The sequence below is a fragment of the Alcanivorax xiamenensis genome (assembly GCF_009846745.1).
Lineage (GTDB): Bacteria > Pseudomonadota > Gammaproteobacteria > Pseudomonadales > Alcanivoracaceae > Alloalcanivorax > Alloalcanivorax xiamenensis.
Genome location: NZ_AQPF01000020.1, coordinates 1 through 57671 on the forward strand (window position 1 = coordinate 1; position 57671 = coordinate 57671).

At 60.8% G+C, this 57671-nt stretch carries 44 protein-coding genes and 1 pseudogene (1 of these 45 running past the window's edge); 16 read left to right on the plus strand and 29 right to left on the minus strand.

Features of this window, described 5'->3' with window-relative positions; all coding sequences use genetic code 11:
- The 13 genes and pseudogenes from A6D6_RS12655 to A6D6_RS12715 form a co-directional block, all read right to left on the minus strand.
- A pseudogene (locus tag A6D6_RS12655) lies at window positions 1-229 on the minus strand (DUF6708 domain-containing protein); the annotation flags it as partial.
- A gap of 355 nt (window positions 230-584) precedes the next feature.
- Window positions 585-3422, minus strand: coding sequence for a T6SS effector BTH_I2691 family protein (locus tag A6D6_RS12660; RefSeq protein WP_159660927.1), 2838 nt, complete (start codon window positions 3420-3422; stop codon window positions 585-587).
- Entirely contained in the window at window positions 3419-4306 is an 888-nt protein-coding gene (locus A6D6_RS12665; protein WP_159660928.1) for a DUF4123 domain-containing protein, read from the minus strand. The genes A6D6_RS12660 and A6D6_RS12665 overlap by 4 nt, the downstream gene beginning before the upstream one ends.
- Window positions 4307-4394: 88 nt before the next feature.
- The gene (locus tag A6D6_RS12670; protein WP_159660929.1) at window positions 4395-7427 is read right to left on the minus strand and encodes a type VI secretion system Vgr family protein; all 3033 of its coding nucleotides are present in this window, start codon (window positions 7425-7427) and stop codon (window positions 4395-4397) included.
- A gap of 65 nt (window positions 7428-7492) precedes the next feature.
- A complete protein-coding gene (locus A6D6_RS12675) occupies window positions 7493-7843 on the minus strand; it encodes a hypothetical protein (RefSeq protein WP_133490780.1) in 351 nt (116 codons plus the stop codon).
- Complete coding sequence (gene tssH, locus A6D6_RS12680) at window positions 7840-10545, minus strand: type VI secretion system ATPase TssH (RefSeq protein ID WP_159660930.1); 2706 nt, start codon at window positions 10543-10545, stop codon at window positions 7840-7842. Before tssH ends, A6D6_RS12675 begins: the two co-directional genes overlap by 4 nt.
- Before the next feature lie 39 nt (window positions 10546-10584).
- Complete coding sequence (tssG, locus tag A6D6_RS12685) at window positions 10585-11679, minus strand: type VI secretion system baseplate subunit TssG (protein WP_133490778.1); 1095 nt, start codon at window positions 11677-11679, stop codon at window positions 10585-10587.
- Window positions 11643-13478, minus strand: a complete 1836-nt coding sequence (tssF, locus tag A6D6_RS12690) for a type VI secretion system baseplate subunit TssF (RefSeq protein ID WP_133490777.1) — start codon at window positions 13476-13478, stop codon at window positions 11643-11645. The genes tssG and tssF overlap by 37 nt, the downstream gene beginning before the upstream one ends.
- 2 nt (window positions 13479-13480) lie before the next feature.
- A complete protein-coding gene (gene tssE, locus A6D6_RS12695; RefSeq protein WP_133490776.1) occupies window positions 13481-13990 on the minus strand; it encodes a type VI secretion system baseplate subunit TssE in 510 nt (169 codons plus the stop codon).
- 117 nt (window positions 13991-14107) lie between these two features.
- Window positions 14108-14599 (minus strand): Hcp family type VI secretion system effector, encoded by a 492-nt coding sequence (locus A6D6_RS12700; protein ID WP_133490775.1) that lies wholly within the window; start codon window positions 14597-14599, stop codon window positions 14108-14110.
- A 123-nt stretch (window positions 14600-14722) separates the two neighbouring features.
- Window positions 14723-16213 carry a type VI secretion system contractile sheath large subunit gene (gene tssC / locus A6D6_RS12705; protein ID WP_133490774.1) on the minus strand — a complete coding sequence of 497 codons (1491 nt, stop codon included), beginning with the start codon at window positions 16211-16213 and terminating at the stop codon, window positions 14723-14725.
- Between the two features lie 5 nt (window positions 16214-16218).
- The gene (gene tssB / locus A6D6_RS12710) at window positions 16219-16734 is read right to left on the minus strand and encodes a type VI secretion system contractile sheath small subunit (RefSeq protein ID WP_133490773.1); all 516 of its coding nucleotides are present in this window, start codon (window positions 16732-16734) and stop codon (window positions 16219-16221) included.
- Between the two features lie 35 nt (window positions 16735-16769).
- Window positions 16770-17306, minus strand: coding sequence for a tetratricopeptide repeat protein (locus A6D6_RS12715; protein ID WP_159660931.1), 537 nt, complete (start codon window positions 17304-17306; stop codon window positions 16770-16772).
- Between A6D6_RS12715 and A6D6_RS12720 the strand changes: the two genes are divergently transcribed.
- The 5 genes from A6D6_RS12720 to tssA all read left to right on the plus strand — a co-directional run bounded on the left by A6D6_RS12720 (window position 17305) and on the right by tssA (window position 21820).
- A complete protein-coding gene (locus A6D6_RS12720) occupies window positions 17305-17730 on the plus strand; it encodes a hypothetical protein (RefSeq protein WP_159660932.1) in 426 nt (141 codons plus the stop codon). The two genes, A6D6_RS12715 and A6D6_RS12720, sit on opposite strands and share 2 nt — an antisense overlap.
- 153 nt (window positions 17731-17883) lie before the next feature.
- A complete protein-coding gene (gene tssJ / locus A6D6_RS12725; RefSeq protein WP_236564100.1) occupies window positions 17884-18477 on the plus strand; it encodes a type VI secretion system lipoprotein TssJ in 594 nt (197 codons plus the stop codon).
- A 151-nt stretch (window positions 18478-18628) separates the two neighbouring features.
- Complete coding sequence (gene tssK / locus A6D6_RS12730) at window positions 18629-19957, plus strand: type VI secretion system baseplate subunit TssK (RefSeq protein ID WP_133490771.1); 1329 nt, start codon at window positions 18629-18631, stop codon at window positions 19955-19957.
- The gene (icmH, locus tag A6D6_RS12735; protein ID WP_159660933.1) at window positions 19954-20745 is read left to right on the plus strand and encodes a type IVB secretion system protein IcmH/DotU; all 792 of its coding nucleotides are present in this window, start codon (window positions 19954-19956) and stop codon (window positions 20743-20745) included. The genes tssK and icmH overlap by 4 nt, the downstream gene beginning before the upstream one ends.
- 31 nt (window positions 20746-20776) lie before the next feature.
- Window positions 20777-21820 carry a type VI secretion system protein TssA gene (gene tssA / locus A6D6_RS12740; RefSeq protein ID WP_133490769.1) on the plus strand — a complete coding sequence of 348 codons (1044 nt, stop codon included), beginning with the start codon at window positions 20777-20779 and terminating at the stop codon, window positions 21818-21820.
- Window positions 21821-21839: 19 nt separating this feature from the next.
- Here tssA and A6D6_RS12745 read toward each other — a convergent pair whose 3' ends face one another.
- The 7 genes from A6D6_RS12745 to A6D6_RS12775 form a co-directional block, all read right to left on the minus strand.
- Window positions 21840-22625 (minus strand): OmpA family protein, encoded by a 786-nt coding sequence (locus A6D6_RS12745; RefSeq protein ID WP_133490768.1) that lies wholly within the window; start codon window positions 22623-22625, stop codon window positions 21840-21842.
- On the minus strand, window positions 22622-23620 hold the full coding sequence (gene tagF, locus A6D6_RS12750) for a type VI secretion system-associated protein TagF (RefSeq protein ID WP_133490767.1): 999 nt from the start codon (window positions 23618-23620) through the stop codon (window positions 22622-22624). Before tagF ends, A6D6_RS12745 begins: the two co-directional genes overlap by 4 nt.
- Entirely contained in the window at window positions 23613-27365 is a 3753-nt protein-coding gene (tssM, locus tag A6D6_RS12755; RefSeq protein ID WP_159660934.1) for a type VI secretion system membrane subunit TssM, read from the minus strand. Before tssM ends, tagF begins: the two co-directional genes overlap by 8 nt.
- 8 nt (window positions 27366-27373) lie before the next feature.
- Window positions 27374-28819 (minus strand): hypothetical protein, encoded by a 1446-nt coding sequence (locus A6D6_RS12760; RefSeq protein ID WP_133490765.1) that lies wholly within the window; start codon window positions 28817-28819, stop codon window positions 27374-27376.
- A 6-nt stretch (window positions 28820-28825) separates the two neighbouring features.
- Window positions 28826-29320 (minus strand): hypothetical protein, encoded by a 495-nt coding sequence (locus A6D6_RS12765; protein ID WP_133490764.1) that lies wholly within the window; start codon window positions 29318-29320, stop codon window positions 28826-28828.
- On the minus strand, window positions 29317-30609 hold the full coding sequence (locus A6D6_RS12770; RefSeq protein ID WP_159660935.1) for a PAAR domain-containing protein: 1293 nt from the start codon (window positions 30607-30609) through the stop codon (window positions 29317-29319). The genes A6D6_RS12765 and A6D6_RS12770 overlap by 4 nt, the downstream gene beginning before the upstream one ends.
- 159 nt (window positions 30610-30768) lie before the next feature.
- A complete protein-coding gene (locus A6D6_RS12775; RefSeq protein WP_133490762.1) occupies window positions 30769-31560 on the minus strand; it encodes a M15 family metallopeptidase in 792 nt (263 codons plus the stop codon).
- 177 nt (window positions 31561-31737) lie between these two features.
- Between A6D6_RS12775 and A6D6_RS12780 the strand changes: the two genes are divergently transcribed.
- The 3 genes from A6D6_RS12780 (at window position 31738) to A6D6_RS12790 (ending at window position 35050) form a co-directional block, all read left to right on the plus strand.
- Window positions 31738-32574, plus strand: coding sequence for a hypothetical protein (locus A6D6_RS12780; RefSeq protein ID WP_159660936.1), 837 nt, complete (start codon window positions 31738-31740; stop codon window positions 32572-32574).
- Window positions 32575-32646: 72 nt separating this feature from the next.
- Window positions 32647-33594 (plus strand): pirin family protein, encoded by a 948-nt coding sequence (locus A6D6_RS12785; protein WP_133490760.1) that lies wholly within the window; start codon window positions 32647-32649, stop codon window positions 33592-33594.
- 196 nt (window positions 33595-33790) lie between these two features.
- Complete coding sequence (locus A6D6_RS12790) at window positions 33791-35050, plus strand: MFS transporter (RefSeq protein WP_133490759.1); 1260 nt, start codon at window positions 33791-33793, stop codon at window positions 35048-35050.
- 38 nt (window positions 35051-35088) lie between these two features.
- Here A6D6_RS12790 and A6D6_RS12795 read toward each other — a convergent pair whose 3' ends face one another.
- The 4 genes from A6D6_RS12795 to A6D6_RS12810 all read right to left on the minus strand — a co-directional run bounded on the left by A6D6_RS12795 (window position 35089) and on the right by A6D6_RS12810 (window position 38772).
- Window positions 35089-36489 (minus strand): amidase, encoded by a 1401-nt coding sequence (locus tag A6D6_RS12795; protein WP_133490758.1) that lies wholly within the window; start codon window positions 36487-36489, stop codon window positions 35089-35091.
- A 103-nt stretch (window positions 36490-36592) separates the two neighbouring features.
- Window positions 36593-37528, minus strand: coding sequence for an AraC family transcriptional regulator (locus A6D6_RS12800; RefSeq protein WP_159660937.1), 936 nt, complete (start codon window positions 37526-37528; stop codon window positions 36593-36595).
- Between the two features lie 72 nt (window positions 37529-37600).
- Complete coding sequence (locus A6D6_RS12805) at window positions 37601-37891, minus strand: DUF1330 domain-containing protein (protein ID WP_159660938.1); 291 nt, start codon at window positions 37889-37891, stop codon at window positions 37601-37603.
- Window positions 37892-37983: 92 nt separating this feature from the next.
- The gene (locus A6D6_RS12810) at window positions 37984-38772 is read right to left on the minus strand and encodes an AraC family transcriptional regulator (RefSeq protein ID WP_159660939.1); all 789 of its coding nucleotides are present in this window, start codon (window positions 38770-38772) and stop codon (window positions 37984-37986) included.
- Between the two features lie 122 nt (window positions 38773-38894).
- On the opposite strand from A6D6_RS12810, the gene A6D6_RS12815 reads away from it, so the two are divergent.
- Complete coding sequence (locus A6D6_RS12815) at window positions 38895-40082, plus strand: MFS transporter (RefSeq protein WP_133490754.1); 1188 nt, start codon at window positions 38895-38897, stop codon at window positions 40080-40082.
- A 130-nt stretch (window positions 40083-40212) separates the two neighbouring features.
- Window positions 40213-41769 (plus strand): long-chain-fatty-acid--CoA ligase, encoded by a 1557-nt coding sequence (locus A6D6_RS12820; protein WP_159660940.1) that lies wholly within the window; start codon window positions 40213-40215, stop codon window positions 41767-41769.
- Window positions 41770-41779: 10 nt separating this feature from the next.
- Here the strand turns inward: A6D6_RS12820 and A6D6_RS12825 are convergent, their stop codons facing one another.
- Complete coding sequence (locus tag A6D6_RS12825; protein ID WP_159660941.1) at window positions 41780-42514, minus strand: hypothetical protein; 735 nt, start codon at window positions 42512-42514, stop codon at window positions 41780-41782.
- Window positions 42515-42593: 79 nt separating this feature from the next.
- A complete protein-coding gene (locus tag A6D6_RS12830; protein WP_159660942.1) occupies window positions 42594-43430 on the minus strand; it encodes a TauD/TfdA dioxygenase family protein in 837 nt (278 codons plus the stop codon).
- Between the two features lie 164 nt (window positions 43431-43594).
- On the opposite strand from A6D6_RS12830, the gene A6D6_RS12835 reads away from it, so the two are divergent.
- Window positions 43595-44602 (plus strand): helix-turn-helix transcriptional regulator, encoded by a 1008-nt coding sequence (locus tag A6D6_RS12835; protein WP_159660943.1) that lies wholly within the window; start codon window positions 43595-43597, stop codon window positions 44600-44602.
- A gap of 113 nt (window positions 44603-44715) precedes the next feature.
- Here the strand turns inward: A6D6_RS12835 and A6D6_RS12840 are convergent, their stop codons facing one another.
- The 3 genes from A6D6_RS12840 to A6D6_RS12850 form a co-directional block, all read right to left on the minus strand.
- Window positions 44716-45270: a TetR/AcrR family transcriptional regulator gene (locus A6D6_RS12840; protein WP_201303781.1), complete on the minus strand. Its 555-nt coding sequence runs from the start codon at window positions 45268-45270 to the stop codon at window positions 44716-44718.
- A gap of 95 nt (window positions 45271-45365) precedes the next feature.
- Window positions 45366-47084, minus strand: coding sequence for a class I adenylate-forming enzyme family protein (locus tag A6D6_RS12845; RefSeq protein ID WP_159660944.1), 1719 nt, complete (start codon window positions 47082-47084; stop codon window positions 45366-45368).
- A 52-nt stretch (window positions 47085-47136) separates the two neighbouring features.
- Entirely contained in the window at window positions 47137-50388 is a 3252-nt protein-coding gene (locus A6D6_RS12850) for a carboxyl transferase domain-containing protein (protein ID WP_159660945.1), read from the minus strand.
- A gap of 556 nt (window positions 50389-50944) precedes the next feature.
- Here A6D6_RS12850 and A6D6_RS12855 point away from each other — a divergent pair.
- From A6D6_RS12855 to boxB, 5 genes are all read left to right on the plus strand, one after another.
- Window positions 50945-51925, plus strand: coding sequence for an NADPH:quinone oxidoreductase family protein (locus A6D6_RS12855; protein WP_159660946.1), 981 nt, complete (start codon window positions 50945-50947; stop codon window positions 51923-51925).
- A gap of 218 nt (window positions 51926-52143) precedes the next feature.
- Complete coding sequence (locus A6D6_RS12860; RefSeq protein ID WP_201303782.1) at window positions 52144-53739, plus strand: benzoate-CoA ligase family protein; 1596 nt, start codon at window positions 52144-52146, stop codon at window positions 53737-53739.
- Window positions 53736-54530: an alpha/beta fold hydrolase gene (locus A6D6_RS12865; protein ID WP_133490746.1), complete on the plus strand. Its 795-nt coding sequence runs from the start codon at window positions 53736-53738 to the stop codon at window positions 54528-54530. The genes A6D6_RS12860 and A6D6_RS12865 overlap by 4 nt, the downstream gene beginning before the upstream one ends.
- A 163-nt stretch (window positions 54531-54693) precedes the next feature.
- A complete protein-coding gene (gene boxC / locus A6D6_RS12870; RefSeq protein WP_159660947.1) occupies window positions 54694-56337 on the plus strand; it encodes a 2,3-epoxybenzoyl-CoA dihydrolase in 1644 nt (547 codons plus the stop codon).
- Between the two features lie 3 nt (window positions 56338-56340).
- Window positions 56341-57671, plus strand: the 5' portion of a protein-coding gene (gene boxB / locus A6D6_RS12875) for a benzoyl-CoA 2,3-epoxidase subunit BoxB (protein WP_159660948.1). 121 nt of this gene lie beyond the right edge of the window; only the first 1331 of its 1452 coding nucleotides appear in the window; the start codon lies at window positions 56341-56343; its stop codon lies beyond the right edge, outside the window.

The window sequence follows — 57671 nt, forward strand, 5'->3', positions numbered from 1 at the left end:
ACGCCAGAGTAAAGGTGTCTTTTACCGTGACGCCATCGTCATCAAGCACATGGGCGCGGATATCGTAGGTGGTGCCCACCGTCGGTACGGTCCCTTCCCCGATATGCAGAAACAGGTCATCCCAGGGCGCGCGAATCACCGTACCGTCAGTGCGGAAGGCGTACACCATTCGGTTCTTTCTGTTCAGACGTATCGGGTAATGGGTGTAGGCAAAGATCTCCATTCTCATGCCTTTCCAAATGGCCCAGGCCAAGCCTAAGAAAAGAAGAGAAAAGAAGATATCGAAGGCCCACCGACCTAGCCCTCTACCACTTCCTTGAGGAAAGAACAGTAACGCAACTGAAAACCCAACGAGCATAAGAAATGCCGTTAGGGTGAAGACTTGAATCTGCCCTTTTTGCCAATACCAGCGATCCACCATCTCCAAGTAGGTGCTGTTGATTTTGATCAGTAATGCTTCATCGTTGGGAGGTTCATCCGTCCAGCGTCGGTCTCTTGACAGCCGACTCGTTTTCTCTTCCTGCTCGAGAGGGCGATTCACTTTATAGGCATTTCTGCCCAGCCCCGTATAATCAGATAGCATTCTAGGCCTCGACTTCCAACAATGAATTCAAAGCAGTGATTTCTTCCTCCAAGGTATTCATGCGAGCATCGTCTTCAGGCTTGCCGCCTCGTCCCAAGCCACCGAAGTAGCATCGCTCCAACCAGTCCTGGAGGTCATCATTCTGGAAAATCAGTATTAGCACCGCAGCCACCAAGACTACGCCTGCCAGAATTATCCCTACTGTAGTGGCACTTAACCCCACAATCGTTGCTCCGAAAACACCATTAAATGCCATAAACGAGCCTATTGTTGCCCCCGAGGAAAAAAAGTATAGGGCGGCCATCCCCATATTTTCCTTACCTAGTTCGTTCCACCCCTTTATGAAATCCCACACACCAGAAACAAGTGCCGCGGCCAACCCAAATGCCTTAGTAATCCCAAAGAGCACTTTTTTCACAGCACTGCCCACGAATCTAGCTGTCCAGGCGCCGGCTATTTCAGCACCGGCCAGCATCCTATGAACCGTTCCGGCCACAGCCTCGGTCACCCCCGCTACCGCCGCGCCGAATCGCCACGTGGACTCTACCTGTTGATCCTCGTAGACCGCTTTATCCATGGCCTCCCCCTGCTGTTTCATGGACCAGAATCCAAGCAGGACACCGACAATCCCGGTTCGCACGTCCCCGCTGGTCAGGGTTTGCCATCTGGACATGGGGCTTTTGTTCCAATCGTCGATATCCACAACCGCATCGGCGGCCGCATTGGCCCGCATGCGTTCGGACAGATCACCTTCCACCGCCGCCAGTTGCAGGCGATCCGCCGCGATCTGAACACGTTGCTCAAGTACTCGCCCACCGGGTGCGCGGTCGTGTGTGATACGTCTGCTTCCTCTGGATTTCACCTCGATCCGGTCTTTCAGTAGCTGTTGATCCATATCAGCAAAGGCCGGGTTCAGCTGGTGAAGTTGTCGGACGAAGTCATCCAACGCTTCCGCCAAGGTGCCCGAGACGCGGCTGTAAACCACCGGGGTTTTGCCAACCAGCCCCAAGGAAATCAAGAGCGGCCCCACGCCCTTGTCCATGACGATGTCCAGGACTTTAATCACCGGCCCCATCAGCGCGGCGACCACCCGCGCCGCAGCGCTCTGCCCGGCATCGGAAAGTTCTTCCATAGCCTTTTCATAGGCCGTGATCAATTTATCCCAGGGCAGTTTCTTCAGATCGGACACAGACAAGCCCCGGTTTGCTTCCTGGTTTACCTGTTCCAGAATGGCCGTCTGGTTGAACACCATGGCTCTGAGCAGAAGATTCTCTCGCTGTATGGATTCCGCTGACAGCCAACGCTCGTAGAGTGCCTGGCAAGCATCGTATTGCTGCGTGTCCTGCAAGCACAGTAACAGGGTGTCCGCAAAGGCCTGGCCATCCTCCATACGCTCAGCGTCGTAGCGGTCGTCGAAGTAGCCCAATAACTTACTGCTCTCCATCCAGGTCGCGTGGGCCTGGGCCAGGGGCGCCAGCTGGTTCTGGTCAAACGTCTCAAGAGCGGGCTTATAAGTCTGTTCCAGCCATTCATCAGGTTGCCCTTCTTTAAGCATCTCCCCATACTTCCCCCAGGCGTTGCGTCTGGCCTGGTCAAGATCAGCGGCGGTGAGTTCGGCAATGGCCTCCGACTCCGCTACTCGAACTTTCTCTTCCCATTCAATGCGATAGGCTCGATCCTGCTCTAGTTTGCGCTCGTGCCATTTGCGCATGACTTCTTCCTGGTTGGATTGCTCTATAACGGCTTCTGTATTGTTTGTCGCCATAATGGGCAAGTCATACCAGGGCGAGATGCTTTCGACCGCAACCGCTTTTGCCCCCTGGATCCGGTTAAGCTCAGCCTGATTCTCCAATGCTTCCTGTAATCCGTTTAGCGTCGACGCTATGGTAATCGGTCGCTTAATATCCTCTCTCTCTAGAAACGATTTGAATTTGGCCCGTAATAGCCCGGCCAGATCGGTGGTGATGCCAACCGGGTCCTCCAGAGCGACGATGGCCGGGGACATACCTGACGACTCGGCCTGCTCCCGCGCCCATTGCGTTAAGCCCGCTACTTGTTCGCGCAGACCGTGAACCTCTTGTATGGAATGCTCAAGAGCACTACACGGAAAAACGCGCATGGTATCCATCGTCGCGATTCTTTCACCGGAAGCCGATTTGGCGACCGGCTTAGGTGAACTGGGCGGCTGCCAGGGATAATGTGACTCGGCAGTCTGGCTTACAAGTCCCTCCAGGATTTCCTGCATATGCGGTTGGCTACCGCCCTTCCAGCCAGCCAAGGAAATTCGCCGCATACGACTGCGCCGCCCGTCCACATCATTGGCATAGGCATGCCAGGTTCGCTTCGTCCAGGCAACGTCGGAGAAAACCATGTAGATGGCATCTGCCTGATCAGCGTTGGGAATCATTATGCAACGAGCCAGATGTGCATGGCTGGGTTCCCGAGTACAGGAAAACTCTTTCTCTTCGGTTGGCGGGATCAAATGCACATCGATGCCTTCCGGGGATTCGGGATCCATACTTTGAAGGGAGCTGTGTATCAATTCAGTAACGAAAGGAAATAGGTATCCGTTCTCGGTCACCTGATATCCGTTCCAGCTCCCTCTCACCTCATTAAAGACGTATAGATACCCTGGTCTGAGCAAGCGCAAGGTGTAATGTTGCCCTTCAGGGAGAGGAACGCTCTGTACATCGGCACCAAAGGGGCCCGAAACCTCAGGGACGGCTGGATCATAAGGACCGCTTTCATGATCGTCACGAGCCACCGCGTAACGCAAGGGTAGTATCGGCAGTCCTTGTTTCTTGCAAAATGGGCACTTTCCATCCTGTGCTGATGTCATAGAACCTTCCTTTTCCCTTCAACCGCGTAGTGAGCCAGCATCTCATCGCTAAGATCAGAGCAGGCCTCAACATAAGAGATAGTGCTTGATGTCGCCTTGATACAGCACGCTTCCATGTCGGGATGCTTATGAATGTCCGGACCGAATTGGAACGCCTGAGTCACATACAACCGACAGTCCCGGTCATCCACGATTCCCTTTTCTTTCGCCTCTGCCAGAAGTTGATCCACGCTTCGAAAGAAGGCGGCATTTTGATCGAAATCAGGCATGGAAGCAGACAGCGCTTCTGATACTTGATTTATCAAAGGGAGTCGTGACAGTGTCACTTTCTGTTTTTGGCTAAAATTCAATCGGGTGGCGGTTGGCTTGAATAAAGCGAACCTTTCGTCATTCTTATGATATTGCCAGCCCCCGCCCCCATCCGGCCAGGCCCATACATTGATCGGCCCCATTACGGACATCATTTGGCGGCGATCCAGTATCCAGGGGAGGTGCAAGAAGACTCTTGGGTCATAAAATCGGCGCAAAGCAACAGTCCCATCTTCAGAGGCAGGCGCAAAAAACAGATCTTGGAGATGGCGTGTAACGGCATCAACGCTAGCCGTTGTATCCACTAATGCGGAAAGCAACGTCACTCCTTTGTGCCTCCAATATTCGATGCGTTTTGGCAACGTCCCGCGCAGCAGATCTGGAATATCATCGAACCATACCAGTTGCGGCAGTCGCTGCGCCTGCAAAGACAATGACCGAGGAGCCAAGGGCATCGGCTTTAATCCCTTCAAGGCTTCAGCAGGAACCTGAATCGGGTTAATAACTGCGCCGACCAGCTCGTCGAGTCGCATTTCATCCATCTGGCGCCGAATCACGACCTGATTGCCATTCATAATTTAAACCGTTTCGGCCTTTCCATTATCGATCCCGGCAGGGCTAGAGCCCAAGATTGATCCATGGCTTGACCCGTTATTAAATTACTCAAGCCTCGAGATCTTCAATTTCAATGATCAGTTCTTCCGGCACGTCTGTATTTACGACATGGGTCATTCCCTGTTCATTGGTCGTCCCCTCTTCAGCCGTGCCATCTGCCCTGACGATACGGTAATGCACCTTCACCAGAGGTTCGCCTGTTTGCTGGTCAGTTAACTGAAACGCCTCGTCGTAGGCTCCCACCTTCTGTTCTGCTCCAGCGCCCATTGCACCAAGTGCGACAGTCCAGCTTCCACTCCTGTCCGCGTCTTCCAGGTTGACATCACAGATGTCAAGATCACCACCACTCAACATCGGCGCCTGAGCGCTCCCCGAACCGGGCCCGACAAACTGTTTCATCGCCGCCTGCAGATGCACGCCGCCAGGCGCCCCCAGCTCGATGTTGCCGCCATCGAGTTTGAGGTAGGCGCCGCCGGAGGCGAGCAGGAGGGGTTGGTTGGGGGCGGCCAGGATGGCCTGGCTGTTGGTGCTGGCCAGGGCGACGTCCTGGGCGGCGGCGAGGGTGAAGGGCTGCTTCGGGGCCCGGGCGCTGACTTTGCCTTGGGCGGCGTGCAGTTGAATGCCGCTTTCCTGGTTGGGTTTGCCGCTGGCTGGCGAGGCACCGTTGTTGTAGAGGCTCAGTCCGCCGCTCACGGTCATGACCGTGCTGTTCTTGCTCATCCAGTTGATGTCCGCGCCGCTGACCAGCGTGGTGGTGGTGCCCGCCACCCAGGTTTGTCCCTGCTGGGTGACGCTGGCCAGCCCGTCCGGGCTGGTGGCGACGATCAGCGGGCGGGGCCAGCCTGGTGGGGAGCCGGCACCGCCCTGCTCTCCGCCGGAGCCAGACTGGGTGCCTTTCAGCGTCTTCAGTACCCCGCTCAATGAGCGCTGGGAAGGCAATTCATCGGCTTCGTCCGCCTGCCCTGCATTCTGGTTGCGCGCGGCGTCGTTGAGTGTTTTCAGCAGATCCGCATTGCCTTGCAGCCGCGCCTGAGCGCCATCGGTACTCATTTGCCATTGCCCCGCCTCCGTGCTGAGCAGGACGCCTTGTCCGGCCCGAAGCGCGGCGCTGGAAGCCGTATTCAGGTCGGCGCCAAAGCCTCTTTCTCCTTGCCGCCGGTTGTCATTGCCCGCTTTCAGGTGACCCAGGCTCAGTCGGCTTTGGTGTTGGGTGCTGCCGGCTTCCGTACGCGCCTGCCCCTCTGTGCTATCCATCAACAGCCACTGGTGGCCGCTGTTGCCTTGCTGACTGGCGGATAGCGCCTGGCTCTTCAGGCCGGTGTAGACCGCCTTGTGATCGTTTCCGCTGAACCAGGGCGCGGCGTTGCCGGTGGCGTGGGCATGGCCGCCGCCAACCTGATTATGCTGCGCCTCGTCGTTGCCCTGGCCGTTGTATACGGTGCCGATGGCGATTGGCCTTTCCGGCTGGCCTTCCAGGAACAGGGTAAGGCTTTCCTGTCCGGTCCGGGGCACGGCGACGCCGCCCCAATCCTCGCCGGCCCAGGGGGTCAGGGTGCGCACCCAGGTCCAGGAGCCGCCGGTGGCGGGAGCGTTATCCGTGCCACTGTCGAGGGTACTTTCCGGGTGTGGTTCCCCGCTGCTGGAGCTCTCGCCCCGTTGCCAGGGGTATTGCATCTTGATGCGGTGGTCGCGGTCGGTATGCACCGAAGTGTTGTCCGCGGTCACCACGGCACTGTGCAGGCCCCGGCCGCGAACCCGGCCCTGGCTATGCCGTGATGCGCTATCCAGGGGACGAAAAGGCGTATCCACTTGCAAAGCGACGAAACCATTGCGGTAGAAATCAGTCTCTGGTGCGCTATCCAGAGACGGTAACGGGCCGTCGCCGAGATGCTCGGGCGCGGCGGGAAAGCAAGGCGATGGCGTCTCGAACCGCTGATTGGCCTGCGCCATTAGGTTCGAGCTCAAATTATTGCGGGCATCGTGGGTCACCGCCAGGCAGAGAAAAGAAGCCTCCTCTTCATATCCGGGATGCTGATGAAGCTGGAATTGCCCACCGGGACGCAGGCGCCGCCAGGTTCCATTCCCCTCCACCCGCTTGCCAGCGGCTTCCAGAACTTCGATGTAACGGCGGCCGCGCCATTCGGTTTCCGCCTGATTGTGCCAGGCATAGGCCGTGGGGCTGTCATCATCCTCCGCTCCCGACCACGCCATGTCGGCGCTGTTCTGCTGCGAGGACAATGTTTTCAGCGACCGGTAATCCCAGGTGGCCCGGCGGATACCGGCGGCGTGGGCGCTGCGTCCCGGGCGCCATTGCTGGATAGCGTCTTCCTGTTCAGTGACATCACTGCGGTGATAGCGGACTCCGCCGATATCCGAGAAGGCACTGTTGTAATCAGCGATAACCAGCGTATGGCCGCCCGCCACCTGGAACTCGCCGGCTTTCGCTGGCGCGGCCTGATCCTCTTCCTCGATGTCCTGATGCTCGAACCAGAAGAACAGACCCTGCTCCGACAGGATTCGGGTCATGAAATCCAGACCGTCCTCTTCCAGTTGCGCACCGAGGCTGTGCCTGAGGTAAAGCGCGTTGTCCGCCAAATCCCAGCGCCAGCGGGGCACCACCACGCCGCCGCGGGCCGCCAATCGTCCGAACAGCGTGTCGATGATCTCCATGATCGTCATGTCCTGATAGACATGACTGTCCACCCACTGCCGCAGAAAGACGGTCCACGGTTCCAGTACCAGGGCATAGCGCGCCAGCCCGCCATTACTCTCCAGGTACTCGAAATGGGTAACATGGCCGTGAAAAGGCCGGCGGTTCGTACGGGAATCGGCGGTGAGCAAGGTGAGCAATACCGGCTGCCCGAACACATCCTCCGCCCGCAGGCGAGCGTCCACCGAAAGCGCGGTGATATCAAAGCGAAACCCGGCCCCGGCTGATACGCCAGCGCCGGAAACCGCTTCCACACCGTGCCAGCTTTCCGGCACCAGCACGTCCGGCCCCAATGGAGTGTGGAGCTGCAATATGCGGGCTCCTTGCCCCGGTGCGGACAATGCACTCATCAGATTGGCGATCACATCCATGTCAGCGGTCCTTCTCGATTAGCCGGTTACCCCACTGAGCGCTCGACGGCGCTGTTCGATTCCGGCTACGCCGAGATCCGCTCCAGTTGAAGCGAAGGCGACTCCGAGCAGTGCAGCTGGTGGTTTCGGCCGGCGATCGTCAACACAATCAATCTTACGTCACTGACCAGCCGCCCGGCCCGATCCTGCGCTTGAGCCGGCGCTTGGATCCGCCAGGGCATGTGTTCCATCATGCCAAGTAGTTGCCTGGCCTGGTGGCGCTGTTCAATCGGCGAGTCAACCAGTAACTCGACCACATGGCCCGGGGCCACACGATGCCAGCGGCGCACTTCATCCAACGGTCTTTTCCGGCCAACACTGGGGCCCGAGTCGCAATTGGCAATGGCTTTTTCCTGATCCACTCCGTAGACGGTCATGATTCACTCCTGTGATGAAAAGACAAAACTTGTGGAGACTCTGCTCCGGTTAACGGCGCCACCCCTTCGGGAGTTACCGTGTACTGAAAATCACCGTTGTCATCCGCGGTTACCCGGATACCGGCAATTTTAGCGCCCTCGGCCATGGCGGCGAGGACCGACTCGGCAATTTCGGGCAAAAGAGTGCCGTTGAGAATGTGATCGACGTTGCGGGCCCCGCTGTCCACCTCGGTGCAACGGGCCAGAACGGATTCCGCCAACGCTTCGTCCCATTCAAACAAGGCGCCATGGTTCTCCGCTACCCGCCCCGCGATACGATTCAGCTTCATCTCGATAATACGGATCAGAACATCATCGCTGATCGGGTAATAAGGGACGACTTTGAGGCGCCCCAGGAAAGCCGGTTTAAAGGCCTTATAAAGGGCGGGTCGCAACAGCTCGTGCAGCGCCTCCGGATCCGGCACTTGTTGCGCCTCCTGGTTCAGACAGGATTGCATGATCTGCGAGGAGCCCACATTGGAAGTGAGGATGATCAAGGTGTTGCGAAAATCAATCTCGCGCCCTTCGGCATCATCCATCACACCTTTATCGAAAACCTGGAAGAACATCTCCAGTACGTCCGGATGCGCTTTTTCCACTTCATCCAGCAACACCACGCTATAGGGGTTACGGCGCACCGCTTCGGTAAGCACCCCGCCCTCGCCGTACCCGACATAACCAGGCGGAGAGCCCTTGAGGCCGGAAACCGTATGCGCTTCCTGATACTCGCTCATATTGATGGTGATCAGCTTACGCTCGCCACCATAAAGGATATCGGCCAGTGCCAGCGCGGTTTCGGTTTTACCCACGCCGGAAGGGCCGACGAACAGAAACACGCCTCTGGGTTTGTTGGGATCTTCCAAACGCGCCGTGGCGGTACGCACCCGTTGCGCGATGGCGTCCAGGGCATGCTGTTGTCCCGTAACACGCTCGGTCAGCAGGCCCGACAGATTGGAAATGGTCGCGATCTCATCCTTGACCATGCGACCCAGGGGAATCCCGGTCCAGTTGGAAACAATCTCCGCCACCACCGATCCATCGGTCTGCAAGGGCACCATGGGCGACTCCCCTTGCACCTCTCTCAGCCGGGATAGCAGTTCGGGAATACCATGATCGGGATCGGTCTGATCAGAGGTCGCCGCCTCCCGACCATCCCGGAGCTGCTGGATGTTCTGTACCAACGCCACTTCGCGGTCGAGACGTTCCCGCAGGGTGGCGATGCGCTCCTGTGTCTCCGTTCGTCGGCTTTCCAGATCCGACAGACGTTCTCCGTGGGACGCCCCGGCCTGCTCGTCCCGGGACAGAGCCGCGATTTCCTGCTCCAGACGTTGAAGATACTTGTCGGCGTCCTCGATGGCGGCCGGGGTAGCCCCCTGCCCCAGAGCCACCTTGGCGCAGGCGGTGTCCAATACCGATACCGCTTTATCGGGAAGCTGCCGGCCGCTGATATAACGATGGGACAATCTCACCGCCTCGGTAACGGCTTCGTCGAGGATTCGCACGCCGAAATGCTGCTCCATCAAGGGAACCATGGCGCGCAACATGGCGGCGGCCAGGTCCTCACCGGGCTCATCCACTTTCACTACCTGGAAACGCCGGGCCAGCGCCGCGTCTTTCTCGAAGTAGCGCTTGTATTCGCTCCAGGTGGTGGCGGCGATGGTTCGCAGCTCGCCTCGGGCGAGCGCCGGCTTCAGCAGATTGGCGGCATCGTTCTGGCCGGCCTGACCGCCCGCGCCGATCAGGGTATGGGCTTCATCGATAAAGAGGATGATCGGGTGAGCGCTCTTCTTGACCTCGTCGATAACCGTCTTGAGCCGGTTCTCGAATTCGCCTTTGACGCTGGCACCGGCTTGCAACAGGCCCATATCAAGCACATGCAGCGCCACGCCTTTCAATGGTTCCGGCACATCGTCCGCGGCGATCCGCAGCGCCAGTCCTTCCACCACCGCGGTTTTGCCCACTCCGGCCTCACCGGTGAGGATCGGGTTGTTCTGACGCCGGCGCATCAGGATGTCCACCAACTGGCGGATTTCCCCGTCACGGCCGATGACCGGGTCAATGGCGCCGTCCCGGGCCCGGTCAGTGAGATTCTGGGTGAACTGATCCAGAGCCGGTGTCTTGCCAAGCGCCTTGTCCTCGCCTTCCTCGCCACCGGGAGCCTCTTCGGTCAGCGGCGCGTCACGATGACCTTCCTCCGAGCCTTCGGTCATCTTGTCGAAATCGTGCTTCAACTGGTCCAGATCAAATCGGGTGAACAGCGCGGAACTGCGCTGTGCCAGACGGGACAGGTCCGGCTCGGTCAACAACGCCAACAACAGGTGTCCGCTGCGAATACGGGTGGTGCCGGAATCCAGCGAGGCCAACAGCCAGGCGTGTTCGAACAGGGACGGTAGATGCGGTGAAAATACCGGGGTGCGTTGGTTGCCGGTTTTCAGTCTTTCCATTTCCACGCGAAGATCCCGTTCCAGAGCCTCCGGTGCTATGCCGCTGCGGCGAGCCACCAACACCAGATCGCTCCGGGGGTGCTCCAGCAACGCCACGAAAAGGTGTTCCAGATCGACCTCATAGTGCCCCGCGGCCATGCACAGACTGGCGGCCCTTTCCGCTGCCTGCCGGCACCGGTCGTTGAGTTTGCTGATCAGGGTTTTCAGATTAATGCTCATCGCGCGGCTTACGCTCCTTGCCGGTCATCGTTGCGTCCTTCATTGAAGTGTATGGATACCGTAGGTGGTATCCGCCCGGATGCCCGCACCCGGGCGGGTGGACAGGAAGCCGTCCCAGCCAAGACGCCCCCCCTGCTCCGGATCGCCCAACTGGCACCCACTGATCTCATCCGCTTTCAATACCAGGCGGACTTCATACTCGAGGCTGGCACCGGTCAGCATGGTCAACCACTTTTCCAGAGCCTGGGCGGCCTCGCCACCAGGCAGAAAGTCATCGAAACCTCCCTTCGCCAGAGGGCCCACCACCAACCGCATCCTGAGATCCCGCTGCCAGACTCGCTCTCCGGCGACGGCGCTGGTGCCAAGCCGGGCGTTACCCGAACCCAGGCGGGTGCGCTGCTGCTCTGGGATGTCATACCAAGCGCCCACGAACTGCTCCACCTTGATCGGTACCTGAAAATAATCGGTCAGCAACCGCTGCATCTGCACCGCGGCCACCGGCCGCTGCCCCACGGTGGCCGCGTGGAAGGCCACCGCCTGATCCGGAATCGCTCCCGGCGCTTCGCCCAAGCGGTCTCGCAGCCCGGTGACGCCCACGCCCGCCAGTGACAGCAGCAATGGCAGGAACCGCTCACGCTGATCCAATTCATACTGAATCGCCAGGCGGTATTTCTTCCAGGCCCCGTAATGCAGCGCCACGGCCCGGTTAGTGAAGATATCGAGAAAGGCCCGCGCCGCCCGGTCTCGCTGAAAGATCTCCCGTTCATGCAGCCATTCACCATAGTGCCAGGGCAAGGCGCCCTTGACGCCAAGCAGCCCCATGAAACTCGGCGTCAGATGAACCTTTCCGAGCTTCTCCATGGTCAGGGTGTAATCCACCGCCCCGGGCCGGTCGAGCCGTTCGCCCTCTTCCGACCAGGCTTCCAGCTTTTCAAGCTCACTGGCGGGAAAGCCCAGGGACAGGCTGCTATCGAAGCGCATGTGGCGGGCCACCGCATCGTCATCCGCACTGCGCGTTTGGCGCTTGAAGAGCTGTTCGATGATCCGCACCGACTGGAAGAAACCAAAGCGGTGAGGCTCACTGAGCAGCTGCTGGGCTACACCAGCGTCGATTCGCCGCTTCGGGGTGGGCATTGAATCAGTACCTCATTGCTTTGACGGGAAACAATATTCAATTGAGTAAAGCTGTTGGCATGGACATAGAGACCGAAAAAACGGTCCAGGGCGGCCACGAAAGCCGACAGCCCGGTGCCGACGAAACTGCTTTCATCGATGGTCAAATTGATTTCCACCCCTCTTGCCACCGCGGCAAAAGGCCGGCCCGGCAACCAGCTGGTGACGGGACGGTGCTGCACCTCCACCAACCCCTCAATCTGGCGCCGCGCTACCGCGGCCGAAGATAAGTCATACAGCGAGAGCATCTCTTTCAGTGCCGGCAGACCGCTGCCGGTGATCGACAGGTGATTGAGGGACAAATGGGAAATCAGCCGCCAATGCGCGTTTCTGCCGCCCGTGAATCGGCGTGGACGAGTGGGCTTGCGCAACATCGTGATGCTTTTGACCGAGGTATCGGTCTCCATGGTCAGGTCACCGCCGCTGACGCCGTAAGCCAGATGGCTGGGCAGATCCCGATTGGTACAGGTGAGGTCCAGCCCCACCACGTCCGTTTTCGGCACCGCCGGGTTGAAGCGCAAGTCCACAAAGGTGATCTCGGTTTCGTAGCCAGGGCTCTGCTCCGCCAATTCCTCATCCCGTCTGGCCATCCAGTACAGCCCGTCCCCTCCGGCATCCTCACCATGATGCAATGAGTAGAATGGCCGGAACGTCTGAATGTCCTCGCCCAATGGTGTTTGCCTGACCCGCTTCACCGTATCAATGGAGTAAATTTCGTGAGCGAAGGCATTGCGGGCATCGGCGACCACCGGATAGCTGGCCTGGCGCTCATGCACATGGACCGGTTCGCCCCGCTGGCGGAACAGATTGACAACCGGCGAACATCCGAGAAGCACATTGTCCCTGGTGAGCCCTTCAAGCAACTGCTGCTGCTCACCGTCGGTATGTGGCGCGTTCAAGGCGAAATGCACGGTAAAGCTGCCGGATGCCATGGCCGAGAGTGACTTTATATCAAGATCGAAGAAGCCGAACTTCTCCGGAAACGCGAACAACTCAGTCAGCAGACGGTAGGCTGGGTGGGATCGGCTCGGGTAGTCGATCAGGGATTCCTCGTCGTCGAACCCGACCTGCTGTATTGGTGTCTGGTCCAACGCCAGCCACCGTCCGCTGTCATCCGGTTCCACGTAGGTGGCGCCGATACCGTAAGCCAGCGCGTCGCGCAGTACGGCGCAAAAAGACGGCTCACCGTCGGTGAACAGTCTTACCGTGTCCACGCCCAACGTGGCGAACGACAGCTGCGTGGAGGCCAGCTCGAATCTCAGAGAGAGCTGCGCCTGCCCGGCGCCAACGCCTCCCATCGCCATCGGGGCCCGCATCACCGGACGGTAGGTCGCCTCGGTCAGCACGATCGGCACCAGCGTCACGTCATAGGCGGTGCGAAACCGGCAGTTCACACCTCTTACCGGTCGTGATCGCAGTGCCGTGCCTCGCGGAATCCGCAGTGGCTCGCTGAGCGTGGATAAAGCATTGCCCATGTCAAAGCGGGCAATCGAGCAAGACGGGAATGGACGCAGGTAATGCGGATATAACACTTCCAGAAGCGCATCGGTGAACTCCGGAAAATCGTCATCAAGCTTTTTCGAGATGCGCGCGCTCAATAGTGCGAACGACTCAATCAGCCGCTCCACATGGGGATCTTCGCTAACGTCCGCTGACAACAGCAGGCGGCTGGCGATCTTGGGGTAGCGCTCGGCGAACTCCTTGCCATAGCGGCGCAGGAAGCCGAGTTCCCGTTCGTAGTACGGCAGCAAATCACGCATGTTCAGGATGCCCTGGCGTTACGGCGGAGCCCGCTTACCGAGTACTGCAGCGTGGAGGGCTGAAGCATCGCGTCAAAGCTCACCGGCTCCCGCGCTGGACGAATATCCAGCAACGCGTGAATAGTAAAATGCAGTCCACCACCTGGCGCATTGCCTTCGTCCAGGCTGACGGTGACATCGTGCAGTCGGGGTTCGTGGCGGGAAATCGCATCCTCCAGGGACCGGCAAATCAACGCACGGTCATAGGCGTTCACCAGGCTCATGGCGGAAAAATCCCGCAGCCCGTAGACCATCAGGGATTTTCGGCATTGTGGAAAAGCCTCGAACAGCGTTTCCGACAAGGCCATGCGGCTATTCAGCAGACCTTCCAGGTCTCTGGCCACGGTTTCCTTGTATTGCCCCAAGGAAGAGGCTTTAAAGATATTCTGGTCGCCCGGCTGCTTCGGTGCATCATCAAACAGCTTGTCGAGCAGACTGGGCTCAAGTCCTTTATCCCATCGTTTCACGCTCATCCCCTTTTTCGCCCTGACTTCATGACATTATCGGGATTGCGCCAGTCTCACCGCCCATTCCCTGGTTCGGTGCGGACAAAAGTGCGATGGCGCCCGACCGGGCGCCATCGCCGCTCATCAGAATTGAGGAGCGTTTTTGTTGAGGTTCCACTGGCCCATGGTCTTGCCGCCAATGCCACCTTCCGGTTTCTGCTGGTTGTAAGTCCAGCGGATCGCGGCGAAGCTGAGCAGCACGACTTCCTGAGGCATGCCATCTTCACCGATGGTGGTGGTCACCCGGTGTACAAGAACGTTCTTGAGTTCGATCTTGTAGTAGTTGATGGCGTTGCCGTCTTTGTCGGCACGCATGAAATCGATCTCGGCCTTGGCGAAAGTGGTCCCGTTGGAGCACGCCTGGCTCAGCACGGTGCTGGACAGGTCAATGGACTTCACCACTTCGATCGGGCCAAAGCTAACCCGTTCCGCGGTCTGACCACCAGAACTGGAAGCGGTAGGAGCGCGCGGTTGCAGGACATCCTGCGAAAACGATTGAATCTCGATCCATCCTGGATGTTTATCGTCACTGGATTCGCCTTTAATGGAATCGATGTTTAAGAATGCATGTTGCATGTCAAGTTCCTTCCTTCATGCGGTCTAGACGACGCCATGCCGCCCATCTTTGTTGCCCCTTCTTTGGCAACGGTTTAATCGGTCCGGCAGCGACACCCCGCCACGCCGAACCCCGTAAAATCGCTATGACTTTTTAGCGGAAGCCGGGAGCTCCGCCACCAGCCGCAGCGATACAGACAGTTCATCAAGCTGAAAATGCGGCCTGATGAACGCGACTGCCCTGTAGGAACCCGGCTTGCCGGGCACTTCCGAGACCTGGATGGATGCTTCGCGCAGCGGATACTGGGCTTTGGCTTCCTGAGTGGCGTTGTCGTCAAGGAGCACGTACTGGGAAATCCAGCGGTTAAGAAATTCTTCCACATTGCCCGCGGAGGCGAAGCTGCCGATCTTCTCTCTCATCATCGCCTTGAGATAGTGGGCGATGCGGGAGACGGCGAACATGTATTGAAGCTGCGCGGAAAGAATGGCGTTGGCATTGGCGGCGTCGGTGTTGTACTTCTTGGGCTTCTGCGCCGACTGGGCGCCGAAGAACGCGGCATAGTCCGTGTTCTTGCAATGCACCAGCGGGATAAACCCGAGATCGCTCAATTCCTTCTCGCGGCGATCGGTAATCGCCACTTCAGTGGGGCACTTGAGCGCCACCTCGCCATCATCGGTACGGAAAGTATGGGTTGGCAGGTCCTCAACCAGACCGCCCCCTTCAACGCCACGAATGGCGGCGCACCAGCCGAAGTCCTCGAATGCGGCGGTGAGTCGGGCGGCCATGGCGTAGGCGGTGTTACACCACAGATACTTGCCGTGGTCCGCCCCGTCCACCTCCTCCACGAAGTTGAAGCCTTCGACGGTGGTGCCATCTTTCGGATTGTAGGGCAAACGGCCGAGGAACCGCGGCAGCGTCAACCCCACGTAACGACTGTCTTCCCCATCACGGAAAGAGCGCCACTTGGCGTATTCCACGGTGTCGAACACTTTGGCGAGATCGCGAGGTTTGCCAAGATCGGTGAAGCTCTCCAATCCCAGCATGTCTTCCGAGGCGGCGGTGATGAACGGCGCATGGGCAGCCGCGGCCACGTGGGACATCTGCTCCACGAAGTACATGTCCTGAGGTTGCCGGCCAATGGCGTAATCACCGATCAGGGTTCCGAACGGGGCGCCCCCGAAGGTGCCGAATTCCTCTTCATAGACTTTCTTGAACAGCGCGCTTTGATCGAAATCGATGGCGGAGTTGAAGTCCCGGATCAGATCCTGCTTCTTGGCGTTGAACGCCTTGATCTTCATCATCGAACCGGTGGAGGTATGCTCGCAAAGATAGTGCAGGCCGCGCCATGTGCTCTCCAGGTCCTGGAATTCCGGAGCGTGCATCACGGCGCTCAATTGTTCGGAAATCAGACGGTCCAGCTCGGCGATTCGCGCATCCAGGGTCATATTGAGGTTGTCCGACACCACCACGGTGCCTTCCATTACCTCTTTCGCCAGTTCGGAGATAATATCCTTGGCCCGGCGATGCTCCTCATCGGATTTCGCCACCCGGCTCTCTTCGACGATCTGGTCGAGAAGGCCCTCGGTCTCGGTTACCGTTCCCGCCTCGTTGGCGCTTGCCACCTCTTTGCCCATGGTCATCACTCCTGATCGTCGTCGGCACCGCTATCTTCTCGCAGCGCCTTGAGTTGCTCGGTGTTTTTCAGCACGTCGGAAAGCAGATCTTCCAGCTTTTCGTTGCCGATCAGTTTATTGCGCAGGTCCGCCAGTTTCGTGCGTGATTCCAACAGGCGGCGCAGTGGCTCCACCTGTTCAACCACCGCTTCGGGACGGAAGTCCTCCATGGACTTGAACTTCAATTCGACCCCGAACTCGCCGCCCTCTTCGGTCAGCTTGTTCGGCACCCGGTACACCGCCCGAGGCGTCATGCCTTCCATTACTTCGTCAAAGTTATCCATATCCACATTGACGAATTTGCGGTCCTTTACCTTCGGCTGTGGCTCTTCCGGGTTGCCACTGAAGTCGCCTAGTACACCAACGACAAAGGGCAGTTCCTTCTGTTCTATGGCATCGCCCTTCTCCACGTCATAGGTGAGCTGTACTCGCGGTGGACGTACCTTCTGAAGACGTTTTTGAGTGCTATCCTTCTTGGACATGGAGCTATCTCCTGGCTGAATCGACGGGGCGGGACTCAATCACCGCCAATACCACTGAACGGATCGTTGGCACTGCGTTTGCTGACCGTGGTGCTTGTCTTCGGCGGCGCGCTGACACGGGGTTTCGGGCGCGGCGCGGGACGACTGACACGGGCACTGCGGTTATCGTCCTCGTCGTCAACCACCGGCTCCTCGCCAATAGCGGTTTTCAATGTCTCCGCCAGCGCCCGCGCTTCGCGACGCGCGGTTTCGGATCCCAATGCGTCCCGCTCACCGAGTCGCTGCAGCGACTGGCTGGCGATGCGCAAACCACTCAGGGTCAGGATGCCTTCCGCGATAAGATCGCGGGCGTCCCGCTGCAGGGCTTCTTCAGCGGCAACAATGGCGTGGGCGTAGTTATTACGGTCAAACTGAATCTGGGCGATACGGACCCAGGGCTCCTTGCGAGTCGGGTCGGCTTTGGCGGCATTGGCGAACGACATCAAGGCGGCGTCCACTTTCTCGTTGCTCAGCGCGCCTTCCGCGCGCCCCATCTGCTCGCCGTATTCCGCGGACTTACGACCGGACATCATGCTGCAAGCGCTCAGCGTGGCGAGCATGACCGCTACCGTGACAAGACGTATTAGGCGTTCCCTGTTCAATACCATCTCTATTTATCTTCTAAGGTTATGTTTTCCGCCCGCGACCGCCTTGGCGGCAAACGGACGAACCATAATCAAAGAGCGACAGGGGAACGGCGAATCAGCGCTGAAGCGCTTAAGTGATGTGGATTCAGGGGAAAAGGAAAATGATGTGTTGATCCAATCCCTGGACATCCCGCGCTGTGTCATCCCTGCTCTCATTGAGAGGCCTTCCGATCTTCACAAACGTGATGCGCTTCCCCGCTCGATCGGTGGTTACCGCCGTTCAAAGTCACTCAAGCATGTTCATACTAACGCGCACGAATGTCAGCTTTGTGACGAAAAACAACAGCATGGCCAATTCGGCCGAGTATAGTGAGCATGTCCGACCTGTCAAGCGAGGCCATATTCCGCCGCCGTTTGCCGCCACCTCAAGGTCGGGATTGGACTGGGCCGGGCAGAACTAAACTGCTAAAGTGCGTGCCATCGAAGTACGGCCTCCTCAGGACAAAAGCAGGACTTTTTACGTATGGATACGATGCGCCGCTCCAACCCGCGCCGCTTCATTTTTTTGAACCAGTTCACGAAAATAATTTTTTTTGGCGCTTTGCTATTATCGCTGCAAAGCTGCGCTCTGCTTGGCTCCGGCACCCCAAAGGATACGGTTATTCCCGTTCGCCTCTACGGTGGAGACAATCTGAATGCCGGCACGGGGCATCAGGCCTATTCTCTGGTGGTACGAATTTATCATTTGCGCGAAACCCAACGTTTTTATGAGGCGTCATTGCAGGATTTTCTCGATGACGATGCCGAGGCCCGTGCCTTGCGCAATGATTTGATTAGCGTCAGCGAAGTGGTTTTGACGCCCGGCGCTCATCACGTGATTGAGGCCCGTGTACCGGAGCAAGCGAAGACGATCGGCGTTGTGGCCCTGTTCCGCTCTCCGGCGAGGGAGCGCTGGCGCTTTGCTTTCGATGTTACCGAAAAGCCGGTCATAAAAACCGGGCTTACCCTGGGCTTTCACGCCTGCGCGGTAACCAGCGATGGTACCGGTCTGATCCGGACGCCCACTGGTGACCCGACCAGTCTGGTGGCCGTGAGATGCCCCGCGTTACCGCGCTGAAACCACGGCAGGCGCGGATTCCATTATCCATTGCATCACCCGAAAGGGGCCGGTAGTCTTGCGCGGACAATCGATTAAGGACAAAGCTCGACGCTAACCGCGCGGAGCCGGATTGATATCAAGGGACGATACTGTGTCGCATGTCAGCCGCATGTCGAAAGTGCTTTGGGGGGAAGGTCTGTTCCTCCGTCCACAGCATTTTCAACGTCAGGACACTTACCACGAGGCGCGTCTTCATCACGTCGCGCAAAGCCTGCACCCCTATCCCTGGGGTATCCGCCAAATCCGCCTGGATCCGCGCGCGCTTGAAAGTGGCGCGGTTCGTCTTCTGGAACTGTCTCTGGTGTTCCCCGACGGCGAAATCTACCAGGCACCCGATGCCGACGCTCTGCCCGATCCTCTGCGCCTTGAAGAACTCCCCGCGGGTGTATCCAGCACGGTAATCCATCTGGCGCTGCCGCTGCTCAAGGAGCATGGTGGCAACTGCAATGACGATGGTGGCAACGCCCGCTTCACGCAGGCATTGCTGGGCACCGCCGATTTGTATACTGATTCCGCCCAGGCTGAACTGACCTATTTGAAAAAGTCCGTGCGGTTGCTCACCGATGACACTCCGCGCGACCGTTATCTGACCGTGCCTTTGTTACGGGTCAAGCGCATCTCTACTGGTGGGTTCGAGCTGGACGACACTTTCATGCCACCGTGTCTCCATCTGGATGCGTCCGATTATCTCACTCGTCAGCTGCGTGGTCTGTTGGACGCCTTGCAGGCCAAATCCGAGGCTCTCGGTAACCAGCAACGTCAGGCCTCCCAGGGCCTGATCGAGTTTCGCTCTTCGGACGTGGCGTCATTCTGGCTGTTGCATACCGCGAACACCGCCTATGCCACCTTGTCGCATTTCTTCGCTCAGCCCAAGTTTCATCCGGAGCGGCTCTATCAGGAGTTACTGCGCTTGGCCGGGAATCTGCTGACGTATTCCACACAACATGGTCTGGCGGATCTTCCCCAATATCGCCACGAGGCTCCTGATGAAGCGTTCGCGGCGCTGTTCCATTTGGTGCGGGACCTGCTCGATACAGTGATTTCCACCCGCCACTTCGCCATCCCGCTGACGGAAATCAAACCGTCTTACCATCGTGGCATGCTGGATTCGCAGCGAATTGATGCCCAGACCGCGCTCTATCTGGGCGTCGCCGCGGATATGCCCGGCCAGGAGCTGGTGGAAACGGTACCTGTCCGGTTCAAGGTAGGGGCACCGGACGATGTGGAGAAGTGTGTTCTGGCCGCCATGCCGGGCGTCAAACTGATCCATGCCAACCAGATTCCCGCCGCCATTCCGGTCCGTCCCGGCAGCTATTATTTTTCTCTGGAGCCCCGCGGGCCGCTGTATGAGCGAATGCTGAAGGGGCAATCGGTGATGGTCTATGTGCCTACCGGGGTACAGGATCTGAAACTTGAATTGATCGCGGTGACGTCATGACCGAAGGCCCTTCTCTCTCCGCTCGCCCTTCCCTGACCGGCGCCGCCACCGCGGACACCAGTAGCGTGCCACGTGATACCGCCGCCGGCGGCCGCCTGCTGGATATGATGTTCGACGGTTTCTATTTGCTGGTCCTGCTGAAACGAGGTCAGCTACCGAATCATGCGGAAACCTTTGCCAGCGAGATTCAGAGTTTTCTGGAGGGGGTGGAACGCAGCGCGATGAAGAGCGGCATCGCCTCCGAGGATATCTATGCCGCCAAATACGCCTTCTGCGCGGCGGTGGATGAAGTCATTCTGTCACAGCCGGGCGCCCTCCGCGATGAATGGGAGCGCCATCCGTTACAGCTGCGTCTGTTCGGCGACCATCTGGCGGGGCAGCACTTCTTTGACTATCTGGAAGACTTACGTGCCCAAGGCGCGCCCAGATTGGCCTCGCTCGAGGTGTACCACTATTGCCTGCTGCTGGGATTCGAAGGCAAATACCGGCTCGACGGCACTGAAAAGCTGGGCTACCTGATTGCCCGTCTCGGCGATGAGATCGCCTATTTGAAAGGGCAGCGCAACGGCTTCGCTCCGCACTGGGCGCCACCGGACAACGTCCGTCATACCCTGCGCCGGGTGGTGCCGCTCTGGTTGCCATTGATGTTCCTCGCCGGCTTCGCGGTACTGGCGTTTTTGGGTCTGCGCCTGACACTAAATCAACAGACCGAAACCAGCCTGGCGGCTTACCAGGACATCGTGCAAATGCCGGAACGCACCGCGCACATCACCATCACGCTGCCTTGACGCGGCGAACGCCACGGAGTCGTGCCCCGTTATGGATCATTGGCAAGATTTGATCAGCCCAATTCGAGACGACGCCCCCGCCGGTGACGATCTGTCTTTTTCGATGGAGTTCGATGCCATTCAGGAAGCCCGGCGCGCTGACGATCCCACCCTGGATCAAGGGGATTGGGTCACCGATATTAAATACGCGGATTGGCCCGGGGCGGCCAAACAATGCCGAGAGTTACTGCGGAATCGCACCAAGGATTTGCGGGTAGCCTCCTGGCTGGCGGAGGCCAACACCCAATTGCATGGTTTTGCCGGCCTGGCTGGCGGCTATCGCTTGATCGCTTACTTCTGCGATCACTATTGGGACACCGTATACCCGATGATGGACCAGGGCGACGCGGAAGAACGAGTGGGCAATCTGGTCTGGCTGCTGACCCAGTCACAGCAATGGCTGCGTACTCTACCCCTGGTGAACGCGCCGCAGGGACGCTTCGGGCTCAACGATTTCGAGACGGTGTTCTCCCGGTCGGAAAATACCGAGCAGGAGGCTGGCGACCATCCAGACCAGGATCAGTTGCAAGCCGCTCGGCGGGACACCTCACCGGATTACTACCGGCGTCTGCTTGAGGAAATTCCTGACTGCGGTGCCGCGCTACGCGAACTGCGGGATGCGGTGGACCGACATCTGGGCGTGGATGGTCCCAGTTTCAGCGCGGCCGAGGATCTGCTGACGTTGCTGAGCCAGACCGCCCGGCGCTTTGCCCGGGATGCTAATGTGGAAGTTCCGGGCGAAGACACCGACAACGGCTCCGGCGACCCCAATCCGCCAATTATCTCCGACTCACCGGCGGCCAATCACGGTGGTCCGATCCAAACACGCCAACAGGCACTGGAACAGCTGCGTGAGGTAGCGGCCTTTTTTCGCCGCACAGAGCCCCATAGCCCGGTGGCCTACCTGGCCGAACGCGCCGCCCGGTGGGGCGAGATGCCTCTGCATCAATGGCTGAAAACAGTGATCAAGGACGACAGTATCCTGTCGCAGGTGGAAGAATTACTGGATGTGGAGCGGGATCAGGATATGAACTGACCCCGCTCTCCGAGCGTGGTCAGAGAATGCGGAATTCGATGCGCCGGTTACGCGCGCGCCCTTCGGCTGTGGCGTTGTCCGCCACCGGTTCATCCGGCCCTTTGCCGACCACCCCCAGCCCCTCCTCACGCACACCCTGCTCGATCAAGTAACGACGCACCGCGTCCGCCCTGGCATAGCTCAACGCCACATTGCTCTGACGGCGGCCGACATTATCCGTATGACCAATGATCTGGACATGGGCCTCGCCCATATCGCGCATCACCTCGGCCATCTCATCGAGGATGCGTTGTCCGTCAGGCGTCAGCCGGTCACTGCCGCTCTGGAACCGGATCAGGCGATCCGCCAGAGTATCGTCCAGACGTTGTTGGCGGGACTCTCCAAGACGCAGACTGTTGGTCACCGTGTAGTCCCGGCTGCTCGCCATGCTCAGGGCACTGGCGACGCGCTGACGCAGAGCCTCGTTATCCACTTCTCCCGTGATGCGGACACTCTGGCCTTCGATGCTGATCTCGCCGCCGCGGATCGATTTGAGTTCCGGCGACAACATATTGGCCACGTATTGCCCCCAGTTCGGCGGCGCGGGCACCGCTTCCACCTGGATGCGATCCACAACCCGTTCCTCACCGTAAATATCGTGCAGACGCTCCAGCACCGCCGCCCGGGTGGCTTGATCCGGAACCACGCCCTTGGCCACCACCGGCGGCAACGAAGGCTTCTCCGGAGCCTCCTCCGCCTCCTGCGCGAACGACACTTGCATCAAGCCGCCGCACAACAACGTCAATATCCCTTTGCGCCAGCTCATATTTCACCCCCGAGAAAGGTTTCCATGAAAAAGCGCCGGGCGCTGCCCAGGGACAGATCGCCACGGTCGATGTAGCTGGCGAGCCGGTTCAAGCTGACATTCATGGCCATATAGTCCTCTACCCAGTCGGCATCCTGCACCGCGATCAGATGGGATTCCGCCACGTTCGGATCCCATACCGAGCGTAATATTTGATGATCAGCGCCATTGAAGCCGACGATCATCGCCGGTGTCTCGCCACCGCGAATCAACACCGCCAGTTCGAAATCACCGCGACGAACAAAACCGGTCAGCATGTCCAACCACCAGGTCGCTGTCAGCGCCTGCGTTTCCGCCTCCGCCGGCAGGGGCAGGATCAATCCCTTGTCGATGCTGACTTGTTGCTGGCTCATCAACGGTTGCAGCAATAGCCCCAGCGCCGGCAGGCTTCGTTTAAGCGCGACCGAGGGGTATCCTGCCCGGCGCATGCTGCTCTCAAGTCCGGCCAGCGTCTCCTGCTCAAGCAATTGTTGAAAACGGCTCTCAAACGCCTGCGGCTGAACGTCCACGGTGAAATCCCGTTGCCCCAGTTCCACCAATTCCGAGGTCGCGTCCTTGCTATGAACCGCCCGGCTCGATTCCGCCGCCAGTTGCCGCCAGGCCGGAAACAGCGCCAACGGGCTGCGGGCGATGAATCCGGCGGTATCCGTCACCTGCAGCCGTACCGCCGAGAGGAACGGATAACGGCGCTGGGAAGCGTCGCAGCTGGGCAGCATATGGCCGGCAATCGCCAGTTGGCTGCGTGAGCCGAGAAACGCGAAGTGGAGCCAGGGCGCCTGATCGTACAGTGTTTTCCAGTCCGGATTATGGCTGAACTGATCCAGGCTGCCGGCCGCCCAGCGGTCCAAGAGCGACATCAGGCGATGTTGATCGCTACTGCGAACAAAATCCCCGCGAGAAGGCAGCTTGCCGAAGTATCCTGCCTGTACGGTTTGCGTATCCGCCGTCTCACTCATCCTCGCCTCCCTGGCTGGCAAGCTGCTTGTCCGCGCCTTGTCCGGCAACGATCCGAGGCAATCTCAACCCTCGCTGCCAGCTGTCACTGTCGCTACCGGCCCCCGCTCTGCGGACAGTGCGCATTTCCATGGAAATGGACACCGTGCCTTTACTCCAGGTCACCGTGCTGCTGTCGGACCGGCTTTGCAGCCTGGCCGCGTCCATCAGTTGAGCGAAACCGTTCTCTCCGGGGAAGTCTGCCAGCTGCACCTGGCGCCCGTCGCTGGTGGTGGCCACCAGCTTGGCCCCCGGGGTGGCGCCACGATTGGGCCATTGCATGGTTTCCCATTGCGGCGGCGTGTTTCGATAACGCAGCGACTGGCCATCGATTTCCAGCACGTACTCCACCGCGCCAATAGCCGGCGCCGGCAGGATTTGGAAGATGGTGACGTCGGTTTCACCGGCGCCGCCACTCTGGCCGCTCACCCAATCGCCATAACCGCTGACCAGTTCGGGGGAAAGACGGATTCCCATTCCGGCCCAGCGACGTGGTGTCAAAACATTGCCCCGTTGAATCACCAGGCTTCCCAGTGCCTCCTTGTTGAAGGTGGCGATGGCGCCGGAAGGACCAAAGATCGTCGCCACCTCGGTTTTCGGCGCGTCCTCATCGGCGCTCAGATCGAAGGGGAATTGCTGGCCGATGCCCTGATCAAACGGTTGGTATACCTGGGCTTGCCAGGTCCGGTTGATTTCGTTTTCGGCCGCCGGAACCAGCGCCGCGAAGGTCTGCGTGAGCGGTTGCAGCAACAGCGGCCTGAGCGCCTGTTTTTCTTCCGCGCCCATCCCGGTGAGCAACTGCTCGTCCACCAGCCGCAAGGCGGAGCTCAGTTCCGATCCCTGATTGCTCAGCGTTTCCTGCATCAAAGTGCGGGCGCCGGGGCCAGGCACTTCCGCCATTTTGATGTCGTTCAGACGGGAGCGTGTCGCCGCCAGGGCATCGAAATAGGCATCAATGGCCGGGGCTTGCCCACCGCGTTTCTCCATCAACTGAGCAAACCCTTCGAAGGCCTTGCCTACCGGCCCCAACGGCGGCAGCATGGCCTCCCCGGTTTTGTCGTCGATTTCGAAGGACATTCCGGACATACCCGCCGGAGCACGCCGCAGGATCACACGCTTGAACCAATTGACGATACCGCTGCTCTGCTCTGAACGCTCACTGACCCGGGCATACAAAGCTCTCGGGTTATCCCACACGGTCTGCTCGTGCACCGCTTGCAACAGGGCTTTCAACGGAGAGCTCTCGCTGTTGCCGAGCCGATTCATGGCGCTGGTGGCGTCATCAAAGCCGGATGAGAAACCCGCCACGCTGACGCCACGCAGGAAGCGCTGCCATTCCGCGGCATATTCCTGCTTGTAGAGCGCGGTGAGCTGACGGGCGATGTGTTCCGGACTGCCGGCCAGGGAGAGATCACTCTGCTCAGTGGTGTCGAGCACCCAGTCCGTGGTGTTGAGCTCGGTATTGGCGGCTTCGTGGATGGCGTCCTTGATGTAATCTTGCCAGGCTTCCCGCGAGAATGCCCCGGAAATGGCGTAGCTGCCGTTCAGCAGGTTCTCGCCGTTGGCGCCGGCCAGCAAGGAGTTCACCGTAATGGTGGAGAAACGGGCGGCGGCACGGGCCTTGATCTGGGCGAAGACCCTTTCCATCGCCGGCTGCCCTTGCATCACGCCACGCAATGCCTGACGGGTGTCGTTGACCAGGGAGACACGGGTGTCGATCTCCGGCCACCCCGACTTACCGGCGTTGGCGACATAGAACGTCATTAGTTTTTCCGCGGCCCGCGCCACATCCTCATGGCTCATCTGCCCCCGGTTGGCGTCGAGCCAGCCACGCCAATAACGGGTCAGTTGGTTGGCCAGATGGGTTTGTTCCACCCGTTCATGATCGCCGAGCATCAGATAGGCTTTGAGCGCATTGTAGGCCTCGGCCGGATTCCTCGGCGAAGGCGGTACGTACAAGGTGGTGCGCGCTTCTTCTCTGTTTTCCTCCATGGACAACTGGTCGGCGTTCGCCACCACCTTGCCCAGATATTCTTCCAGGCGGGCCCGGGTCGGCCGCACCATCACCTGGTCCATGCCGGCGAAGTATTCCCTCCATAGGGCAGCTTCAATGTTATCGCCCTGATAAAGCCCCATGGTGGTGGTGATGCCGCCGTCACGGCGGTACTGACGCAACTGCTCCAGCCGGTCCTGCAGCAATAGCAAAGCGTCGATGCGGGATTGCAGGTCGAGCCGCCCCTCCTGGATCTGAACCGCCTGCTGCAAGTCACGGGAGGCGTTCGCCACCAGTTGCCGGTTGGTGGTGTAAGACCATGCCCAGGTGCCAAGCAGCGCCGCCACCACCAGGGCCCCCGCCAGAAAGGCACCGTAACGCATGCGGGTACGGTAAGGGCTGGAGTACTGACGAACCAGTTCCTTGTCGGCGAAGATCACTTTCCGAAACAGGTCCTTTAGAAAATGGGCCTGATCCGGTTTGCTGCTGGTCGGTTCGTCCTTGTCTTGCCGCGGCGCCAGGGAAAACTCGTCGGCAATTCGTTCGGAGGCATGCAGTACCGTTTCCCCTTCGTGCAACGCACTGGTGAAGTAGAAACCACGGAATACCGGTTTGAACTGATACGGATTGTCCTCGAACAGACTGGCGATAAAGGTCCGCAATACCGGCTTCAGGCTGACGAATTCCAACGGTAGTGTCAGCAGGCCCGGCGCCACCTCCCTGCCCCTTTGCATCGCCATGTGCGAGAGGCCCATTTCCTTGAGACCTTCCGCCAGTTCATCGAAGTGCTGGTCGAAAATCGACAGTTCGTCCACCTGGGCCTGGGGGTCATAGGGCAAGGTAGCGCCCCACACTTTTTCCCGCTCGGAGGGGTCCAGACCGCTGAAGAACGACATGAAACCGGCGATCAGATCGGCCTTGGTAAAGACCACGTACACCGGCGCGAACACTTCCAGCCGTTCGGTCACCTCCTGCACGCGCTGGCGCAGATTGCGGGCCAACTCGATGGCGAATTCCGGCCGGTTTCCGGACAGCTCGGCGATACTGGCGGCGATGATAATGCCGTTGATCGGCGCGCGCGGGCGGTGTTTTTTCAACAAGTCGAGGAAAGACAACCACTCGCCACGGTCCTCGCCGCCCACCGAGTAACGTCCGGCGGTGTCCAGCACAATACCCTCGGCGGTAAAGTACCAGTCGCAATTGCGAGTGCCGCCAATCCCCTGCACCACGCTGTTGCGATTGTCTTCAAACGGAAATTTGAGCCCGGAGTTAAGAATGGCGGAGCTCTTCCCTGCCGCCGGATTGCCGATGATCACATGCCACGGCAGCTCATAAAGCGCCGCCTTGCCTTTGAGAACGCCCAAACGGGAGGATTTGATGGCTTTGACCGCTTCCTGCATGCGGCCACGGACCTCCTCGATATCACCCCGGTCCTCCGCCTTGGCATTGCGGGAAGCGCGCTCGGCCTGCTCGTTCATCAAGCCGTCGATATCCCGAGTGGCACGCCTTTCCCGCCAGCGCCGTATTGCCCAGCGGATCAGCGCGAACAGTCCGAGCACCAGCGCCACGACCAGCAGTACAAAACCGATCTGGCTGCCAGGGTCTCCGCCCCGCCACAATAAGAAAATCCCGATCACCAGCGCCAAGACCGCCCACAATCGGTAATTGATCAACCAGGCGCCCAGGCTGGCAAGCCCCTTTCTCATGCCCGACATAAGTGTCCTTACTCCGGTTCCGCTGCCGCCGTCAGCGACGGCTTGGTTTGATTCTGTTGTGCCCGCGCGGCGCTAAACACAGCCACTTGCCGGCCTCTCTCTTCATCCACGAACAATACTGCGACGCTTTCATGACCCTCACGTAACGCCTGCCACACCAAAGCCAGCATGACCGCCGGCGTGGCACCCTCCAGCGCTCCGGTGCGCCCCAATGCCAGTAACTGGCGGCTGGCGTCCAGTTCCGGGTTTAAACTCAGAGCCAGCAACGCCGCCTCCTCGAAAGAGCCGGCGCGATAATCCGCATTACTGATCAGCAGTCCCGGCCGCGGATGATCCGCCGCTTGCTCCGGGCGCAATGCTTCCGCCAACTTCCGAGCCCGGGTCTGCGCACTCTCCGCCCCCTGGCAGGTCACCTCATAGGGGCCCCGGCAGGACATCCTTGCGGTGCCGGTTTGGCCTGTCCCCAGCAGCACACCGGCGACCCCCTCTCCGGGGATCACGCCTTCAGGGGTGCGGCTGGTCATCAATGCGCCTCGCTTCTGCAAAGTCTGCATTCGCGCCGGATCGATCAACGAGTCCGCTGCCAGCCACAGTTGCCACTGCTCTTCCCTGTCCGGCCGGGCCAGCCGACGCCAGAATGCCGTTCCCGTACGGGTATCCTCGAACTGAAACCGCCAGTTCAGGCCCACCGCCAGGCCCAGGTCCTCGATCCGGCCGCGCATCATCTTCTCGCATAGGGGCACCAGTGAAGGAGAGGCCGCCGGCAACGTCACCGACACCAGTACCGGTGTTGGCCGCATCGGCGAGGAGCGATGCCTCAGGCCCGCGATGACGCGTTCATCCGTGGGCCCCTCCTGCTCCGGAAGAACGGCGGCCAGTTCCATCAGCAACTCATCAAATACGGGAAGCAGCAATGCCAGGCTACGACGGGCCGACTCCTCCACGGGCAGGGTCATGCCCGCGAGCCGGTTCAGCTCCGATGTCACCGCGTCCAGTGAGGCCGCGGTCAGCAGCGGTAGCGGCGCGGCGAATAATGGGAGTCCCTGGGCGTCACGCAAAGTGCCATGGAGCTTCGGCGCTTGCGGCGTCATCAAACCTTGCAGCGCTTCTTCCGGTGTTTCACCCGCCGGCAAGCGCAGCGCCGCGGCAAGCAGATTCAGACTGGTCTGCTCGGCATCCGGTCTTTCGGGGGACTCCGCTGGCGTATCCGCTTTATCGTTGGCGGCGGCCCGACGGTTACTCCGCCAACGTGCCACTGCCCATAGCAACACCAGCACCACCAGTGGCGCCAGCAGAAGCCAGCCCACCGCCTCGCCTACCCCGGGATCGGTGTTTCGGATGCGCCAGAAGAGAATCGTCCCTCCCCAGAACAGGGCGAAGACAACAATGACCAGCACGATTCCCTTCAGTGTTTTACCCAAAGTCACCAGTTCTTCCCGAAACGTTTTTGCCATTCATGTTTAATTTGCAACGGGGCAGGCATCGGGCTTCACCCCCAAGTCATGAACCACCCGGCCTCCGGAGGGGGATTGGGACAAGCAAAAGTGGCTGGAATACCATCGGCCGCTACGGTCATCCCCAACGCGGGAGGTGTTCATCTGAACTGAATAGATTAGCCCTGAATGAAGTTGTTCAATGGCAGGCGGCAGCTCATGCATCTGTGCATCTACATTCTCGAAGGCCTGACGCCAGAGAATACAATCCTTCTTATTGATAACTGGCCTGGGAGCATCAATCCCGTCCACCCAAAGGATCTCCCCTTTTTGCCCACCCTGATCAAGGCGGGAAACTTGAAGAAAGCTCACCGTCCAATCCGAGAACCCTGAGTCCTTCAACGCAAAACAAGGAACGCCATTTTGATCCAGAACACGGGCTGTCCCTCCATAGTGAGAAACACTCGCAAAACAGCCGTTTAGAAGAATCAGTGCAGGGATTAACAAGACGAATTTCCTCATTCGTTCTCTCCATACTGATAATAATCGGCGCTGCGTTCCTCAGATCTCTTCTCGCGGCGTGCATCCCGTCTTTCCTTTCCGCCGCCGGGCAAATTGGCCACGTCACCGGGGTCACGCAGAAAATTTTCCAGAATCATTTCAAGCAAGGGCAAATGGGAGAACACCTTATAACGGTCCTGAGCTACCCCATATCGGTTGCCAAGAACTTTCAGCGAGAAATAGTCACCTATGATGTCGCCCTGCTGTTCCATGTTGTAATCGGAAAACCGTGCGGCAGGGTCGGCATCATACTCATAGGGCATGAGCCACCCGAGAGGGTTACCGCGCTTCCACTTTACCGGAAACCCCAACTGGTACTGCCAGACATGGGTCATTTCATGCATGAACCAAATCTGCCCCGAAGGACCAGAATCACGATCATTAGAGAAATCTTGTTTGAATTCCTTCGGATTGAAATACATCTCTCCATTAGGGGTCATTGCCGTATCGTTGGGCTGCAGCCCAAACCACAAATACTCGCCGTTGTGGACGCGGACCCGTCCGTAGTCGATGGAATCACCAAATATCAGCCGGGCCATGGCGATTTCCCCGGAGGTCAACCCTCGTGATTCGCCTTCCGGCGTGGCCACGGTGGCCAACGAGCTGCCCACCTGCTGGTCGCTGGTGGTTACATTGTCCACGTCGACCTCCAGACTGGATGCCTCATGCCCGTGTCGTTGATCACCGCAGCATTCCGGCCGCGAGGAGGAAAGTGTCGCCTTGACCACTTTTCTAGGCTGGTCGGTTTCAACACGACGGCTGCGCCCGTCATCATCGGTTTCCCCTTCGACCACGCTGCCGTCGTCCATTTCCAGCCGGTAGCTAACCCCGGCCAGGGGCGCTCCCTTGGCGTTGACGAAACGTATTTGCTCATCGTATCGGGAAGTGCGGGCACCGATGACCGCGGCGGAAACGCCCACGACCGTGGCAAGACCGGCAGCCACCGCGCCGAGATCGCTACCTTTTTTACCGCCACCGGCATCCACCACGGACCCTGCCTGACTGGAAATCAGGGTCGCGCCGCAAGCGGTCTTGTCACCATGGCGGGCCACGGGCTGGCCGTCGACGAGATTGGTGGGATCGCCAGTGGCGATGGTGGTGATGATGGGGGAAGGGCCGTGTTTGGGGCAGATGACCTTGTCGCCGACCCGGGCCACTCCCTTGCCGTCGATATCGGTGGTGGTGGAAGCACCGATGACGGTGCCGCCATGGTCGGTCTTGTCACCCAGTACTATGATCGGCCGTGACATATCGCCAATCCTCACATCCTGTGAACGGAATCTTTCCTTGCGCCGGTACCGGATCGCTTGCCGGCCAGTAAACCGTGGGGAAGTATATCAGGGTTCCACCTCGGGGAACCAATCGCGTTGGCATTGTCGGGAAATGGACGGTTGGTAAATGGACGGGCCCTAGGAACCATTCCGGGCGTCGAGCCGGGCCTGACGCGCCCGCCGGGCCGCCAGGCAGCGGTCACGCGACTCCACATGGACGTAGTCCTTGAGGTTGGTCCAATCCCCTCCCCAGGTTAACCCCGCCTCCTTGGCCAGCTCTCCGTACAGGAAGTAGGCCTGGCGGGTCCACGCGTCCTCCATGTCCCATTGCAGCATGCCGTCCCTGAGCGGCGCGCTGTCCACCGCCAGTCCATATTGGTGGCAACTGCGCCAGGCTCCGGCCAGACTGGCCCCCTTGCCCATCAGTTTCTTCTGCCGTTCGGCGTCACGAAACCCCTCCACCAGCACCATTTCGACGCCGTATTGCTGTTTCATCACCCGGTAGATCGCCAGTACCCGCTGGCGCAGAGCACCGTCGACCTTGTCCCAGCGGCGATCAGCACTGATCACCTCCGGATGGAATCGACGCATTTCGGCATTGGTGAAAACCTCCGGAGGCGGCGCAGGCGGCGGCACCAGCCTTTCGCCGCGCAGCAGTTCCGCGATCATCGAGTGGGATTCCGCCAGATCGGTGCCGCGAAAGGGCTTCAGCTCCACGTTTTGACGCAGCGAGACCACCAGCAGCGGCGGCACCACCAGAACCAGCGCCACCACCACCGCCAGCACGCCATGGCGCCGCATCTGGTCAGGCAGGCGCCATCGGCGCGTTGGCGCGGCCCTCATCCCCCGTCTGCGCTCGGGTAGCATCCACCAGCCAAGCCCGAGGCACAGCAGCAAAAACAGTGTGATCAGCACTACAATCAGAAACACGGCATGCCTTCCATGTCGATACCGTCGTTGACGGCACTCCCCCAGTAGTTAGAATGCGGGTGGGTAATTTAACGGCAAGGACAGCTTTTGAATACCGGCCACTCAGCGGCGCCAAGTCTTGTGACCTCCGGTAAGGACGCGCCCGATACTGCCCAGGGAGGCAGAATACTAGCGGACATGGAAGAACGCCCGGCCAAAAAGGGCGTTCCCGATGCCCTGTCGCGCCTGCGTCGCCTGTTCTCACCGATCACACTGGTCGCCGTCGCGCTGTTGCTGGCCTTGCCCTGGTTGTTCGCTCAATGGTGGTCCACGCCCATTCCCCCGGCTCAGTCTCCCTCGTCTCTGGCGTCCTCCTCCCAGACGAAAATCACACCTCCCGCGGCCGCCACGGCGCCAGAGCCGGTAACCGGAACCGTTTCGCAAGCGGATCCTCTGGCGCGGATCGGCGGGGCGGTGATCATCGATGACCGGACCGATGAGATCGCCGGGGAAGCCAAGGTGTCCCGGCCGGCCCCTAACGGCATATCGTCCCCGGTGGCATCATCCTCCCAGGTGGCCACGGCCGGGCAACCACGAACATCGGCACCCCGCCGCACCGACAGCCGCCTGGCCACCGCGGCTACGACGGTACGCTCCGGTTCACGGGTGAACCAGCTGGACCCGGTGGAAGTGAAAAACGACGGCACGCTGGGCCCGGTGCTGCACGATCTGGTGCGCGACGGCCATCTCAGCGAACAGCATCGAGACACCGAAAGCAGCCGCAATGAGGCCATTGATGCGCTGATGTTGCGGATTTACGGCGAAACCCGGCAGACCCTGGCGTCCCTGTCGGAGCCACCGGTACCGCCGGTGTCCACAATTCCGCAACTGCCCACATCGCTGGCGGTGCAAAAGCAACTGCGCGCCTGCCCTCCACCCAATACCCTCAATGGCATTCAATGCCGCAATGAGGTCTGTAGCCGTTACGCCGGCCAGGACGCGGCCTGCCCCACGCCTCGCGCCAGAGCCCGCTAAGCCGCTTTACCCGACCTGTTCCGGCGGGGATACTGAAGTTCTCCCCCAACACCCCCTGCCCGGGAGCCAGCCATGAGCAACGTCACCACCGGGGCGGAGCTGATCGACTGTCCGCAAAACTGCGAGCGTCCCACCGTCCGTGCCCTGCCCTCGCAAAGCAAGATTCTCGGAAGCGGCCTGCCGATCGTTCGCCATCTGCCGGTCCGTGAACAACGACGTATCGGACCCTGGTGTTTTCTCGACCATATCGGCCCCACGGATTTGGAGGCCGATAACGGCGTCAATGTCGGCCCCCATCCGCATATCGGATTACAGACCGTCACCTGGTTGTTCGAGGGTGCGCTTTTGCATAAAGACAGCCTCGGCCATGAGCAGGTTATCCGCCCCGGCCAGCTCAACCTGATGACCGCCGGCCGGGGCATCTGTCATTCCGAGGAAAGCCCTCCCGGCTTCTCCGGTCCGATCCATGGCTTGCAGTTCTGGATTGCCCTGCCGGAATCGGATGAAGACACCAACCCGGCCTTCGCCCACCACACCGATCTGCCACAATGGCGCCAGGGTGATGCCCTCGTCACCCTGGTGGTCGGCGAGCTGGACGGCCGTCGGTCTCCAGCACGGGTATTTTCTCCTTTGGTTGGCGCCCACATCCGCGCCGATGGGGATACCACCCTGAGCCTGCCAGTGCCGGCTTCCTTCGAGTTGGGCGTCTGTGTCAACCAAGGCCATGCCCGCCTGGAGGGCGCTCCCATGGATACCGGCAGTCTCTATTACCTTGGCCAGGGTCGCGAGCAGGTGACGCTGGAGTTGGACGACGGCGCGGACATCATGCTGCTTGGCGGCGAGCCTCTCGGGCAACCGGTGTTGCTGTGGTGGAATTTTGTCGGTCGTGACCAGGCGCGTATCGAGACGGCCATCAAGGACTGGCAGCGCTATCCCAACGACCGCTTTGGCGCGGTGGAGGCCTACGACGGTGCGCCGTTGACGGCCCCGCCCCTGGATCCTCGCACCAAACTGAAATGAGCCGTTCTCGCCTGGGCGGCGTTGCCCGCCCTGTTGCCCTCACGTCGGCGACTGTTCCGCCGCTCTTTGGTAATGATGGAATTGACCTACCGCTCGGAATGTAACGCTTGCACTTTAGTTCTTTAAGATGTAAATCATAGCCGGCCTGATCACCGGAGCCGGCCCGGCGCCGGTTTCGAAAGAAGGAATGCATACCATGACTCGTCAGCAGACCGGCTCCCTCTATTTTGGCTGGTACATTGTCGGCGCCGCGACCACCATCACGCTGCTCACCGTGGGCATGCGCATGGGAATCGGCCCGTTCTTCAAGCCCATCGCCGAGGACCTGGGGTTGAGCCGCACGGTGCTCTCCACCATCGTCGCCCTAGGCATGCTTGCCTATGGAATCGGCATGCCGATCGCCGGTTTTCTGGCGCAAAAGTACGGCAGCCGGGCAGTCTTGCTGCTGGGGACCGCCATCGTCGTCGTTTCCAGTATCTGGTCGGTTAATGCCACCGATCCATTCAGCTTCTTCATGGCCTTTGGCATTCTGTTGTCACTGGGATTCTCCTTTACCAGTCCGGTGGCATTGACGCCGGTGATCAGCCGATGGTTCACACGCCAGCGCGGCAAGGCCCTGTTCTACCTCTCCACCGGCTCCATGGCCGGCATCGCCGTGATGACGCCGCTGTTGACCTTTACCATTGAACGCTACGGCTGGCAGCACACCCTGATCGGGTTCACCGTGCTGTTCGTGCTGCTGGTGATCCCCGCGGCACTGATGATCATCCGCGACGAGGCCCCCGAGCATACAGATCTGCTGCCCGGCGACAGCGGCGGCGGCAAATCCGCGCCGCCACTGGCCCCCTTGGCACAACTTACCAGCCTGGCGGCGATGCGCACCCTGCCTTTCTGCAAAATCGCGCTGGGCCTGTTTGCCTGCGGTTTCAGTATGAATCTGCTCGGCAGTCATGGGGTTCCGATGCTCACTGACCACGGTTTCGATCCCATTACCGCCGCCCTGGGTATCGGTTTGATCGGCCTGGTGGCGATCCCCAGCACACTGGTGCTTGGCCATCTCGCCGACCAGGTCCCTCGCCGCAACCTGCTGGCGGCCATCTATTTGATTCGTGGCCTCGGTTTCATAGGTCTGATGATGGTGCCCTCGGTGTGGTATCTGTACGCCGTGGCGGCGGTGGGCGGCATCGTCTGGGCCGGCAGCATCGCGCTGTCCTCGGCGATTCTGGCCGATGTCTACGGTATCCGTTCGGTGGGCGTGCTCTACGGTTGGGCCTACCTGGGGCATCAGATCGGCGCGATGATCAGTTCCTGGCTGGGTGGCTGGGGTTACGAAACCTTTGGTACCCATTGGGTGGCCTTTGGCAGCGCTGCCGCCATCCTGGTGGTGGCCGGATTGGTGTCCTTGCGCCTACCCGACGCCCGCTTCTTCCGACAGCCCGAGCCGAGCCGGGCATGATCCGGCGGGGCACGGGCCCCGCCTTTGCGTACCGACAGTCAGACCTGAGGATGACGGCGGTGCCAGTCCGTCATGCGCTGAAAAGCCCAACCCCCGCGAACCAGCAGGTCCTCCCGAAAATGGGGCGCGACCAGTTGCCAGGCCACCGGGGCACCCTCCCCGGTGACACCGCCAGGCAGTGTCAGTGTCGGGTGTCCGCTGAGGTCGAAGGGACAGGTGTAGCGCATCATCCCCCCCATCAGGGCCTCATCGTCGGCGAAGGAAGCCATGGTCTCCACCGTCACACCAGTGTAGGCGACGGCGGGGATCAGCAATAAATCGACATCGTCGAACACCGCCTCCACCCGTCCGCGGAAATCCGCCCGCCGTAGTTGCAGCTTCTGGTAATCCATGGCGTTCAGCGAGCGCCCGACTTCAATCAGCGCCGACAGCACCGGGCCATACTCGGAGCGACGGGACGGGTAAGTCTCTTCATGGGCCACCGCCGTTTCCAGGCCACACAGCGGGCTCCAGTCCGCCACCGCCTGATCAGTGTCGGGGAAACGCACTTCACGGGGTTGCGCACCGGCACTCTCCAGTACCTTGAGGGCTTCGCTCACCGCCGCCTGGGTGGCCTGGTCCGCCGGCTTCATGCCCCAGTCGGGATCAAATCCCAGGCGCAGGCCGGCCACGCCCCGGGTCATCAGTGCCAGATAATCCGGTACCGGTTGCCGCGCGGCGGTGGGGTCCAGAGGGTCGGCACCGGCGATGGCGCCCAGGATAGCGGCGGCATCCGCGGTATTCCGCGCGATTGGACCGATGTGGTCCAGCGATGCCGCCAATTCGAACGCCCCATGCCGACTGACCCGCCCCCAGGTGGGCTTCAAACCGGTGACGCCATTGGCGGAGGAAGGAAAGCGAATTGAACCGCCCGTGTCGGTGCCCAGGGAACCAAAGCACAGCCCGGCGGCGGTGGCCACGCCGGAGCCACTGGAAGAGACACCGGACCACAAGGTCTCTCCCCAGGGGTTGATCGGCGCGGTGACATCCGGATGGTGGTCGGCGAAAGCGCCTTCGGTTTGCTGCAGCTTGCCCAACAGCACAGCGCCGGCATCACGCAACCGCCGTACCGTGGTGGCGTCCTCCGTGGGCACATGATCACGCAGGATCGGCATGCCATGGGAAGTGGCGGTGCCGGCGGTCCACAGCAGGTCCTTCACCGCCAGTGGCACGCCATGCAGCGGACCTCGGGCCTGCCCCGCGGCGATTTCCTTGTCGGCGGCGCGGGCCTCCCGCAGTGCCTGATCCGCCATCACGGTGACGTAGCTGTGCAAGCACGGATCCACCCTATCCACCCGCTCCAGCATGTGGCGGGTAACCTCTTCGGAGGATCGTTGCCGGCTCTGGATCTGCCGGCCCACTTCCATCAAATCCAAATAGTGCAGTTCATTATTTGTCATTTTCATTGCTCCTCGAGCCCGGATTAGCAGCGTCAACGCTAGCAAGCCCGTCGACCTGGTGCTGGACTGAGAAGGACAAGGCGGTGTGCCTGGAAGGTCAGAATCAGTGATGCGGCCTCAACAGGGTATGCGGTGCCCTACCGAACGCCCGCCGGAAAGCACGACTGAAATGGGAAACGTCGGTAAAACCGTGATTGAATGCCGCCTCGGTGACGCTGGCCACACGCCCCTGCTCCAGCGCCCGCCGGCTCGCTTGCAGACGCACGCGCCACACCATGCCCATGGCGGTCTGATCATGGCGGGCAAAAGCGCGGGTCACGGTGCGAGGCGACACATGGTGGGCACGGGCCAGCGCCACCAGCGATAACGACGGGTCCTCGAAGTGCGCCTCGATAAACCGGCAGAGACGGCCATGAAGATCGTTTTCAACCGCGCCGTCGAGGCGCTCGCCCTGCCATTCCAGTGCCACCGCCGCCAGGTCCAGTAACGCGAGCCCGAATTGTTCCGCCGCGCCGATCCGGTCGTCACCCACTTCCAGGGCGGCGGCTTGTTGAATCATGGTCCGCAGCGGCGCGACCCCAGGACGGTGCGGTGCCAGGGCCTGGCCAATACCGCGCTCCGCCTGGGGGAAACGCCGCAATAAGGCCCGGCGTGGAAGCCGGACCAGATAAACCCGGCCGGCTTCCAGCGTGCATTGAAATGGCCTGGCGGCGTCATAAAGAATCAGGGTACCGTCCGTCAGCGGCGTCTGATGACCATTCTGTTCCATCACACCACTGCCGGATTCAGCGAAGCCAATCCACAGATCCTCATCCGGATGAGTGCGCAGATGACTGGCCTGCCGGCTCCAGCGGTGCAATGGCGCCTCCATGGTGCTGATCGCGGCGGGACCGAGATCCCGCACCGACAGACGGCCATCAAACGGAGTCCGACTCAACAGACGGCTGTCGGCGGGAATGCAGTGCCGGCACACCACATCGTGCCAGTATTCGAAACGGCGGGGACGCTCCAGATGATCGGTGGCGTATTCCACATGCATGGGCGGACTCCAGGCGGCTCAGGGTTCGGCCAGCTTGTTAAGCTGCGCCGCGTCGACGCCGATGGCAAGCCCTCAGGCCACCCCTTTTACGATGAACACGCGCCAATCCGCGCCCTTGACCCGGTGCTGCATGGCTTCCTGGTAGGCGGGACTGTGATACCAGGCGCGTGCCGCCTCCACGTCCGGGAACTGGAGAATGACCGCGCCCTCCATGGCCGGCCCTTCCAGCACTTCCAGATCACCGTAGAACGCCAGCGGGGTGATCGGATGGTCCCCCCGGGCGGCCTTGGCGCCTCGGGCGTAAATCTCCAGTTCCGCCGGGTCATGGGTGGTTTCTTTCATCAATACGATATAGGCGGTCATAACCTTCTCCTGATTGAGAGTCTGTTCAAGATCGATGGCATGATACGACGTTCATCCGCGCCCCAAGCAAAACAAGCGCTAATTGTTCGCGATCACACTCCGTGACCTTTGCTGTAATTACCCGAGGCGTGGTGTCTGAGATAGTCGCTAGGTGTTGCCCCCAACAAGCGGCGAAACATGCTGCTGAAGGCTCGGCTACTGCCATAGCCCAGATCCCGCGCCACTTTTTGCACGCCGTCACCGGCCAGCAAGCGCGGCAAAGCCTCGGTCAGGCGCAGTTGTTGCCGCCACTCGCCGAAACTCATACCCAGCTCCCGCGTGAACAGTCGCGACAGCGTGCGGGCGCTGGCGCCGACTTCCAGCCCCCAGTCGTCCAGGGTCCGATCCTGCCGCGGCGCCGCCATAAGGGCCTGGCAAATCACCTGCAAGCGCCGATCGCGGGGCATCGGCAAATGCAGGGGCATCGATTCGAGACTGAAAATTTCGCTCAGAATCAATGCCTGCAAACGCTGGTAGAACGTGTCCCGCCGAGGCCGCAGCTCCAGATCAACGGCCCGCAGAATCATCTCCCGCAGCAATGGGGTCACCGCCAGCACGCAACACTCCGGCATGGGCGACGGCGCCCGGCTCCGGTCAATAAACAGCGTGCGCATGCGCACCACCCCGGACATCACGATTTCGTGCTCGACATAAGGGGGAATCCACACGCCTCTGGTCGGTGGAATGACCCAGGCCCCCTGCTGACTGATCACCCGCATCAAACCGCTGGCGGCGTAAAGGAACTGTGCCTGCCGGTGAGAATGACGTGATACCCGCCAGCCATCGGAGTAATCGAGAGCAACGGCGGCGAATGGGGCACTGGAGGCGTGATCAATCAACATGTCCGTTTCGATGACTTCACTGTCTGATACGAAGATTAAGGACAATCTATCATGGAGCGCTCGAACACCCCATTGGTTTCCATCAATGCCCTCACAGCAGCCATAGCCAAAGACCAGGTGCCATGAACCACCCCAGGACCGTCATCAGATTCATCAACGCCGCCCATGTCATCGACCACATGTTCATGTTGATTTTTCCCGCCGCCGTGCTCGGCATGACCTCGGGTTTCGGGCTCGGATACGCCGAGATGATCGGCCTGTCGCTGGGCGGATTCATCGCCTTCGGCGCCTGCTCACTGCCCGCCGGATGGCTTGGAGACCTGTGGAGCCGACGCCGGATGATGCTGATGTTCTTCTTCGGTATTGGCGCAGCGGCACTGATCACCGGCCTGGCGAAGGACGTGCCGGTGCTGGTGGCCGGACTCACTCTGATCGGTGTATTTGCCGCCATCTATCATCCCGTGGGCACGGCAATGCTGGTGTCGCACGCCGAGAACCCGGGACGAGAGATCGGCATAAACGGGATGTGGGGCAACCTCGGCGTGGCGTTTGCCGCTTTGTTGACCGGCTTCCTTACCGCTCGCTTCGGCTGGCGGGCCGCGTTCATCTTGCCCGGCGCCGTGTCGATCCTGACCGGGATCGGGTTCCTGTTCTGTGTCGGCGAACATCCCCCGCCCCACCTGACACGGAATACGACGGCGCGGGACAGTGCCGGCAGCGGTATTTCCATGCGCCGGGTATTCATCGTGCTGGCCATGGTCACGGCCACCGGTGGCGTAGTGTTCAATGCCAGCACCGTGACCTACCCAAAGCTGTTTCAGGACCGTCTGGCCACGCTTATCGACTCTCCGGACACTCTGGGGATCGTGGTCAGTCTCGCCTACGCCTTCGGGGCTGTCGCACAGTTGATCATGGGCCGCCTGATCGACCGGCTGAGCCTCAAGGCGCCATTCGTTATCCTTACGCTCTGCCAGGCACCCTTACTGGTGATGCTGGCTTTCGGCCAGGGCGGCACCGTGGTTTTGTTCGGAGCCCTGTTCATGTTCGCCGTTTTCGGTCAGGTGACCGTAAACGATGCCATGGTCGCGCGTTTCGTCGCGCCGCGTTGGCAGTCACGAGTCTTTGCTTTGCGTTACTTCCTGTCGTTCGGCGCCAGTGCGGCGGCGATCCCGATGATTGCTTATCTGGAGCCGCGCCATGGCCTGCTCGGGCTCTATCTGGTGCTGGCCTGTTTCGCCACACTGACATTCGTTGCCGCGTTGATCTTCCCTGCCACCGGGACATCACGGGCGGAGGCCGCCAGCACCTGAGGCAAATCGTCGCTTTCGACGATGGCTCGGCCATCGTGGCTCTTCTAGTTTCAGAAGCGCTGTCCGGTCCGTCACCGATCCGCGAACCCGGACCGCGGGACCCGCTAACAATAAAACGCCAGGAGGCCCCATGTACCTTACTCAGCCCTTGCACAAAGCGCTTCTGGAAGTGCCTGAACGCACCGCCACGGTGTACGGCGACCGACGGCAAAGCTACCGCGATCTGGTTTCGCGGGTTTCGCGGCTGGCGGGCGGTTTGAAGGCACTGGGGCTCGGCACCGGCGACCGTGTCGCCATTCTGAGTCTCAATTCCGACCGGTACATGGAAGCCATCTACGCTACTTTCTGGGCCGGTGGCGTGATCAATCCGGTCAACATCCGCTGGAGTCCGCGGGAAATCATTTACTCCCTGGACGACTGCGACAGCACTATTCTGGTAGTGGACGATACCTTTTTGCCTTTGCTTGAGGAACTGCGGCAAGGGTCCCGCTCGTTGAAAACCGTCATTTATGCCGGCGATAAAAGCGCCCCCGCCAGCACCCATGATTTCGAAGCCCTGATCGCCGGCAGCACGCCGGTGGCGGACACCCATCGTCACGGCGATGATCTGGCGGCGGTGATGTACACCGGTGGTACCACCGGCAAACCCAAGGGCGTCATGCTCAGCCACACCAACCTGTACATTGACGGGTTGGGTTCCCAGGCGGTGTCCGGCATGCCCTACCGCTCGGTGACGCTGCACGCGGCACCGACTTTCCATGTGGCCGGAACAGGGTTGATCCTGCAAGCCACGGCGCGTCTGAATACCAGTGTCATCATTCCCATGTTCGAGCCGTTGGCGGTGCTGAAGGCGATCCAGCAGGAGCGCATTCTGGAGGCCTTCCTGGTGCCCACCATGATCCGCATGGTGTTGAGCCATCCGGACTTCGCGCAATACGACCTGAGCAGTCTCAAACATCTGCTTTACGGCGCGTCTCCAATCGACAGCACCTTGTTGAACCGCGCCCGTGAGGCATTGCCCCAGGCCCGCTTCCTGCAAGCCTACGGCATGACGGAATTGTCCCCGACGGTCTCCATCCTCACTCCGGACTGGCACACCGAGGAAGGTTTCCGCAGCGGCAAGATGATGTCCGCCGGCCGTCCTTTACCAATGGTGGAAATGCGCATCGTCGACGACAACGATGAGCCCGTGCCAGCCCGGACCCGCGGAGAGATCGTGGTGCGCGGCCCCGTGGTCATGCGGGGTTACTGGAACAAACCGGAACAAACCAACGACGCCCTGCGCGGCGGCTGGATGCACACCGGTGACGCCGGCTACATGGACGAAGACGGCTTTGTCTATGTGGTCGACCGGATCAAGGACATGATCGTCACCGGTGGCGAGAACGTTTATTCCGCCGAAGTGGAAGAAGCGGTACTGCAGCTACCGCAAGTGGCCCAATGCGCGGTGATCGGCATTCCCGATGGCGACTGGGGCGAACGTGTCCACGCCGCGGTGGTATTGCAGGATGGAGGCGCGCTGGAGCTGGATGAATTGATGGTCCACTGCAAAACGCTGATCGCCAACTACAAGATTCCTCGCAGTCTGGAAGTGCGCACCGAGCTGCCGTTGTCTCCCGCCGGCAAGCTGCTCAAGTACAAGCTGCGCGAGGAACACTGGGGCGGACGTGAACGGCAGGTCAGTTGAGCCGCCTTTGCTATTGATCATCAATGGTGAACGACAACGAGCCCAGCGGCCCGTAGTCAGCGCGGTAGACCCCTGGCACGAACGCCAGCGGCTTGCCCACGGTGCCGGTCATCAGCAGTGTTTCGCCGTCCAGAGACCAGCCCAGCTGGCGCGCCTTGTCGAGCATCCATTGTGATCCATCAACGGCACCGCCAAGGGAACTGTTGGCCGGTGCCTCCAGCAACAGCGCCTCATCCCGGTACAGTTCAATCCGGATGGTGTCCAGACTGGCCAGCGTGGCGTCATTCCATGGCTGTGTTTCTCCCACCAGAAAGGCATCCGCACCCAGATTGATCGCCGCCAGATTGGGCGGCGTCAGGTCCTCCGACCGGGCGAAATCCACATTGACGAACTCCAGCGCCGGCGCCACCGACACCGGCCGCCCTCCGGCATCCACGAAAACCGCCAGCTCGCACTCGATCATGGCCTTGCCACGGCGGGACAGACGAGCCCCCGATTGCAGACGTCTATTCGGATAAAGATGCCCCAACATGGCCTCATACAATCCCAGATGGGCTTGTATACGCGGGTCGGTCAGCCCTGCTTTCAGCGCGTGGAGGGCCTTCTCCCCGACCACGGCTTGCGCCAGCTGACGCGCCAGTTGATAGCCTTCCATCTCGGTCAAACCCGGCGGTAGTGGCGGCAATGTCTTGTGCCGGCAAACCGCCTCCGCCAACAGCGGCACGAATGAAGTCAGGTCAGTCATAACAGCCGCCTTTGTAGTGGTATTGGCCGGAGGCGTGGCGTTTGGATCATGCGATCAGGTCTCTGTTTTAATCAGGGGGCTACTTGATGACCGTCCGGTGCAGTACCCGCTCATGGCCTTCATAGCCACCATTGGCTTTATGCAAAACCGCCCGGTTATCCCACATCACCAGCATGCCCGGTTGCCATTCATGCTGATACTGGAATTGCTCACGGGTTTGCCAGCGATACAGGTCCATCAACAGCGCCATGCTGTCGTCCGGATCCATGTCCTGAAATCCAAGGATGTAGCCGATACAGCCGAAGATCGACTCATTGCCGGTTTCCGGGTGCGGGCGGATGATTGGGTGCGGTTGCACTTTGTAGGCTTCATCGGAGGCCAGGATTTTGAAGCCCCGCCCCTTGCTGGCATCCTGCTCGCCATAGATCCCGTCCGGCGCGTAGGCCCGCTGCGCCGAGTGCAAGGCCACCTTATCCCGCAACCGCCGCCGCAGTTCCTCCGGCATTTCCCGTAATGCCAATTCCTGGTTAATGAAATCCGTATTCCCACCATGAGGTGGAATAGTGATGCCATACAGAATAGTGGCCGCCGGCGGAGTTTCACCGAAGCTCCAGTCTGTGTGCCAGCTGTCGGCGAAAATCGGTGACGTTTCATCGGCGGTGCGGCGCAACTCGATGATATTGGGCCGGTCTTCCATGGAAGCAATGTAGGGGTCGCCGGCGAAGTCACCGAAATAACGGCTGAACCGTTCCAGGTCATCATCCGACAAACTCTGATCGGGGAATACCACTACCTTGTGTTCCAGCCAAACCTCGCGGACCGCAGCCACCGTGGCCGAGTCCAAGGGGCGGGACAAATCCAGTCCGTTAATCATGGCGCCGCAGGCGGCACCGGTGGGGCTCACGGTGAATGACATTACTCGCTCCTGTTCTATTTATCATGTGAACGACTATGCGGGAGCCCGCCGGCCAATACATTGCTGGAAAGCGAGCATTATTTGCAGTTGACGACACCTGTCCGCCCCGCCACTAACCGTGTCCGGCCCGCTCTGGTTATGCTTGGCTGAGCAGGAGGCAAACCATGAATCATTTTCACGTGGCCCATTTGTGGGTTTCCGGACTGTTGCAAGCGTTCGAGAAAGTCGGCCTCGATACCCGGCAACTGGGCACCGGAATCCATGAGATTCGTGAAGGGCAAATTATCGACGGCCATCACCTCGGCATCGAAGCCACCCGCACCCTGTGGCATCGCGCCAGCGCCATCAGCCATAACCCACTACTCGGCATCGACGTGGCGCGCCGCCAGAGCCCGCGCACCGGCGGTGTGCTGCTGCCGATCATGCTGCACAGCCCGACCGCACTGCAGGCATTACGCCACATGGTGGACTACCAGCCCCTGCTCAGCGACAGTGGCCAGTACCGGATCCACCCGGTGTCCACGAACCGGCTGGTACGCTGCGAATACGTTCCGGCACCGGGTGCCGTGGTGGTCTCCAATCAACAGGTGCTGTCCATTGTCACGCAAACGCTGGGGCTGCTGCGCACGGTCACCAATCATCGACTCCGGGTGCGGCGTTTCTTTGTCCCCGAAGGGATGGCGGCGGAACCTATCGGCCAGGCGTTGAACTGCCCCTGCCAGGGCCATTCCGGTAACTTCTTTCTGGAAATGGATGGCGAGGCCATGGCGGCACCGGTCAGTGAACGTGATGAGCACCTCTACCAGATCAATCTCAGTTACGCTGAAGGGCTGATTCGTGCCAAGCGCCGCCGGCAAACCTTCATCGACGGTATCAAGGAACTGATTGATGACGACCGGCCGGCGCTCCGCACCATTGACGATGTGGCCCTGGCACTGGGGTTGCACAAACGCGTGCTGCAACGTCACTTGCGTGAACATGACACCAGCTTTCGGCAACTTAAGATCTCCGTGCTGAAAACCCGCACTCTGCAACGCATGATCGTTCAGGGCTGGCGCACCGATAGTATCGCCGAGGAATTGGGCTACTCCGACCTCAGTACCTTTCATCGCGCCTTCAAGAACTGGTTTGGGGTGTCCCCCCGGCGCTTCAGAGAGCAGCCGCATGTGTAAGAGCCCGCTCTGTTCAACCGCTAGAAGTGCCATCAGGTCGTGATACAGCCCCACGGTCCAGATGAAACTGCAGGAGGGATCGTCAAACCTTGCCTCGTATCCCGATACCGTTGTTATCCACGCACGCCGATCAGTCTCAGATAAATGGCGGTGAACTCTTCCACCTTCTGTTCGAAGGCGGCGTCGTCGTCGGGCAGCTCTCGCGCGAAGCGGGTGAAAGTCGCGTTCATCACCCCCGCCAGCAACTCCGGGTCGGCCACCGGGTCGGCCCGGCCTTCCGCCACCAACCGTTCGACATAATGTGCCATGCGCCGGGCCGGGCGACGCCGCATCTCGTCACGCATGGCACGCACTTCCTCATCCCCTTCCGCTTCGTGCTCCACCACCGTGAGCAGCGCCGCGTTGGCGGCATGGGCGGCAAGGAAGGCGCGGGTAGCGGCTCGTCCCAGTTCGTAGGGATCGTCAATACCGGGGAATTCATGGGCGGCAAGAAATTCGTCGCGTAACGCCGCGACGACTTCGAGGAAGGCCTCCCGCTTCGAGGCAAAGTAGGCATAGAACGCTGGCCGGGAGACCTCGGCCTCGGCGGTGATCGCGCCAATGGAGGTGCCGCCGTACCCGGAGCGGGCGAAGGCCCGGGCCGCCGCCTCCAACAGCACCGTGCGCATGGGGTGTTCCTCCCCTGCCCGGCGCCGACGCGCCACCGCCCAGGCCGGCCGACTCTTTCCGCAAGCCGGTTTCGTGGCACGATCGGACATCATTGCTACTCCCTTCCCAACTCCTTCAGGATTCGCGCACGTAACTTGTACTTCTCGATCTTATTGGTGGGAGTACGTGGAATCTCATCAATCAGCCGGATATAGCGCGGCCGCATGTATTTGGGCATGGTCTCCGCGGCGAAGTCGTGCAAGGCCTGCTCACTGAGCCGCGCACCATCCGCCGCCGTCACATAAGCCACCACGTCATCCTCATCGCCCTCACTGCTGGCGATGGCGAATACCGCGGCCAGTGCCACCGAGGCATGTTGATTGAGCAAATCCTCCACCTGGAATGAGGACAGGTTTTCGCCACGCACCCGAATCCGGTCACCCAGGCGATCCAGGAAGGCGAACATGCCATCTTCCAGTTGCACCGCCGCGTCGCCGGTATGAAACCACAGGTTGCGCCAGGCCGCCACGGTGGCCTCCGGCTTGCCCAGATACTCGCTCATGATCAGGCCTGGCAGTTTCGGCCGCACCGCCAACTGGCCCGGTTCGCCGGGGCCACATCGCTGGTCCTGGTGATCCAGCACCGCCACGTCCATGAACGGCGTCGGATCCCCCATCAGCCGTCTGGGCCGATTCTCTCCGCCGGGCAGGACCGCCATGCCCGCCGCCGCGGCCCGCTGTTTAACCTGCTCGTGGGAGCGCCCCCGGTACAAGTCCGCCGGCGTGCCTTCACCTTCGGCGGTCTCCTCGAACAGCAGGCCAAGCGGTGAACCCGACTCGGTTTGTCCAAACCCGGCGGTGACAAAATCCAGCCCGAACCGGCGCGCCACCAGAGCGTGATGCTCAGGCAACGGCTGCATGTGCACCTTGTTCAGGGTATTGCGCCGGTCATCCGGTCCTTCCGGCGCCTTGGTCAACCAGGGAATCATCACATCCAACAGAATCGCCGTGGTCGCTCCCCGGGAGGCGACACGTTTCCAGAAATCACCGGGACTGAAACGGTTCCACACCGCCACTTCACAGCCCACCCAGGCGGCGCGCGCCACATTGGCGATGGCCCCGCCGACGTGGTACAGGGGCAGATCGTTGTAGACCACGTCGTCCGGGGTCAGCGGTTGCCGCAGTTTGAACGTGTACTGCGCCATCCAGCGGTATGGCTGCAGTACGCCCTTCGCCGGTCCGGTGGTGCCGGAGGTATAGACCACGTTCGCCGGATCATCAAAGGAGATGGTGATATCCGGCCGCGCGGCCGGCGCCATGAGTGACGCCCAGGACGACTCGGCGAAACGGCTATCGACCTCCTCACGGTGACTCACATGATCGTGAGCATCGGCCGGTGGATCGTAGACGATCACCGACGGCGCCGCCGCCAGATCACCGGCGACCTGATTGACCGCGCCCAGCAGGGCCGGATCCGTCACCAGCAGTTTCGGCGCGGTGTCATTGAGCTGGTATGAGAGCAACCGCCCGGTGTAACTGAAATTCACCGGACAGTACACGGCTCCGGCCTTCCAGATGCCGAACATCATCAGCGCGCTCACCATGGGGTTCAAGGTGAAGACGCTGACCCGGTCCCCCTTGGCAATACCCAGAGCGGCAAGGTTACCGGCGATGTGGTCGGTACGTTCGCCGAAGTCCGCGTACGTGAGGGTGACGTCATCCTCGCCATAATGGAAGAACGGTCTTTCCCCGGCCACCTTCGCCCAGTGATCAAGCCGTTCGGTAACGATTTCGCCGTCTTCCCGCAGCAAGGCGGTCAGTTCCGTCTCGTTCATTGTTGCTCTCCCGAATCAAAGTCTGAGTTGTTGTTCTCACGCCGCTTTTGAATCATGGCCTGGCACCGAATGAGGGCGGTCCGACCTGCTCGGGCAGCAATCGATAGGCATCGCGTACCCAATCGCAGAGCAAGGCACGGCTGTCACGGGGGTCGATAAGGTCCTGGGCGCCAAAGTGCTCCGCGGTACGGAACGGCGACGAAACCGCCTTCAGCTCCGCGGCGATCTCGGCGATGGTGGCGGCCGGATCGTCGCTGGCTTCGATCTGCGCGCGGAACGCGGCCTCGATGCCTCCCTGGACCGGCAGCGACCCCCAGTCACCCGACGGCCATGACCAACTGCGGCTGGCGCGGTGACGATTGATGATGCCGGCACCGCCAACGCCGTAGACACGGCGCAGAATGATCTCGGCCTGCGGTACCCGCGCCTGATAGACGGCGGCGATGGCCCGCGCTCCCGCGCGGATAGTGGCACGGCGTTCCGCCACCGAACCGATGGTCATGCCGGCCTGGTCGGTGAGACTGACGATTGGCAGATGGAAAGTCTCGCACAGGTCCACCAGACGACCCACCGCCTGTGCGCCTTCCACCGACATGGTGGCGCCCCGCATCGGATCCGACGCGATCACGCCCACCGGATGACCGTCAAGGCGCGCCAGGGCGGTGACGATACCGTCCCCGTACTCGGCGTAGGTGAACACGGATCCAGCGTCGAAGATGGCCTCCAGAATCGGCCCGATGGCGTACGGGTGCCTCGGATTGCGCGGGATCGCGCTCAGCAGCGCGCTTTCCTGGCGCGCCGCCGGATCCAGCGACGACACCACCGGCGGAAGCTCGAAGGCGCTGCCGGGCAAATATCCCAGGAACGTCCGGATCACCGCGAAGGCAGTGGCCTCATCGGGCACGATGCGTTCCACCGAGCCGGTACCGCGGTGTATGTCGGCACCGCCCAGTTCCTCCTTGGTCAGGTCCTCACCGGTACCGCCACGCACCACCGGCGGCCCCGCGGTGAACAGCTGCCCCAACCCCTCGACCATCACGGCCAGATGCGACATCACCAGACGCGCCGCTCCCAGCCCGACCGTCGGGCCGAGGCAAGCCGCCACCACCGGCACCAGGGAGAGGTTGTCCACCACCGCGTCCCAGGCCGGGTTGACCGGGATATAAGTGAAGCCGTTCTCCCGTGCCGTCTTGACGCTGCCGCCGCCACTGGCGCCATCGAGTAGACGCACCACCGGCAAACGCATCTCGCGCGCGTAGCGCTCGGCATAGATCTGTTTATCGTGGATCGCGGCATCGCCAGACCCACCACGCACGGTGAAGTCGTCCACGCCCAGCACTATCTTGCGGCCTTCCACCGTGGCCGTCCCGGCGACGAAGTTGGCCGGCAGGATGCGCTCGGCGCGACCGTCCACATAGTCCACAAAACCGGTCAGGGCGCCGATTTCGCGGAAACTGTCCGGATCCGCCAGCGCGGTGACACGCTCCCGTGCGGTCAACTTGCCCGCCACCCGTTGCCGCTCGACCTTGGCCTCTCCCCCCATGGCCTCGGCGAGTTGGCGGCGGCGCACGATTTCCGCCACTTCCGCCGACCAGTCTTCCACCACCGTTTCGGCAACCGGCGCCCCGCTATGCTCCACCGGGCTGCCATAAACAAGCACATCCCCTTCGTCGACAAAGTCACCGGCCGCCGCGACGACGCCGTCGATACGCATGGACTCCGTCGCGCGGATCACGTGCTCCATCTTCATCGCCTCGACCACCAGAAGCGGCGCGCCCGCCGGCACCACATCACCCGGCGCCACGTCCATCTTCAACAGCACCCCACCCAGGGTTGAACGAACCGAACAGGCGCCATCCGGTACCTGAGGATGGAGAATGTCGCGCCGTTCCTGCCCGATTGCCGCCACCGGAGCCCCCCTTCCCGGTCGGCGGTGGGAGAGTAGCGCCGGCAAATTCTGATCCAGATAGCCGGTATCGAACCGTCCCCGCACGAAGTCCGGCTCGGTGACGATCCCGTGGACCAGATCCAGATTGGTGGGCACCCCCTCGATCCCGAACTCCGCCAGGGCCGCCGCCGTCCGCCGGGCAGCGGTGACGAAATCATCACCGTGACCGATGACTTTGGCGATCAGGGAGTCATATCGGGGGCTCACCCGGTAGCCCGCGTAGCCATAGGTGTCCACGCGCAATCCGGGTCCGGAAGGCAACGCGAAACCGTGGATGACCCCGCTGCCCGGGCGGGGCGAGCCATCGACGTCGAGGGTTTCGAGATTAACCCGGGCCTGAACCGCGAACCCTCTGGGCAGCGGCGGCTCGGCCAGGCCGATATCCGGCAGCCGCGCCCCGTTCGCGATACGCAGCTGGGTCGCCACCAGGTTCACTCCGGTGACCTGCTCGGTGACGGTATGTTCCACCTGCAGGCGCGGGTTGGCCTCCATGAAGAACACCTCATCGCCGTCGACAAGGAATTCAAAGGTTCCCAGTCCGCGATAGTTCAAGGCCCTGGCAAGCTGCAATGCCGCGGCGACGATGCGGTCGCGCTGGTCGGCCTCCAGCGCCGGACTCGGGGCGATTTCGATGAGTTTCTGATGGCGGCGCTGGATACTGCAGTCGCGCTCGCCCAGATGCTGGACGCTGACGCCGTCGCCCACCACCTGAATCTCGATATGTCGGGGATTACGGGCCAGACGTTCCACATACAGCGCATCATCGCCGAAAGCCTGTGCGGCCTCGGAGCGGCATCGTTCGAACGCGGCGGGCAATTCAGCACGATCGGTAACCGCGCGCATGCCACGCCCGCCGCCCCCGGACAGGGCTTTGATCATCACCGCTCCGTGCTCACTGGCGAATGCTTCCGCCTCGGCCAGCGTGGTGGCGCCAGTGGTGCCAGGCATGACGGCGACGCCCTGCTCCATGGCGAAGGCCCTTGCCCGTGCCTTGTCCCCGAGCATCGCCAGGGTATCCGCGCTCGGGCCTATGAACACCACTCCGGCCTCGGCACAGCGGTGGGCGAAATCCGCATTCTCGCTGAGAAATCCGTAGCCCGGATGAATCGCGCCGCAACCGGATGAGAGCGCGGCTTCGATCAGGGCACTGGCATTCAGATAAGCGGCCACCCCGGTTCCCGCGAGCACGACCGCCTCATCAGCGCGATGAACATGCAAGGCGTCTTTGTCGTCCTCCGGAAACACCGCGACGGCCCGCCCTCCCATCTCATGAATCGCCCGGATAATGCGGACGGCGATCTCTCCACGATTGGCGACCAGCACACTGATCGCACCCTGGTCTTTGGTCTCGGCCATGAGCACCTCTTTATTGTTGACATTAGTGTCAACGAACTATGCTGGCCGACCATTTAATGCGTCAAGGCCTTTTACGTTTTTCAGGATTGCCCCACCCGCCTGCGCCGGTTGGCCAAAACCATGTGCTCTTCCCGCGTATCGGACCGGTTCCGCCGTGTACAACGTCCCGTCCCTGGCGTTACATCTTTACCTTCAAGCTCTTAGAGCCTGTTTACGATCTTTACGCCGCCGCGCCGGAGTTCCCTTCTCTCCTGGTGGAAAGTGTCGTCAGGCCGTGATTTCGATTGTGCTATGTAGTCCGTCTACATGAACAAGTGTAATCGCGGCCTGGCGGAAAAATACCCGGAGGGCACAGGGGGGGGCCGGCCCATCGGGTTGCGCTGAAAAAGCCGCCAGACGACGCCCCGGCCTTTGCCTTTGGCCCCACAGCCTGCAGTCCGTGACGCCCTCTGGCGGCTTTTCCTGCAGCAACGCGGTGGTGTAAAGATCGTGAACAGGCTCTTAGCCCCGACCTTCACCGCGGCCCCGAAGCCGCCGGACAACAGGAACCCGGATCATGAAAAAAGTGATCGCCGAATCGCTGTCATCCATCACCGACTATCAACTGATCGAAACCGAGCGGCCCAGCCCCGGCGAGGGGGAGATTCTGATAGGCGTGGCCGCCTGCGGGCTCGGCTACGTGGATTCTCTGGTCGCCCTGGGCCGCTACCAGGTAAAACCCGCGCTACCGCACACACCTGGCCGCGAAGTAGCGGGCCGGATCCTGGCAGTGGGCGCCGGTATCGAGGCCCCGCGGGTGGGAGAACGGGTGATGGCCACCGTCAACGGCGGCCTGGCTGAGTACGCTCTGGCCCCGGCAGCGGAAGTCCGACCTATACCGGACGCCATGACGTTCGCCGAAGCCGCCGGCTTTCGCGTCAACTACCTGACCGCGCTGCACGGGCTGGTCGACCGGGCCCAGTTGCAGCCCGGGGAAACCGTGGTGGTGTTTGGCGCCGCTGGCGGTCTTGGCGCCGCCGGCGTGCAGGTGGCCAAACGGCTCGGCGCTCGTGTGGTGGCGGTGGCGTCTTCCAGGGAAAAACGGGCGTTCTGCCAGAAACTGGGTGCCGATCAGGTGTTGGATAGTGAGCCGGATGGCTGGCGGGAGCGGCTGCGGGCCGCCTGCGGCGGCACGGCACCGGACGTGGTATTCGATCCGGTGTGCGGTCCGTTATTCGAACCGGCGTTCCGTTCTCTTCATTGGCGTGGACGCCATCTGATCCTCGGATTCACCGGTGGGCCGATCCCCTCACTCAGGGTGAATCTGCCACTGATGAAAGGGGCGGGCCTGATCGGCGTGGATGTCAGACAGTTCCTGGAAAAGGAGCGGGCGCGAGGCCATCAGCACCTGGCTCGGTTGCTGAGCTGGGTGATGGAAGGTGATCTGAAACCACCGGTCGGCCGCGTCTTCCCGCTAGACGCCTTCATGGAGGCATTGGAGTTCGCTCTGAGCGGCGCCGGGTTGGGTAAAACCGTGGTCGCCATCGCTGACCCGTAAACACCTTTGGCCACCGGACGGGGTGGCCCTTCTTTCCCAATGTCTTATCTCAAAAATCGCATTATATTTCATAATGCATATTATAAATCAATAACCAAGCCCGGCCTTACCTCTTGCCCCTGTCGATTCATGCATTATAGTACATGTCAGTGTACTGGCTGTACCTAGCACCGAATCGATAACCACAACAATCTCGACAGCAAGGGAGAGAAGCCGACATGACACAAGCCAAGGCTATGCGCGAGCCCGCCGCCGAGCCCCTGCCCCGCCATTTCAACGCCGCCGAACACTTCATTGACCGTCACCTGAAAGAAGGCCGTGCCGGAAACCTGGCGATCATCGACCGCGACGGTGAAATGACCTACGCACGCCTCGCCGAACGAGTAGCTCGGGCGGCCGCCATGTATCATGCCCTGGGGCTGCGCCAGGAAGACCGGGTGGCTCTCGCCATGTCCGACAGCGCTGACTATCTGGCCTGTTTCTGGGGCGGCCTGAAAGCCGGAGTGGTGCCGGTCTGTCTGAACACACTGCTCACCCCGACCCAATACCGTTACATCCTTGGCGACTGCCGTGCCCAGGTATTGATCGTGGAGCAGTCCCTTTATGCCCAATTCGCTGAGTTGATCCCGGCGCTGCCCAACCTTGAAAAAGTAATCGTGGTGAATGGCCGGGAGGCGAATCACGACACTCTGACGGAACTGCTCGACAGCGCTTCACCGGAGAGCCACTGGGCCGGGACCACCTGCGACGATATCGCTTTCTGGCTCTATTCCTCCGGTTCCACCGGCAATCCCAAGGGTGTCCCTCATCGTCACGCCAGTCTGTACTGGACCGCCGAGTTGTACGGCAAGGGCGTACTGGGTATTCAGCCCCATGACCGTATTTTTTCCATCGCCAAACTGTTCTTCGCCTACGGTTTGGGTAATGGCATGACGTTTCCACTTTCGGTGGGCGCCACCACCATCCTCTACGATGGCCGCCCGACCCCGGCCGCGGCACTGGAGATCATGGAACGGCACCAGCCGACGATCTTCTGCGGCGTGCCAACGTTGTACGCGGCACTGCTGGCCGATCCCCAACTGGCCCGACACCCCGGCTCCAAAGCTTTGCGCCGCAGCATTTCCGCTGGTGAGGCGCTGCCCAAAGAGACTGGCGAACGCTGGGAAAAGCGTTTCGGCTCCCCCATTCTCGACGGCGTCGGTTCCACCGAGATGCTGCACATCTATCTGACCAATCAGCCCGGTGATGTGCATTACGGTTGCTCCGGCCGTGCCGTACCCGGCTATCAAGTGAAACTGGTGGACGAAAGCGGCAACGACATCGAAGCGGCCAACCAGATCGGCGAAATGCTGGTGAACGGCCCGAGCGCCGCCAGCGGGTATTGGAATCAGCGTGATAAAAGTCTGCGCACCTTCGTTGGCGAATGGACCTGTACCGGCGACAAGTACTATCGCGACGAACAGGGCCGCTATCATTACTGCGGGCGCGGCGACGACATGTTCAAGTCCGGCGGCAACTGGGTGTCTCCGTTCGAGGTGGAATCCACGTTGATGCAACACGAAGGTGTCATGGAAGCGGCGGTGGTGGCGCGCAGTGACGACACCGAAAATCTCAAACCGGCGGCGTATGTGGTCTTGAAAACAACCATCGACGACGAGGAAGCCTTTGCCAGGGAACTGCAGGACTTCGTGCGCTCGCGCATCGAGCTGTGGAAATACCCACGCTGGGTGTACTTCGTCGACGAGTTACCCAAAACCGCCACCGGCAAGATCCAGCGCTTCAAACTGCGAAACCGGGAACAGGTGCCGGCATGACCCTCGAATCTTTAGCAGTCAAAGGCACACGGTTGGAAGCGGCGTGGTTCGGCCCGCCGCCGGATCAGGCCGCTACTCTGGTGCTGCTCCACGAAGGACTGGGTTGCGTGGCGCTGTGGAAAGCATTTCCCCAGCATCTGGCGGAATTGACCGGATGTGGCGTGCTGGCTTACAGCCGTGCCGGCTATGGCGCTTCCGACCCGGTCACTCTGCCCCGCCCATTGAGCTACATGCACGAAGAAGCCCGCGAGATTCTGCCCCGGGTACTCGACGCCGCCAACGTGCAGCGGGCGGTGCTGGTCGGACACAGCGACGGCGCCTCCATCGCCCTGATCAATGCCGCGACGGTGGTCGATCCGCGAGTACGCGGCCTGGTTCTGATAGCGCCCCATGTTTTTACCGAACCGATCGGCCTCGACAGCATCCGTGGCGCCCGCGAAGCCTATCAAAGCGGCCCTTTGCGCGAACGGCTGGCCCGCTATCACCGACATGTTGATGTGGCGTTTCGGGGCTGGAACGAGGCCTGGCTGGATCCGGATTTCGCCACCTGGAATCTGCGGGGGTTCATACCCGGCATCCACTGCCCTTCCCTGCTGCTCCAGGGGCGCCAGGACCAGTACGGCACCCACAAGCAGCTGGATGCTATAGAGGCCGATTGCTCCGGGCCCTGCCGGGTGGTCTGGCTGGATCACTGCGGCCATTCCCCTCATCGCGAGCAGCCCGAGGCCACCTTGGAAACGATCCGGCATTTCGTGACCGATCTTGGCCTGACCGGCTTCCCGCCAACCTGAACCAGGAACTATAAGTCATTTTCTCTTGCCACTTTCGGAATTTTAATTCACTATAATTTCAAATAGTGCACTATAATTCAGAATCCAGTCTGATGAGCGGCTCTCCCCGAAGACAACAAGCTCCCTGGAACGCGCCACCCACAACAACCGAAGAGGCAGCGAAATGATTGACTTCCGGACCTCCCCTGACCAGTACCGGCACTGGCGACTGACCATCGACGGCCCCATCGCCCGGGTGACCATGGCGGTGAATGAAAACGCCGGCCTGTTCGACGGCTATCAGTTAAAGATGAATTCCTATGACCTGGGCGTGGACATCGAACTCAACGACCTTGTCCAACGCCTGCGTTTCGAGCATCCGGAAGTCAAAGCCGTGGTACTGGCTTCCGCCAACGAAAAAATCTTCTGCGCTGGCGCCAACATCCGCATGCTCGGCGGCGCCAGCCATGGCCATAAAGTGAACTTCTGCAAGTTCACCAACGAAACCCGCAATGCCATCGAGGAAGCCAGCGCCGAATCCGGTCAGACCTGGATGTGCGCGGTGAACGGCACCGCCGCCGGCGGCGGCTATGAGCTGGCACTGGCCACCGACCATATTGTGCTGATCGACGACGGCACCACCACGGTGTCGCTGCCGGAAGTTTCTCTGCTCGCGGTATTGCCAGGCACCGGCGGTCTGACCCGTGTCACCGACAAGCGCAAGGTACGCCGGGACCGGGCCGATATCTTTTGCAGCATGGAAGACGGTGTTCGCGGTCAGCGCGCGCTCGACTGGCGACTGGTGGACGAATTGGCGCCGGCCTCGCAATTCGATCAGGCGGTCACAGCCCGCGCTCAGGAGCTCGCGCAGCGTTCCGACCGCCCGGACAACGCCAGTGGCGTGCGCTTTTCACCGCTGGATCGGGAAATCAGCGAGCACAGCATCCATTACCGCCATCTCACCGTGGAGTTGGATAACAGCCGGCGCACCGCGACTCTGATTGTGCATGGTCCGCAACAGGACGCCCCCACTTCCGTCGCGGATGCCCAGGCTCAAGGCGACCGTTTCTGGCCGCTGGCGCTGGCCCGCGACCTGGACGATGCCATTTTGCATCTGCGCCTCAATCAGCCGGAGATGGGCACCTGGCTGATAAAGAGTCAGGGCGATGGCCCTCGTATCGCCGCTTATGAATGCCTGTTGGAGCAGGAGCACTGGTTGATGCGTGAAATCCGCCTGTTCTGGAAACGCACACTCAAGCGTCTTGATGTGACTTCCCGCACCCTGTTCGCCCTGGTGGAACCGGGAAGCTGCTTCAGCGGTTTGCTCGCCGAACTGGTGTTCTGCGCCGATCGCAGCTTCATGCTCGACGGCCAATGGGAAGGGGATGACACTCCGCCAGCGGCGCTGTGCCTCAGTGCCATGAACTTCGGCGCCTTGCCAATGAGCAACGGTCTGACCCGGCTGGCAACCCGTTTCCACGGTGAACCGCACAGCGTGGATCAGGCCCGTGAGCTACAAGGGCAGCCACTGGATGCCATGAACGCCCTGCGGAGCGGCCTGATCACCGAAGCCTACGATGACATCGACTGGGACGAGGAACTGCGGCTGCTGATCGAGGAACGGTCCAGTTTCTCCCCCGACGCCCTGATCGGCATGGAAGCGAACCTGCGCTTTGCCGGCCCGGAAACCATGGAAACCCGCATTTTCGGGCGCTTAACCGCGTGGCAGAACTGGATATTCCAACGCCCCAACGCGGTCGGCCAGCAAGGCGCCCTGCAGCTATACGGCAGCGGCTCTCGTCCCACCTACAACTTCGAGAGGATTTAACCCATGAGCGCCTTGAAACAGGAAGTGAACTACGACGATCTGATTCCCAACAATGTCAATCTTTCCGAGGACCGCCGCCTGCGCAAAGCGCTGGAGGCCTGGCACCCCGGTTTTATCGACTGGTGGAAAGACATGGGGCCTGATGGTTTCCAGGACACGCCAGTGTATCTGCGCACCGCCGTCGGCGTGGACCCCAAAGGCTGGGCGGAATTCGGCTACGTGAACATGCCGGAGTACCGCTGGGGCATTCTGCTCGCGCCAGCCGAGGAAGGCCGCACTATTCCTTTCGGCAAACACAAGGGCGAACCGGTGTGGCAGGAAGTGCCGGGCGAGTACCGCGCCATGCTGCGCCGCCTTGTTGTCATCCAAGGCGACACCGAGCCGGCTTCGGTGGAGCAGCAACGCCACCTTGGCAAGACCGCCCCATCCTTGTACGACCTCCGCAATCTCTTCCAGGTGAATGTGGAAGAAGGCCGCCATTTGTGGGCCATGGTTTATCTGTTGCACAAATACTTCGGCAAGGACGGACGCGAGGAAGCGGAGAACCTGCTCAAACGCACTTCCGGCGACAAGGACAAGCCGCGTATGCTCGGCGCCTTCAACGAAGAAACACCGGATTGGTTGTCGTTCTTCATGTTCACGTTCTTCACCGACCGCGACGGCAAGATGCAGCTGGAATCCCTGGCGCAATCCGGCTTCGATCCACTCTCACGCACCTGCCGGTTCATGCTCACCGAGGAAGCCCATCATATGTTCGTGGGGGAATCCGGTATTTCCCGCGTCATCCAGCGCACCTGCGAAGCCATGAACGAGGCCGGCATCACCAACCCCGCCGATGAGGAAGCGGTGCGCAAGCTCGGCGTGATGGACCTGCCGATGATTCAGCGTAAGATGAATTTTCACCTCGCCGTGACGCTGGATTTGTTCGGCAATGAGGTTTCCACCAACGCCGCCTCCGCCTATGAAGCCGGCATTAAGGGCCGCTATCAGGAAACTCGCATCGACGATGATCACCAACTGCACAACGACACCTACGCGGTGCTCAAGGTGGTCGACGGTGAACTGAAGATGGTGGAAGAAACGGCGCTCAACGCTATCAATGCGCGGCTGCGCGATGACTACGTCAAGGACGCCGAGGGCGGCGTCAAGCGTTGGAACAAGCTGATCAAGAAAGCCGGCTTTGATTATGAACTGACATTGCCGCACATCGCGTTCAACCGTCAGATCGGCGAGTTCAGCGGTCTGTTCGTTTCTCCCGGTGGCGAAGTGATCGACCAGGCAACTTTCGAAGCCAATCGCGATGCCTGGTTGCCCACCGCGTCGGATCTGACCTA

Coding starts and splice junctions, on each gene's coding strand:
- A6D6_RS12660 (WP_159660927.1), bottom strand. CDS start 3,422: ATGACATCAGCACAGGATGGAAAGTGCCCATTTTGCAAGAAACAAGGA.
- A6D6_RS12665 (WP_159660928.1), bottom strand. CDS start 4,306: ATGAATGGCAATCAGGTCGTGATTCGGCGCCAGATGGATGAAATGCGA.
- A6D6_RS12670 (WP_159660929.1), bottom strand. CDS start 7,427: ATGGATGTGATCGCCAATCTGATGAGTGCATTGTCCGCACCGGGGCAA.
- A6D6_RS12675 (WP_133490780.1), bottom strand. CDS start 7,843: ATGACCGTCTACGGAGTGGATCAGGAAAAAGCCATTGCCAATTGCGAC.
- tssH (WP_159660930.1), bottom strand. CDS start 10,545: ATGAGCATTAATCTGAAAACCCTGATCAGCAAACTCAACGACCGGTGC.
- tssG (WP_133490778.1), bottom strand. CDS start 11,679: ATGCCCACCCCGAAGCGGCGAATCGACGCTGGTGTAGCCCAGCAGCTG.
- tssF (WP_133490777.1), bottom strand. CDS start 13,478: ATGCGTGATTTGCTGCCGTACTACGAACGGGAACTCGGCTTCCTGCGC.
- tssE (WP_133490776.1), bottom strand. CDS start 13,990: ATGAGCGTGAAACGATGGGATAAAGGACTTGAGCCCAGTCTGCTCGAC.
- A6D6_RS12700 (WP_133490775.1), bottom strand. CDS start 14,599: ATGCAACATGCATTCTTAAACATCGATTCCATTAAAGGCGAATCCAGT.
- tssC (WP_133490774.1), bottom strand. CDS start 16,213: ATGGGCAAAGAGGTGGCAAGCGCCAACGAGGCGGGAACGGTAACCGAG.
- tssB (WP_133490773.1), bottom strand. CDS start 16,734: ATGTCCAAGAAGGATAGCACTCAAAAACGTCTTCAGAAGGTACGTCCA.
- A6D6_RS12720 (WP_159660932.1), top strand. CDS start 17,305: ATGCTGCAAGCGCTCAGCGTGGCGAGCATGACCGCTACCGTGACAAGA.
- A6D6_RS12715 (WP_159660931.1), bottom strand. CDS start 17,306: ATGATGTCCGGTCGTAAGTCCGCGGAATACGGCGAGCAGATGGGGCGC.
- tssJ (WP_236564100.1), top strand. CDS start 17,884: ATGGATACGATGCGCCGCTCCAACCCGCGCCGCTTCATTTTTTTGAAC.
- tssK (WP_133490771.1), top strand. CDS start 18,629: ATGTCGAAAGTGCTTTGGGGGGAAGGTCTGTTCCTCCGTCCACAGCAT.
- icmH (WP_159660933.1), top strand. CDS start 19,954: ATGACCGAAGGCCCTTCTCTCTCCGCTCGCCCTTCCCTGACCGGCGCC.
- tssA (WP_133490769.1), top strand. CDS start 20,777: ATGGATCATTGGCAAGATTTGATCAGCCCAATTCGAGACGACGCCCCC.
- A6D6_RS12745 (WP_133490768.1), bottom strand. CDS start 22,625: ATGAGCTGGCGCAAAGGGATATTGACGTTGTTGTGCGGCGGCTTGATG.
- tagF (WP_133490767.1), bottom strand. CDS start 23,620: ATGAGTGAGACGGCGGATACGCAAACCGTACAGGCAGGATACTTCGGC.
- tssM (WP_159660934.1), bottom strand. CDS start 27,365: ATGTCGGGCATGAGAAAGGGGCTTGCCAGCCTGGGCGCCTGGTTGATC.
- A6D6_RS12760 (WP_133490765.1), bottom strand. CDS start 28,819: ATGGCAAAAACGTTTCGGGAAGAACTGGTGACTTTGGGTAAAACACTG.
- A6D6_RS12765 (WP_133490764.1), bottom strand. CDS start 29,320: ATGAGGAAATTCGTCTTGTTAATCCCTGCACTGATTCTTCTAAACGGC.
- A6D6_RS12770 (WP_159660935.1), bottom strand. CDS start 30,609: ATGTCACGGCCGATCATAGTACTGGGTGACAAGACCGACCATGGCGGC.
- A6D6_RS12780 (WP_159660936.1), top strand. CDS start 31,738: ATGGAAGAACGCCCGGCCAAAAAGGGCGTTCCCGATGCCCTGTCGCGC.
- A6D6_RS12785 (WP_133490760.1), top strand. CDS start 32,647: ATGAGCAACGTCACCACCGGGGCGGAGCTGATCGACTGTCCGCAAAAC.
- A6D6_RS12790 (WP_133490759.1), top strand. CDS start 33,791: ATGACTCGTCAGCAGACCGGCTCCCTCTATTTTGGCTGGTACATTGTC.
- A6D6_RS12795 (WP_133490758.1), bottom strand. CDS start 36,489: ATGACAAATAATGAACTGCACTATTTGGATTTGATGGAAGTGGGCCGG.
- A6D6_RS12800 (WP_159660937.1), bottom strand. CDS start 37,528: ATGCATGTGGAATACGCCACCGATCATCTGGAGCGTCCCCGCCGTTTC.
- A6D6_RS12805 (WP_159660938.1), bottom strand. CDS start 37,891: ATGACCGCCTATATCGTATTGATGAAAGAAACCACCCATGACCCGGCG.
- A6D6_RS12810 (WP_159660939.1), bottom strand. CDS start 38,772: ATGTTGATTGATCACGCCTCCAGTGCCCCATTCGCCGCCGTTGCTCTC.
- A6D6_RS12815 (WP_133490754.1), top strand. CDS start 38,895: ATGAACCACCCCAGGACCGTCATCAGATTCATCAACGCCGCCCATGTC.
- A6D6_RS12820 (WP_159660940.1), top strand. CDS start 40,213: ATGTACCTTACTCAGCCCTTGCACAAAGCGCTTCTGGAAGTGCCTGAA.
- A6D6_RS12825 (WP_159660941.1), bottom strand. CDS start 42,514: ATGACTGACCTGACTTCATTCGTGCCGCTGTTGGCGGAGGCGGTTTGC.
- A6D6_RS12830 (WP_159660942.1), bottom strand. CDS start 43,430: ATGTCATTCACCGTGAGCCCCACCGGTGCCGCCTGCGGCGCCATGATT.
- A6D6_RS12835 (WP_159660943.1), top strand. CDS start 43,595: ATGAATCATTTTCACGTGGCCCATTTGTGGGTTTCCGGACTGTTGCAA.
- A6D6_RS12840 (WP_201303781.1), bottom strand. CDS start 45,270: ATGCGCACGGTGCTGTTGGAGGCGGCGGCCCGGGCCTTCGCCCGCTCC.
- A6D6_RS12845 (WP_159660944.1), bottom strand. CDS start 47,084: ATGAACGAGACGGAACTGACCGCCTTGCTGCGGGAAGACGGCGAAATC.
- A6D6_RS12850 (WP_159660945.1), bottom strand. CDS start 50,388: ATGGCCGAGACCAAAGACCAGGGTGCGATCAGTGTGCTGGTCGCCAAT.
- A6D6_RS12855 (WP_159660946.1), top strand. CDS start 50,945: ATGAAAAAAGTGATCGCCGAATCGCTGTCATCCATCACCGACTATCAA.
- A6D6_RS12860 (WP_201303782.1), top strand. CDS start 52,144: ATGACACAAGCCAAGGCTATGCGCGAGCCCGCCGCCGAGCCCCTGCCC.
- A6D6_RS12865 (WP_133490746.1), top strand. CDS start 53,736: ATGACCCTCGAATCTTTAGCAGTCAAAGGCACACGGTTGGAAGCGGCG.
- boxC (WP_159660947.1), top strand. CDS start 54,694: ATGATTGACTTCCGGACCTCCCCTGACCAGTACCGGCACTGGCGACTG.